At 56.9% G+C, this 57,671-nt stretch carries 47 protein-coding genes (1 of these 47 running past the window's edge); 35 read left to right on the plus strand and 12 right to left on the minus strand.

Features of this window, described 5'->3' with window-relative positions; genetic code table 11:
* Positions 1-101: 101 nt before the first annotated feature.
* Positions 102-620 carry a DUF2867 domain-containing protein gene (locus AB2L51_RS09285; RefSeq protein WP_395582267.1) on the minus strand — a complete coding sequence of 173 codons (519 nt, stop codon included), beginning with the start codon at positions 618-620 and terminating at the stop codon, positions 102-104.
* 405 nt (positions 621-1,025) lie between these two features.
* Between AB2L51_RS09285 and AB2L51_RS09290 the strand changes: the two genes are divergently transcribed.
* Together AB2L51_RS09290 and AB2L51_RS09295 are read left to right on the plus strand one after the other, a co-directional pair.
* A complete protein-coding gene (locus AB2L51_RS09290) occupies positions 1,026-1,838 on the plus strand; it encodes a cytochrome b (protein ID WP_395582268.1) in 813 nt (270 codons plus the stop codon).
* Entirely contained in the window at positions 1,835-2,401 is a 567-nt protein-coding gene (locus AB2L51_RS09295; RefSeq protein WP_395582269.1) for a YceI family protein, read from the plus strand. The genes AB2L51_RS09290 and AB2L51_RS09295 overlap by 4 nt, the downstream gene beginning before the upstream one ends.
* A 218-nt stretch (positions 2,402-2,619) precedes the next feature.
* On the opposite strand, the gene AB2L51_RS09300 is transcribed toward AB2L51_RS09295, so the two are convergent.
* Positions 2,620-3,552 carry a LysR family transcriptional regulator gene (locus tag AB2L51_RS09300; RefSeq protein WP_395582270.1) on the minus strand — a complete coding sequence of 311 codons (933 nt, stop codon included), beginning with the start codon at positions 3,550-3,552 and terminating at the stop codon, positions 2,620-2,622.
* Between the two features lie 600 nt (positions 3,553-4,152).
* Here AB2L51_RS09300 and AB2L51_RS09305 point away from each other — a divergent pair.
* Positions 4,153-8,181, plus strand: coding sequence for an EAL domain-containing protein (locus tag AB2L51_RS09305; RefSeq protein WP_395582271.1), 4,029 nt, complete (start codon positions 4,153-4,155; stop codon positions 8,179-8,181).
* Positions 8,182-8,398: 217 nt separating this feature from the next.
* On the opposite strand, the gene mdlD is transcribed toward AB2L51_RS09305, so the two are convergent.
* A complete protein-coding gene (gene mdlD, locus AB2L51_RS09310) occupies positions 8,399-9,727 on the minus strand; it encodes an NAD(P)-dependent benzaldehyde dehydrogenase MdlD (RefSeq protein ID WP_395582272.1) in 1,329 nt (442 codons plus the stop codon).
* Positions 9,728-10,439: 712 nt separating this feature from the next.
* On the opposite strand from mdlD, the gene AB2L51_RS09315 reads away from it, so the two are divergent.
* The gene (locus AB2L51_RS09315; protein ID WP_395582273.1) at positions 10,440-12,818 is read left to right on the plus strand and encodes a TonB-dependent siderophore receptor; all 2,379 of its coding nucleotides are present in this window, start codon (positions 10,440-10,442) and stop codon (positions 12,816-12,818) included.
* A gap of 615 nt (positions 12,819-13,433) precedes the next feature.
* Entirely contained in the window at positions 13,434-14,936 is a 1,503-nt protein-coding gene (locus tag AB2L51_RS09320) for an aldehyde dehydrogenase family protein (protein ID WP_395582274.1), read from the plus strand.
* 140 nt (positions 14,937-15,076) lie between these two features.
* On the opposite strand, the gene AB2L51_RS09325 is transcribed toward AB2L51_RS09320, so the two are convergent.
* Complete coding sequence (locus tag AB2L51_RS09325) at positions 15,077-15,850, minus strand: acid phosphatase (RefSeq protein WP_395582275.1); 774 nt, start codon at positions 15,848-15,850, stop codon at positions 15,077-15,079.
* Positions 15,851-16,069: 219 nt separating this feature from the next.
* On the opposite strand from AB2L51_RS09325, the gene AB2L51_RS09330 reads away from it, so the two are divergent.
* Complete coding sequence (locus AB2L51_RS09330) at positions 16,070-16,870, plus strand: deaminated glutathione amidase (RefSeq protein ID WP_395582276.1); 801 nt, start codon at positions 16,070-16,072, stop codon at positions 16,868-16,870.
* 9 nt (positions 16,871-16,879) lie between these two features.
* Positions 16,880-19,405, plus strand: coding sequence for an excinuclease ABC subunit UvrA (locus AB2L51_RS09335; protein WP_395582277.1), 2,526 nt, complete (start codon positions 16,880-16,882; stop codon positions 19,403-19,405).
* 188 nt (positions 19,406-19,593) lie between these two features.
* Here AB2L51_RS09335 and AB2L51_RS09340 read toward each other — a convergent pair whose 3' ends face one another.
* Together AB2L51_RS09340 and AB2L51_RS09345 are read right to left on the minus strand one after the other, a co-directional pair.
* Positions 19,594-20,550, minus strand: a complete 957-nt coding sequence (locus AB2L51_RS09340; protein ID WP_395582278.1) for a diguanylate cyclase domain-containing protein — start codon at positions 20,548-20,550, stop codon at positions 19,594-19,596.
* A gap of 533 nt (positions 20,551-21,083) precedes the next feature.
* Positions 21,084-21,701 (minus strand): YceI family protein, encoded by a 618-nt coding sequence (locus AB2L51_RS09345; protein WP_395582279.1) that lies wholly within the window; start codon positions 21,699-21,701, stop codon positions 21,084-21,086.
* Positions 21,702-21,897: 196 nt separating this feature from the next.
* Between AB2L51_RS09345 and AB2L51_RS09350 the strand changes: the two genes are divergently transcribed.
* The 22 genes from AB2L51_RS09350 (at position 21,898) to AB2L51_RS09455 (ending at position 45,025) form a co-directional block, all read left to right on the plus strand.
* Positions 21,898-23,259: a sensor histidine kinase gene (locus AB2L51_RS09350; protein WP_395582280.1), complete on the plus strand. Its 1,362-nt coding sequence runs from the start codon at positions 21,898-21,900 to the stop codon at positions 23,257-23,259.
* 14 nt (positions 23,260-23,273) lie between these two features.
* Positions 23,274-24,272 (plus strand): NADH-quinone oxidoreductase subunit B family protein, encoded by a 999-nt coding sequence (locus AB2L51_RS09355; RefSeq protein WP_395582281.1) that lies wholly within the window; start codon positions 23,274-23,276, stop codon positions 24,270-24,272.
* Between the two features lie 8 nt (positions 24,273-24,280).
* Positions 24,281-25,756 carry a nickel-dependent hydrogenase large subunit gene (locus tag AB2L51_RS09360; protein ID WP_395582282.1) on the plus strand — a complete coding sequence of 492 codons (1,476 nt, stop codon included), beginning with the start codon at positions 24,281-24,283 and terminating at the stop codon, positions 25,754-25,756.
* Positions 25,756-28,065, plus strand: a complete 2,310-nt coding sequence (hypF, locus tag AB2L51_RS09365) for a carbamoyltransferase HypF (protein ID WP_395582283.1) — start codon at positions 25,756-25,758, stop codon at positions 28,063-28,065. Before AB2L51_RS09360 ends, hypF begins: the two co-directional genes overlap by 1 nt.
* Before the next feature lie 185 nt (positions 28,066-28,250).
* Positions 28,251-29,330, plus strand: coding sequence for a hydrogenase small subunit (locus AB2L51_RS09370; protein ID WP_166116315.1), 1,080 nt, complete (start codon positions 28,251-28,253; stop codon positions 29,328-29,330).
* Positions 29,327-31,147, plus strand: coding sequence for a nickel-dependent hydrogenase large subunit (locus AB2L51_RS09375; RefSeq protein WP_395582284.1), 1,821 nt, complete (start codon positions 29,327-29,329; stop codon positions 31,145-31,147). The genes AB2L51_RS09370 and AB2L51_RS09375 overlap by 4 nt, the downstream gene beginning before the upstream one ends.
* Positions 31,148-31,160: 13 nt before the next feature.
* Positions 31,161-31,922 carry a Ni/Fe-hydrogenase, b-type cytochrome subunit gene (cybH, locus tag AB2L51_RS09380; RefSeq protein ID WP_395582285.1) on the plus strand — a complete coding sequence of 254 codons (762 nt, stop codon included), beginning with the start codon at positions 31,161-31,163 and terminating at the stop codon, positions 31,920-31,922.
* Between the two features lie 217 nt (positions 31,923-32,139).
* Entirely contained in the window at positions 32,140-32,790 is a 651-nt protein-coding gene (locus tag AB2L51_RS09385; RefSeq protein ID WP_395582286.1) for a HyaD/HybD family hydrogenase maturation endopeptidase, read from the plus strand.
* A gap of 3 nt (positions 32,791-32,793) precedes the next feature.
* Positions 32,794-33,162, plus strand: a complete 369-nt coding sequence (locus AB2L51_RS09390) for a HypC/HybG/HupF family hydrogenase formation chaperone (protein ID WP_395582287.1) — start codon at positions 32,794-32,796, stop codon at positions 33,160-33,162.
* A 6-nt stretch (positions 33,163-33,168) separates the two neighbouring features.
* Entirely contained in the window at positions 33,169-33,579 is a 411-nt protein-coding gene (locus tag AB2L51_RS09395; protein ID WP_395582288.1) for a thioredoxin domain-containing protein, read from the plus strand.
* Complete coding sequence (locus AB2L51_RS09400; protein ID WP_395582289.1) at positions 33,576-34,466, plus strand: hydrogenase expression/formation protein; 891 nt, start codon at positions 33,576-33,578, stop codon at positions 34,464-34,466. The genes AB2L51_RS09395 and AB2L51_RS09400 overlap by 4 nt, the downstream gene beginning before the upstream one ends.
* Positions 34,463-35,314 (plus strand): [NiFe]-hydrogenase assembly chaperone HybE, encoded by an 852-nt coding sequence (gene hybE, locus AB2L51_RS09405; protein WP_395582290.1) that lies wholly within the window; start codon positions 34,463-34,465, stop codon positions 35,312-35,314. Before AB2L51_RS09400 ends, hybE begins: the two co-directional genes overlap by 4 nt.
* Positions 35,311-36,315, plus strand: coding sequence for a nickel-dependent hydrogenase large subunit (locus tag AB2L51_RS09410; protein ID WP_395582291.1), 1,005 nt, complete (start codon positions 35,311-35,313; stop codon positions 36,313-36,315). The genes hybE and AB2L51_RS09410 overlap by 4 nt, the downstream gene beginning before the upstream one ends.
* Complete coding sequence (gene hypA, locus AB2L51_RS09415; RefSeq protein WP_395582292.1) at positions 36,308-36,649, plus strand: hydrogenase maturation nickel metallochaperone HypA; 342 nt, start codon at positions 36,308-36,310, stop codon at positions 36,647-36,649. Before AB2L51_RS09410 ends, hypA begins: the two co-directional genes overlap by 8 nt.
* A complete protein-coding gene (gene hypB / locus AB2L51_RS09420; RefSeq protein ID WP_395582293.1) occupies positions 36,649-37,587 on the plus strand; it encodes a hydrogenase nickel incorporation protein HypB in 939 nt (312 codons plus the stop codon). Before hypA ends, hypB begins: the two co-directional genes overlap by 1 nt.
* 7 nt (positions 37,588-37,594) lie before the next feature.
* Positions 37,595-39,082, plus strand: coding sequence for a sigma-54-dependent transcriptional regulator (locus AB2L51_RS09425; RefSeq protein WP_395582294.1), 1,488 nt, complete (start codon positions 37,595-37,597; stop codon positions 39,080-39,082).
* 1 nt (position 39,083) lies between these two features.
* The gene (locus AB2L51_RS09430; protein WP_395582295.1) at positions 39,084-39,365 is read left to right on the plus strand and encodes a HypC/HybG/HupF family hydrogenase formation chaperone; all 282 of its coding nucleotides are present in this window, start codon (positions 39,084-39,086) and stop codon (positions 39,363-39,365) included.
* Between the two features lie 3 nt (positions 39,366-39,368).
* Positions 39,369-40,490 (plus strand): hydrogenase formation protein HypD, encoded by a 1,122-nt coding sequence (hypD, locus tag AB2L51_RS09435; RefSeq protein ID WP_395582296.1) that lies wholly within the window; start codon positions 39,369-39,371, stop codon positions 40,488-40,490.
* On the plus strand, positions 40,490-41,545 hold the full coding sequence (gene hypE, locus AB2L51_RS09440; protein ID WP_395582297.1) for a hydrogenase expression/formation protein HypE: 1,056 nt from the start codon (positions 40,490-40,492) through the stop codon (positions 41,543-41,545). Before hypD ends, hypE begins: the two co-directional genes overlap by 1 nt.
* A 1-nt stretch (position 41,546) precedes the next feature.
* Positions 41,547-42,593: a HoxN/HupN/NixA family nickel/cobalt transporter gene (locus AB2L51_RS09445; RefSeq protein ID WP_395582298.1), complete on the plus strand. Its 1,047-nt coding sequence runs from the start codon at positions 41,547-41,549 to the stop codon at positions 42,591-42,593.
* A gap of 9 nt (positions 42,594-42,602) precedes the next feature.
* Positions 42,603-43,928 (plus strand): RNA polymerase factor sigma-54, encoded by a 1,326-nt coding sequence (gene rpoN, locus AB2L51_RS09450; RefSeq protein ID WP_395582299.1) that lies wholly within the window; start codon positions 42,603-42,605, stop codon positions 43,926-43,928.
* A 575-nt stretch (positions 43,929-44,503) separates the two neighbouring features.
* Positions 44,504-45,025, plus strand: coding sequence for a RidA family protein (locus AB2L51_RS09455; protein ID WP_395582300.1), 522 nt, complete (start codon positions 44,504-44,506; stop codon positions 45,023-45,025).
* 40 nt (positions 45,026-45,065) lie between these two features.
* Here the strand turns inward: AB2L51_RS09455 and AB2L51_RS09460 are convergent, their stop codons facing one another.
* The 6 genes from AB2L51_RS09460 to AB2L51_RS09485 form a co-directional block, all read right to left on the minus strand.
* Positions 45,066-46,088 (minus strand): ABC transporter ATP-binding protein, encoded by a 1,023-nt coding sequence (locus AB2L51_RS09460; protein ID WP_395582301.1) that lies wholly within the window; start codon positions 46,086-46,088, stop codon positions 45,066-45,068.
* A gap of 8 nt (positions 46,089-46,096) precedes the next feature.
* Positions 46,097-47,134 (minus strand): ABC transporter ATP-binding protein, encoded by a 1,038-nt coding sequence (locus tag AB2L51_RS09465; protein WP_395582302.1) that lies wholly within the window; start codon positions 47,132-47,134, stop codon positions 46,097-46,099.
* A complete protein-coding gene (locus AB2L51_RS09470; RefSeq protein ID WP_395582303.1) occupies positions 47,124-48,098 on the minus strand; it encodes an ABC transporter permease in 975 nt (324 codons plus the stop codon). The genes AB2L51_RS09465 and AB2L51_RS09470 overlap by 11 nt, the downstream gene beginning before the upstream one ends.
* Positions 48,099-48,113: 15 nt before the next feature.
* The gene (locus tag AB2L51_RS09475) at positions 48,114-49,121 is read right to left on the minus strand and encodes an ABC transporter permease (protein WP_395582304.1); all 1,008 of its coding nucleotides are present in this window, start codon (positions 49,119-49,121) and stop codon (positions 48,114-48,116) included.
* 69 nt (positions 49,122-49,190) lie between these two features.
* Positions 49,191-51,005 (minus strand): ABC-F family ATP-binding cassette domain-containing protein, encoded by a 1,815-nt coding sequence (locus AB2L51_RS09480; RefSeq protein WP_395582305.1) that lies wholly within the window; start codon positions 51,003-51,005, stop codon positions 49,191-49,193.
* Positions 51,006-51,070: 65 nt separating this feature from the next.
* Complete coding sequence (locus AB2L51_RS09485; RefSeq protein ID WP_395582306.1) at positions 51,071-51,820, minus strand: response regulator; 750 nt, start codon at positions 51,818-51,820, stop codon at positions 51,071-51,073.
* A gap of 166 nt (positions 51,821-51,986) precedes the next feature.
* Here AB2L51_RS09485 and AB2L51_RS09490 point away from each other — a divergent pair, with 166 nt between their 5' ends.
* The 6 genes from AB2L51_RS09490 to cydC all read left to right on the plus strand — a co-directional run.
* Positions 51,987-52,433 (plus strand): sigma-70 family RNA polymerase sigma factor, encoded by a 447-nt coding sequence (locus AB2L51_RS09490; protein WP_337250299.1) that lies wholly within the window; start codon positions 51,987-51,989, stop codon positions 52,431-52,433.
* Between the two features lie 126 nt (positions 52,434-52,559).
* Complete coding sequence (locus AB2L51_RS09495) at positions 52,560-53,156, plus strand: sigma-70 family RNA polymerase sigma factor (protein WP_395582307.1); 597 nt, start codon at positions 52,560-52,562, stop codon at positions 53,154-53,156.
* Positions 53,157-53,272: 116 nt separating this feature from the next.
* Positions 53,273-53,434, plus strand: a complete 162-nt coding sequence (locus AB2L51_RS09500; RefSeq protein WP_395582340.1) for a NepR family anti-sigma factor — start codon at positions 53,273-53,275, stop codon at positions 53,432-53,434.
* Between the two features lie 101 nt (positions 53,435-53,535).
* A complete protein-coding gene (locus AB2L51_RS09505) occupies positions 53,536-55,209 on the plus strand; it encodes a sensor histidine kinase (protein ID WP_395582341.1) in 1,674 nt (557 codons plus the stop codon).
* 100 nt (positions 55,210-55,309) lie between these two features.
* The gene (cydD, locus tag AB2L51_RS09510; protein WP_395582308.1) at positions 55,310-57,031 is read left to right on the plus strand and encodes a thiol reductant ABC exporter subunit CydD; all 1,722 of its coding nucleotides are present in this window, start codon (positions 55,310-55,312) and stop codon (positions 57,029-57,031) included.
* Positions 57,032-57,086: 55 nt separating this feature from the next.
* Positions 57,087-57,671: the 5' end (the start) of a thiol reductant ABC exporter subunit CydC gene (cydC, locus tag AB2L51_RS09515; RefSeq protein ID WP_395582342.1), read on the plus strand. It continues 1,095 nt past the right edge of the window; 585 of the gene's 1,680 nt are visible here — the first part of the coding sequence; the start codon lies at positions 57,087-57,089; its stop codon lies beyond the right edge, outside the window.

Raw genomic sequence — 57,671 nt, forward strand, 5'->3', positions numbered from 1 at the left:
GGGGAGTGTGAAGGCATGGGTCAAATCTCGATGAAAATTTCCGCCCTACCCGGGTCAGTTCTCAGTGAAAATCAACAGTCTAGCTTTTTGACGATGGCTACTCACTCATGCCCAAAGCCATTGGCGGTAGCCCGGCGAAGGTTCGAAATGACCACCATGCGGTGAAACGGTGCGATCACCATGATATAGATTTGGCCAAGTCGATTGTGACAGTGAACTACGGATGTTGCTGAGAGGCGGGAAGGACCATCGACGGCTCGTTGGACTAGCAGAGAAAGACGAAAGTCCAGATGCGTGTCATTCGCTCCCATGATAATTTCGTCGGAGTGAGACGCGAGAACTGAGAAAAAGTTGATCTTATCTTCGTTTCCGGATTGTCGTAAATCGGATGAGGTTTTGACGTTGAAACGGGCCATCACGATGTCGCGGATAAAGAGCAGCGCTCGAAACCAGAGAGTAGGCTTTCCAAAAACTGACTGCGCGATCACACGCATATCCACCGTATAGGCTGGGGGAAGTGCTACTTCATAGGAGTCAATGAGGTCCGCGCCTGTGTACCAATCGGCAAGGCTGCTTTCACGGGGAGGTGTACGTTTGGTAACTGTTGTCCTGAAAGCCATGACCTGAAGGTATTCCCAAGTAGTTTGATGTGGCAGCTAACGAGGGTTAGTATGTCAATTCATGTTTGAGACGTCAAAAACGCCAAAATCGACAGATGAAATCCTCACCGTTTCAGCTTGAGATCTTCCATATGCTTCATGGTCTCGTCGGTCTTATGATACGAGCTTAAAACACTCAGATGACCGGTACAAAACCGTTACAAGTCCAATCGTGGTACGGAGTCATCTCGAGCCTGCTTATGCGTTATAGATAAAATATAGAAACCATACATTTCCATCGTTTTTATTTCTTGCCTGTTCTCCCGGCGGTAATGAAGATCTTGGCGGAACAGAAACCGGCGCTCCTTTCGAACATCATGGTGCTGCTTTTCAGGATGCATTCATTACTGGCCGGAGAGCCAATTCATGAAAGACACTTTGTTTTCCTCTTCTGCGGAGGCTGTTGCAATCGGTCTGCTGGCAGATCGTCCGGCATCTGCTCAGGTCGTGACCAATGCCGCTCAGGCCCGGTCTGGAACCTATGATGTTGAGCTGGGTCACATACCGGTCGGTTTCTCTGTGCATCGCCAGTGCCTTCAAACGACAGGACTGAGGCTCATGTCTTTACCCACGCGCGCAGCGAGCGGGACCACGCGGTATTCCACGGTGGCGATCATCCTTCATTGGATGGTCGCCTTGGGGATACTGACCCTCATCGTGATGGGGCTGGTCATGGACCATCTCCACCTTGATACGATGCGGGTGTTCCAGCTCTACCAGTTGCACAAATCCATTGGAATCACCGTGATGTTTCTGATCGCGTTGCGTATTGGGTGGCGTCTTACACATCGTGCGCCCGCCCTGCCAACAGATATGCTCCCACTGGAGAAAAAGGGAGCGCATCTGGTGCATCTTGCTCTCTATGGGGTGCAGGTCCTGCTGCCCTTGAGTGGCTGGGCAATGGTTTCTGCCTCAGTGCTGGGTATTCCGACTGTGCTGTTCGGCACAGTACTATGGCCCGACCTTCCGGTGCTGTCGACCCTGTCTGACAAGGCTCCGGTCGAAGCTGTTCTGAAGGTGCTTCATCACTGGGCTGCGTGGGGACTTCTGGCTTTGATCACGCTGCATGTTGCTGCTGCTCTCAGGCATCAGTTCGTACTGCACGATCAAGTTCTTCGTCAGATGCTGCCGTCCTTTCGCGCATCCTCCACATCTCGCTACAAGGGAGAAAACCCATGAAAATCTTTCACAAGTTTCTGCCAGTCGCCATTGTGGCTGGTCTCCTGCTCTCAGCCCCGGCCTTTGCTGCCGACTGGGCGCTTGCTGCGGGCAACGGCACTCTGGGCTTCTCCGGTATCCAGACTGGCAGGGCGTTCGAAGGGCATTTCGGGAAGTATGATGGCACGATCGCGTTTGATCCAGCCTACCCGGAAGCAGGCCATGCAAAGATCAGCATCGACATGGCAAGTGCCACAACAGGTGACAGCCAGCGAGATGGAGCCCTACCCGGGCATGACTGGTTTGACAGCAAGGAGTTTCCGTCAGCACTTTTTGAAGTAAAAGACTTCAGGGCCAAAGGTGGCAATACTTATGATGCCGAAGGCACATTGACCATCAAAGGGGTGAGCAAACCTGTTATTCTTCCCCTCACCATCGACATTTCAGGCTCTGTCCTGCATGCCAAAGGCCATCTTCAGCTCGTTCGTTCCGCGTTCAACGTGGGTACTGGTCCATGGACCACGGGCCAGTGGGTTGCACTAGAGGTGGGCGTGGATGTCGATGTTACAGCGCATGGTGGTTGAAACACCAGATTTCCTTCGTACGCCCATCTGGCCTGACACCTAACGCCATTCCTCTTGCGCTCTACACGATCGTTATGGCGTTTATCTGTCACCATTACTGGATGTTTTCCGTTATGGAGCGGTACGAGATGTGGATTCATTTTTACAAAAACTTCAGTATCCTGCCTTTTCCGTCGTGTCGGCGTCATGCTGGCACGGGGAATGCCTTCTACAGATCATTATTTGTCTTTTTCTCGCGCATATCCCAGCCATCCTGATTGACCAAAACATTCCACCAGATAGTCAAGCAGAACAGTTACCCGCATCGGTCTGAAGGAACTGGACGGCGTGACAAGATACAGTGCAATAGACGGAGCTTCCCAATCTGGCAGGATCTGTTCAAACCGGCCAGAGGCCAGCGCTTCTCCCACCATGAATTCGGGAAACAGGCCATAACCCAACCCCGCAGCCAGGGCCGGTAAAAAAGCCTCAGCATTATCCGCCCGGAAACGGGACGTTCGTATCAGAACAAACTCATTCCCATTTTTAGTGTGTCGAAGCCGAACTTTCCCCGGTGTGGGCTTATTGGTATAGACAAAACTTTTTAGTGTCTCCAGATCACGCGGATGATCTGGACGCCCTACCCGATCCAGATACTCAGGGGTTGCCACCAGCAACAGCCGGACATCACACAGCTTGCGTGCCCGCAGGGATGAATCTGCAAGAGAGGCAATACGCAATGCGACATCATACCCTTCCGCTACAAGATCAACGAGCGCATCGCTGAAATCGACCGCAATATCAATGTCTGGATATTGCGCGAGAAAAGCGGGCAGAACAGGTGACAGATGACCGATGCCAAATGTCATGGGGGCAGCAATTCTGATAAGTCCCGATGGACGTTGTGTGCCGCCTCTGGCTTCTGTTTCCGCAGCGTCTGCTTCCGCCAGAATACGGTTCGCATGCCCCAGCAGCGTCCGTCCCATTTCTGTCAGGGAAAGATGGCGGGAATTGCGGTTGAAAAGTGCTACTCCAAGTGTCTGCTCCAGACGGCCGATCGCTTTGGAAACGGTAGGCTTTGAAAGCTGGATATCTTCTGCCGCTCTGGCGAACGAACCCAGTTCTGCCACTTTTGCAAAAATGGCCCATGCTTCAAAATCAGGAAGGCGCATGACAGTGTCTCTGGAAACAGTTGGTGGTTATAATTTCCATATACCTTATTCTGACCTGCGGATAATCTGCCCCCCCAAAGCAATCACACGACTACTCAGGAAAACAGATCATAAATGAAGGCCGTTCTTTCAATGAACTCGGCCACGTCAACCATGGCTATGAGCCCTGTGCCTGGACTGATGCGTCCGGGTAATCGCGCCATGGAGAGGGAGGGGGAGCGATGTCGTGTCGTTTTCCAAAACAGGCGATGATCCGTAGCCATTGCCATCAACATGACCATTGCGGTCAGACAGAAGCTCTTATGCTGATCGCATCTGGTAGGAATGCAATAAATAGATATCTTCCAAGCTTAATTTGATTGTTCAAGCTCATAAATATGGCAGAAAGCATTGAGCGCGACGTTGGTTTCAACATCTACGCGCGACTGCTCAGATTTGTTGTATAAAATATAAAATTGTGCAAGGAAGTGCCCGGCACTGTGAGTTCTGAGAGCTTATTGGGGCAGAGAGTATTACAAGGCATATCAGACTGGTATTAAGCGTAGTTTCCCGTCAGGCATGCAATAGCTATATTTTGTGTTTAAAGACTGGATTGAGCATATGCGTTTTCTGCGTGCCTTGCGACCTGATTCGCGCCGCCTGACTTCCTTGGCAGAAACGGCGTTAGATAGCGGGCAGCGTAAGACGTTGGAACGCCAGAACGGTTTTAATGCATTTCTGGCGCGCGTTGGCCTGATTTTTGATCCTGCGTTGGATGAAACTGTCTGGTTGCAGAATATTTGCGAGGCCGCAACCCGTACTGCGCGTCTTCGGGCTGCATTTGTTGCACAGCCGGATGATACGGGGGAGTTCCATCTGCTGGCCAGCAGTGGTCCTGTGGAACAGTTGCACCAACCCGCTTTTTCGGTTCGTCCCGATAACTCCGGGCATTATGGCTATCTTGGGCTGGTGTGGCATGGTGGGCAACCGGCTTTTTGCAGCGATGTCATGCAGGAAGCCTCATTGCAGCCCTGGTGGGCGCATCTGCAAAAGGAGGATGTGCGCTCGTGTGCGGTGCTGCCGATATGGCGGGCTGGCAAAGTCTGGGCTGTATTTGGCGTTTACGATGAGCAGGATGACGTCTTCGATCCCGCCATCAAGACCATCTTGAATGATACGGCTACTGTTCTGTCTCGCGGATTGAAAATCTACGATGAGCTGCGGTCGCGGGCCACTCAGCTTGACCATGCACAGGTTGGTATCCTGTTGCTGCGTGACGACCGGATCCAGCGTGCAAATGCCAGTGCCGCCGCACTTGTCGGGTGCTCGTCCAGTGATCTGCACAATGCTTCTGTATCATCCATTCTGGCTGGTAAAAGCCATGTCCAGCAACTGGAGCACGCTCAGGAGCAACTGCACAAAACCGGACAGGCCAAACTGTCTGGCGTACACCTGCCTGCGTCAGGTGGGCAGGATGTTGTTGTCGACCTGTCTGCTGTCATGCTGGAAGACCAGCCTGGTCTGGATTCTGTCTGGACCATGGAGAATGTAACGGAGCGCGATGAAGCGCAGCGCCTGTATCGTACGTTGATCAATGCTGTTTCCGCCATGCTGACGGCGGAAGATGAGGCTGAAAAATGCCATGCCGTTTGCAGCTCTCTGGTTGACAATACTTTGTTCAGCACGGTCTGGCTGGCGCAACCGGACTTGACTGGCCATATGCACTTGCGCGCCTATGCGGGGCTGGGTGGGAGTGCTATTGCCCGGTTGAAATGGTCAATCAATGTAGAGGGCGATACTCTCCCGATTACAGTACAGGCATGGCTGAAAAAAAGGCTTGTCTACACAAATGACCCTGAGAGCAGACTGTTCGGGATTAACGGCTACCAGAAAATCCTGGATTACAAGTGGAAGGGGATTTTGTCTCTTCCGGTGTTGCGGGGTGGGCAGGCCTGGTCGGTTCTGACTTTTACCACATCGCGCTCTGGTGGTTTTGATGAACAAAGCATCATCTTGTGCCGGCGTGTGGCCGAATTGCTGGGGCAAAGTCTGGATCGGCTGGATTCCGGACGGAATTTGCAAAAATTGCGGCATGAGGAAGAACTGCGGGCCCGCCGTGATCCGTTGACGGCTTTGCCCAATAGGCTGGCGCTGGAGGAATACCTGCCAAAGGCGCAGGAACGTGCGAGTGAGCGCGGCACATCCCTCGCAATCGGGTTGATGGATCTGGACGGGTTTAAAGCAGTTAATGATACGTATGGCTATGCCGCAGGAGATAAGGTTCTGGCCGAACTGAGCCAGCGGTTGTGGGAAAACCTGCGCGAGAGCGGTTATGTTGCCCGGCTGGGGGGGGATGAGTTTGTTGTTGTTTTCGAAAATCTGGATACGAAAATGGCAAACGAGCAGGTCGCCACGGCATTGGACAATCTGTCCTCGGTTGTGGCGGAACCGTTTGCCATAGCAGATGGTAAAACTGCCAAAGTCGGGCTGACCATGGGAGTGGTGCTTTGCCCGCAAGATGGTGATCAGCCGGATACCTTGTTGCGGCAGGCTGACCGCGCCATGTACAAAGCCAAGCAGAAGCCGGACAAAAATGATGCCAGCTGGCATTTTGCTTCCGCCCTTGAGGATGCTCTGGATCTGGAAGATGATGCCGCAACGGATATGTCTCCGATTGCTCCTTACGGAACAAAATCGGCGGAACTTCTGGGGCGGGCGCTCAAGGCTGTTACAAGAATCCGGGAGAGTGTCCGCAGCGCTGTCATCCCTGCCATCTGGAAGAAAAATGGTGGAACACCGTTTCTGGAGCATCTGACGCAGGATCAGCATGCCCGTCTGATCGAGCGGGAAGTCCAGCATCTGGAGTTTCTGGCTTCTGCCACGACGATCAGGAAAGACGTTCTGGGCGCAGCCCATACGCTGGGCACAATGTACACGCTGTTTGGTGTGGATCCGGTTGTGCTTGTTGCCGAACAGACCAGTTATCTGCGTCTGCTTCTGGCAGAGATGGAAAATGAAGGCATCAAGGGTGATGACCGTTACCTCGTGCAACAGATTGTGGAATCCCGCTACCGGGATGACCGCAGGATGCGGCGTCTGGTAAGGCTGGGGGTTCATAAAGCCTATGCGGCTTTTCTGTCCGCTCAGGTGGCTGAGGGAACGTGGGGGAAAGCCAGTGCTGAAGCGCTGCTGGCGTTGGCAAAACTGCCTGGTATTCAGGCGGCTTTTCTGTTTCGTTCCAATGCGGAGGGGGAGCTGGTTGCGCAAGCCATGGCTGGCCCGTGCGCCACAGTGCTGGATGAGGCTTTTCTGCGCGGTGATGCACGGCCTGTTATCACCAAATCGCAGTACGGCAACTTTATAGGGGCTCAGGCTTGGCGTACGGGCGCGTTGCAGACCTGTCCATCCATTGCTCTGGATGCCAATATGGCGCCATGGCACGCATTATTGACCGATCTGCGGATCTATTCGGCCATGAGTATTCCCATTCGGCGTCAGGATGGAACTACGGCGTTGGTCCTGACCGTGTTTGGCGCTTGCCCCAACCAGTTCGAAACAAGCAGGATGCAGCAATTTTCCAGCGGCCTGCAGGAAAAATGGGAAAAGCTATGGCGTGACAGACAGGGTATGTCCGATGAGCGCTCATCTCTTCTGCTTGAGCGCCTGTTTTCGGGGGGGCTGTGTATGTTCATGCAGCCTGTTGTGGACCTGCGTACCGGACGTTTGCGAAAAGTCGAAGCCCTTGCCCGTCTGAAGGATACTGACGGGACGATTGTTTCTCCCGCGATTTTCCTGCCATTACTGGGGCATGATGATCTGGACCGGCTGTTCGAAACCGGACTGGAGCAGGGGCTGGCATGGTTGAAGTCGTGGGATGAAAATGGTCTGACCACAGAACTTTCGCTCAATTTGCCGCCTTCTTCTTTATCCAATGCCAATATACTGAATATTGTTGGCAATATGCTGAAGCGTTACAATATTCCGCCCGCACGTCTGACCTTGGAAATGCTGGAAACACAGGATATTGACTCTGACAAGCAGGAAGCTGCTCTGCGGGATTTCCGCGCAATGGGTGTGCAGATGGCTATGGATGATCTGGGGGCGGGTCATAGCAATCTCATGCGGCTTTCCGCAATGGCCTTTGATAGCATTAAGGTAGATCGTGGTTTATTACACCATATTCGGGATGTGCCTTTGCAAATCTTTAGTGTCATCCGCTCATTGCGGGAGATGGGGCGTGATCTGAGTAGTCTGGTTGTGGTCGAAGGTCTGGAAAATGCGGAAGTCATTGAAGCCATGCGCCACCTGGGATGCCACTACGGGCAGGGGTTTGGCATTGCCCGCCCGATGCCGGCTGACGATTTTCTGGAATGGTATCGGGGTCACTCGGAACAGAGGCCGGAAGAAAAAGAGAACGAAATCTACAGTGATCTTGGTGCGCTGGCCTATATGTGGACTGCCACACGAGGCAAGTCGGCCACGGGGCAGTCCAATCTGGAAAACGGGCCGTTTATGCGCTGGCTGGAAAAACTGGGTCGGGATGATCATGATGCCGCCCGGTGGTATGGGCTCTTATCCACCGGACCTGTGACAGAAGAGATGATCCATACTTTGCGTGAGTGGCTGGTTGATCGGGTTGTAACCAGTTAGGATCAATCAACTACCCATCGCAGGCATGGTGGGTCTTTAACAAAGACATGTCTGTTTTAACAGCATACCAGATTGTTCCTTAAGGCTTTTTCTTACCTCATGGGTCGTTCTGTTTACGCGAAGTTCAGGGCAATTCAATCGTTTGTGCCGGTTTTCCAAAGTTATTTCATAACAGGGAGACAAGTTTTCTCCCTGTATTGTTCAGATTACGTCAATCCTATCCAGCAACAACAATAGATTTTTTATGTGTAAAGACTTCGTAGCCACTCCGGCCATGATATTCACCCATGCCGGATGCCCCGATGCCACCGAACGCAAGATACGGAGAGACCACCTGAAGCATCACTCCATTGATGACAGCATCACCTGATGAGATTAAATCTGCCATCCGCTTGCCGTTTTCAATATCATTGGTGAAGTAGTACGCCGCGAGCGGGTTGGGATGATGTGAATTCACCAGTGTTGGCACATCTTCCGAATTCTTGAACGTAAGGATGGGGAGCACGGGACCAAACAGTTCCTGCTCCATCAATGAGTCAGACCAGTCCACCCCATCGACGACGGTTGCCTGCAGGGTCCGTGCTTCTGGGTCGGCGCCACCACCATAAACGACAGTACCTTTTGTACGCTCAATCAGGGAAAGAAGACGTTTGACCTGAGTTGTCGTGACGACTTTTCCGGTCGATCCGATATCAGGATAGTCATGCTGGACCTTTTCGATGACTTTCTTGAGAAAAGAATCTTTCACACTTGAATCGACGAGCACATAATCCGGAGCGATACATGTCTGCCCGCTGTTGGTGAAGCGTCCCTGAACGACCTGATCTGCGGCCCGTTCCAGATCAGCATCGCTGAAAACGATAAAGGGTGATTTTCCGCCCAGTTCAAGCACTACGGGTGCCAAATGCTCTGAGGCTGCTTTCATGACGATCTTTCCGACCGCAGGGCTCCCGGTGAAGAAAATCATGTTGAAGGGGAGTTTCAGAAGTGCTTCGTTTTCTTCACGTCCCCCTTGAACGACCGCGACGTGTTGGGGGGCAAAAGCCTCACTGACAATTTTTTCAATGATTTTTGCCGTGTGGGGTACTGCTTCCGAAGGTTTGATGATAGCCCGATTACCGGCGGCGATTGCGCCGACCAATGGTGAGAGGACGAGATTAAACGGGTAGTTAAATGGGCCTATGATATAGACTATTCCAAAAGCTTCGTGCTGTATGAAGCTCTGTACAGGTGCGCGTCCTTTATAATCCAAAGGCGATGGAAAGTTAGGAACAACTTGTGGTTTTGCCCACTCGTCCATGTTTTTAATATAATGATTTATTTCTTCTAAAACGACGCCTATTTCCGTCATTTTGACCAGCAGTTCAGACTTCCCTAGATCTTCGCTGAGAGCTGAGCATATTTCGTTTGCATATTTTTCGATCGTTGCATGCAGGGCATTGAGTGCGCTTTTTCGTGTCTTGATATCAATGAGTTTTTGTTCTCGAAGAGCCTTGGTCTGAATGTCGAAGGCGTTCTGAATCTTATTAAGCGGTGTGTAGTCCATATTTGGATACCCCAGTGAAGCGTTGTCGGTGTGATAAGAGAACGGTAAAAAAACACCCTCCTGACTTGAAACAAACTTTTCATCGCCTCGACAGAGCCCGTATATCCAGGCTCACAATCACCCCGAGTGGTTGGATATATAAAAACGAATATGGACGGAACCAGAGGCAGGATTTCACAAACGCGTGTACGCGCTGTCAGCGCAATTTGTGGATCGGCGTGGAAAACTGCTCCTGTAGAACTGGACCTGTAACGGTTCTAGGCGGACTTGAGGCTTATTCCGTGCTCGAAAGATGAAAGGGTCGAAGAGCCCTTGATTGAAAGACTACTGCCCTGATTTCGGATTCAGCGATGGGGGAGCGGTTTATCGTTATGCTTTTGCTCTGTGTTGGGAACAGTTGTGTTCTGGATTTTCACGCGGTGTGCTGATCTGCTTCAGAAAGACGAGGCAGTACAGAGTATAGAACGATATCCTAAGCTTCTCATTGCAGAGATATTTGTCTTTCCTGCTCCGTGTAGAGAGATATTTCTGTCGAAGTAAAGAAATCTCATTCTTTGAGACGAGTATGAGCCTGGAATTATTTCAATTTTCCATCCGATATAAGGAAAATGAAAAAATTTTAATATTTTGATCCTTTGGGTGATGGTGCGCATCTGCTAGATGCGTTGCACATGATAATGATTCGCATTTCCCGCGCTGGTAGGATATTGATGTGACACGCCATCCCGTAACATCTTTTCGTGTGACTGGTCTTTTGGCCTCGACTGTCCTCTCTTTGGGGGGCGCGTTGTCGGCGCAGGCGGCTGACGCGGCATATAACAACAGTCCCCTTTCTGAAGAAGTGGTGGAAAAACGAGCGGATGATCGTAAAGCGCCAACGATAAAGGCAGAAAAAAATCAGAAGACCATCGTCAATGTCGTATCCAGAACAAACGAAAGCATTCTGGTTAAAGCCCGCAGGTGGGACCGTGGAAGTTATACGGCGCCGGAAACCAGTGCATCAACCGGTTTGCCGTTAAGCCTGAGAGAAACACCGCAGACTGTTACAGTCATGACCCGGCAGGTTATGGATGACCAGCAGATCAATACTCTTGACGATGTTCTGACCACCACGCCGGGCGTTACATCTTACGCGAATGACAATGCTGGGCGCACAACGTATCGTGCGCGTGGTTTTGATATTACCAATTACAAGATTGATGGCATGCAGATTGATGCCTCAACCAGTTTTGGTGGTGTTGGTTCATCCATGAACATGGATCTGTATGACAATGTGCAGATTGTCCGTGGCGCTAACGGTCTGCTGGGCGGGACGGGGGACCCGTCCGCAACAATTTATTTGCAGCGTAAGGCGCCGCAGCGCGAATTTTCAGCCAATGGCCTGTTGAGGCTGGGGAACTGGAACGAGCACCGTGTTATGGCGGACCTGAATGCGCCACTTAACCATGCGGGCACAATCCGTAGCCGGTACGTCTTTTCATGGGACGATACGGATACTTTTCGGGTACGTGAACACGTTAACCGTATTGGCGCGCTTGCAAACTTTACGGCTGACATATCCTCGCGTGATACCATCAATTTTGGCTTCCAGTATGAAAAAACCCGGAATGATGGTGCGTCCTGGGGGACGAACGTTCCAATCTGGTACGCAGATGGAACAAATACAAATCTCTCTCGCCGCACGAACCCGGCAGCTGACTGGAGTCAGGCTACCCGTGACCAGTATACCGCATTTATCAGCTATGATCACGATTTCTCAGCAGGCTGGCACCTGAAGGCTGGCTATATGCGCACTCAGGGCAGTTCCTATAACAATCTTGGTGTTGCAAAAATCAACAATGCAACCCGGAAAACCTATGGTGGTTTCTGGAACCAGGATGGCACAGGGGCTTATCTAAATGCCCTGCATGCCGAGTATGAAGATGCACGCGACAATGCCGATGTTCATGTGTCTGGCCCTGTGCATTTTCTCGGTCATGAGCATCAGCTTGTATTTGGCTTTAACGGCTATAATGATGAACTGACGCAATACACGTTCAGTCATGCCTTGGGGAACTGCTCCATCGCCGGGGTTACACCCTATTCCGGGTGCCAGTATCGTGCGACCGGGCTGCCTATTGCAAACTGGCAGACATGGGATGGGTCTTATCCCAATTTTGCAACGTATCGCACCCATGCGCGTGAAGTTGATGTGACGCGTAATTATGGTGCCTATACATCCGGTCGTTTTGTGTTGGCCAAAGGTCTGTCGCTCATTCTGGGTGGCCGTATGAGCAGTTATCAGGCTTATACGGGCACTTATGACAAGACAAACCAATATTCGGGCTCTTCCAGCACTGGTCAGCAGAACGCAGTGCTGACACCTTATGCCGGCATGGTCTATGACTTTACCAAAACCATGTCGATTTACGGAAGCTATACAAACGTCTTTACGCCTCAGTCTAACCTGAGAGATGCCAGTAACAAACCTCTTAACCCAGTGGTGGGCAAGAGTTATGAAACCGGTGTGAAAGGGGCATTCTTCAGACAGCGCCTGAATACATCATTGGCTTTTTACCTCAACCGTCAGAGCAACGTGGCTCAGGCAACTGGCGCTACAAACGTCAATACCGGTGAAGCTATTTACGAATCAGTCAATGGTGTAAAAACGGAAGGGATTGATCTGGATGCCTCGGGTGAATTATTGCCCGGCTGGAATGTCTTTTTTGGATACAGCTATCTTTACGAAAAAGGCTTGAGCTACCGTCAGGACCCACATCACCTTGTGCGTTTGACAACGAGCTACACGTTACCCGGCAAGCTGCATCACCTTACCGTTGGTGGGGGTGTATCCAGCCAGTCCAGTACGGAATGGTCCACCAATCCGGGCCGTCCTCTGGGGGGGGGCAAGTATGATGCCTCCAACCTTCGGGTCAAAGGGTATACGCTTATCAATATCATGGCGCGCTACAGGGTTACGAACTGGCTGGATATCGCGGGAAACATCACGAATCTTACCAACCGTACCTATGTCCGGCAGGCAGGGTTTTATGACGGCATGATTTACGGTGAACCCCGGACGTTCAACTTTACTTTGCGTGGTCATTATTGAATTTGCTGAGACAGGCTTAAACGCAGATTGGCGCTCAGTGACCCTGAGGGCCGATCCATGACCTGAAAAAGGGGGGGGAGGTGAACAGGTCTTTTCTTCTTTCCCGCCAGTCTTCAATGTCCGTGTCAGTAAAGCTGGTGCCTGCCGGGCGACCTGATCGTGTGCGCATTGTGTCTTTTGTGCTTACCCAGCCGTGAATTCCTTCGGGAATAAGCCCTCCGCCGTGGTGCAGACGAAAACGGGAGCAACTGACAGGCCGTCTGTCCTTGCAACAGTTTTCCTGTGGAAAATTTTCAATCCAGACTTTTCGGCATGCAATCCTGTTGCGCGCGATCATATCTAACGCTTGGAATTATATATTTGATTCTGAAAATAATCTGGTTTTTTTGGGTTTTTTATTTCTGTTGGATGTCTATCCAGATACGCGGAGCTACTTTTAAAATGAGTTGTTCATTTTTATTCAGTATGCTCCGGTAAGTCCATCTGAAATATGGACTGTGTTGGTCCGGTTTAGTGGCGCAAAACTTGCGTCTCTTCATGAAGGCCCTGTCTCGCGACTGTATTCTGGCTGGAGGCGGTTGGGAGCCGGGTATTTTTTATATGCTGGAGCATCGCATGAACGTTCATCAGGAACCGCCATTTAAACCGCGTTACGAAAACTACATTGGCGGCCAATGGAAAGCTCCCATCAAGGGAAGTTATATGCAGAATACGTCTCCAGTGGATGGGCGTGTTCTGTGTAATGTCCCGCAATCCAGCGCCGAAGATATTGATCTGGCACTGGACGCTGCACATGCTGCTTTTCCTGTCTGGTCGCATACCTCTCCAGCCGAGCGCGCTCTGGTGTTGCTCAGGGCGGCGGACAGGATGGAAGCCAATCTTGATCTGCTGGCCCGGGCCGAAACATGGGATAATGGCAAACCAATCCGCGAAACATTAACGGCGGATATTCCTCTGGCGATAGATCATTTCCGCTATTTTGCCGGATGCCTGCGTGCTCAGGAAGGAATGCTGAGCGAAATTACCGATACAACCATCGCCTATCATTTCCATGAGCCTTTAGGTGTTGTCGGGCAGATTATTCCATGGAACTTTCCCATTCTTATGGGGGCATGGAAGTTGGCCCCCGCTCTGGCGGCCGGAAACTGCGTGGTTATGAAGCCTGCGGAAACAACGCCTGCCAGCATGCTGCTGTTGATGGAACTGATTGGTGATCTCTTTCCCCCCGGCGCGCTGAATATTGTGAACGGCCTTGGGCGGGATGTGGGTGCGGCTTTGTCCAACAGCACACGGATTGCAAAAATTGCTTTTACCGGTTCCACGCCAACGGGAAAAATGATTGCCCACGCGGCAGCGGAAAACCTTATCCCGGCTACGCTGGAACTTGGGGGGAAGTCTCCGAACATCTTTTTTGCGGATGTGATGGAGCATGATGATGAGTATCTGGACAAAGCGGTGGAAGGCTTTGCCATGTTTGCTCTCAATCAGGGGCAGATCTGTTCGTGCCCAAGCCGTGCGTTGGTGCATGAATCCATTTACGACCGCTTTATCGCGCGGGCCTTGCCGCGTGTTCAGGCCATTTTACAGGGAAATCCGCTGGACCCACAAACCATGATGGGGGCGCAGAACTCGGTCATGCAGCAGCAGAAAATTCTGGACTATATCGCCATAGGTCTGGACGAAGGTGCGCAACTGCTGACCGGTGGTGGCAGACCAGATCTTGGCACGGATCTTAACAATGGGTGTTACGTGCAGCCCACCGTGTTCCGGGGGCATAACAGGATGCGTATTTTTCAGGAGGAAATTTTTGGTCCGGTGCTTGCGGTGACAACATTCACCACCGAGGAGGAAGCGCTTGCCATTGCCAATGACACGCCTTTTGGGCTTGGTTCTGGCATATGGTCACGCAATGCCAATAGGTGTTACCGCGTGGCGCGCGGCTTGCAGGCCGGGCGTGTGTGGGTAAACTGCTACCACGCTTATCCCGCACATGCGGCTTTTGGCGGATATAAAAAATCTGGCATTGGGCGCGAAACCCACAAAATGGTTCTGGAACATTACCAACAGACAAAAAACATGCTGGTCAGTTATAGCGAGAACAAACTCGGCCTGTTTTAAGCACGAGTGATGATCGCAGGTAAAACAGCACGAGGCAGCGCCTGACCCGGCTCAAATGGCACGGGTGGGCTGTTGGCGGCAAGGGGTAGCCAGTCTTGTGGCTACCTCTGTTCAGCCCTCTGCCAGAGTGTGCTGAGGGATTAGTATGTGTTTGTAGCGGCTTTATGCTCTATGGCGCATGTTGTTGCATCGGGGGCGCTGGGATGGGCTTGCAGGTTTTCCAGTTCGTGACGTACCGCTGCCATCTGTTCTGTAAACCAGGGTTGCGCCTGTAAGGCAGCAAACATGGTGCTGCCGTTCATGTAACCTGCCTGCACATCGCTTTTCCAGTGTACGCCGCAAACAATGCGACTTTCCCCGAAAACCCGCCCACGCTGCATGATCTGGCTGGCTCGGTCGGGCAGGGCGCTGGCCAGAATGGAGGCAGTCATCCATCCCCATGTTGTATGGCCGGAGGGATAGGCAAAGCTGTTTGTCAGTTTTGCGCGTGCGTCTGGGGTGCAGATATCCTGAGTAGTGCCAACAAAAGGCCGGGCCCTGTGCCAGAAGTTCTTTTCTTCCGTTACGCGCTGTTCCAGCGGTTCGGCCAGTGAGTTCAGCAGGCGGAGCAGGGCTGGCAGCCTGTTGGGGATAAGTGCAAAGCCTGCGGCGCAGGAAAAATCGCGTATGATGTGTTGTGGGGTCAGGTCCGCATCATCGTGGGCCAGTTGCCAGCGCGGGCTGCCACTGAGTGCGCGTGTGTTTTCAAACGCCTGCCTGTCGGCTTCCTGCGCGAGCGAACCAGCAGCGGGTGGCGGAGGGAGCACGGTCCGCCCATCCGGGAGCAGGGCAGGTTGTGCCCATGCTGTTTGTGGCAATCCGTGCATGACCGTGCAGACTGTTATGGCGTAAAGAGTAAGAACACGCAGACGCATGGAAGACCTTATGGTTGGCATAGACAGAGGTGCCCTCAATACACCAGCCTTGTGTGATAATGTGTGATAATTTAATGATAAACAATGGATCGGGATGATCAGGGCAGCGGGCGCAGGGGCTTTGATTTTACGCCTGATCGGTTATGCTTTCGCTCAATCTGATGTGTTGGTGTGCCTGCCAGCGTCAGCCCGCTGGTTTGGCTTGTAAGGATTCCTTGGATGAAAATCGCTCTGGGACAGTTTGCCGTTGCACCGGAATGGCGTGTCAATCTTGACCAGTGCGTATCCCTGATCGAGCGGGCCGCCGCGGAAGGGGCGGGGCTGCTTATTCTGCCGGAGAGCATTATCGCGGCAGATATGCACGACCCCGGCATTACCGTACGCACTGCGCAAATGCTGGATGGGCCATTTGTCAGCGGTCTGGTTAACGTGCTGGCAGGCAAGGCGTTGAGTGTCATCTGCTGCATTGCCACCCCCGCCACCCCTGCGCTGACCCATAACTGTCAGATCGTGCTCAATGCGACCGGACTGGTAGCCTGTTATCGCAAGCTGCATTTGTACGATGCCTTTAACATGAAGGAATCAAACGATTATGTGCCCGGCACGGAACTCCCCCCCATTGTGCAGGTGGGGGATATACGTGTGGGGTTGATGACCTGTTATGATGTGCGCTTCCCTGAAGTCGCGCGCTCCCTTGTGGTGCGTGGCGCGGACTTGCTGAGTGTACCAGCCGCTTGGGTGCGTGGTCCCGGCAAGGAATGGCACTGGGAGGTTATGGTAACGGCCCGTGCGCTGGAGAACACCTGCTACGTGGCCGCAGTGGGCGAGTGCGGTCCTCGCAACATAGGGTGCAGTATGCTGGTGGACCCCATGGGGGTTGCCGTGGTCCGCGCGGGGAGTGGCCCGGACCTGCTTTTTGCCGATGTGGATAAGGAGCGTATTCGCGCAACCCGAGAGGTTCTGCCAGTGCTGGCCAACCGCCGGTTCAAGGACCCGGAGATCAGGGTGTCACAGGAGTAAGGCCCCCCGATGCATAACCGGTGCCCAGTGGAAGAGACAGGCCGGGAGGCAGATGACGGTTTTGTGCATGTGCGGGGTGCGCGTGAACATAACCTGAAAAATGTTAGCCTGAGCATTCCGCGTGACAGTCTGGTGGTGTTTACGGGGCTTTCGGGTTCGGGCAAGTCCTCGCTGGCATTTGGCACGTTGTATGCCGAGGCCCAGCGCCGTTATCTGGAATCCGTCTCGCCCTATGCCCGGCGACTGTTCCAGCAGATGCCTGTTCCCGATGTGGATGGGGTGGACGGGCTTCCCCCAGCCATAGCACTCCAGCAACAGCGGGGAGGGAGTTCTGGCCGTTCGTCCGTGGGCAGTATTACAACACTCTCCAACCTGTTGCGCATGCTGTACTCGCGTGCGGGGGATTACCCTCCGGGGTTGGCTCGGCTGGAGGCGGAATCCTTTTCCCCCAATACGCCCATGGGTGCCTGCAAACGCTGTCACGGGCTGGGCCGTATTCATGATGTTACGGAGGAGAGCATGGTGCCAGACCCATCACGCACACTCCGTGAGCGGGCCGTGGCATCGTGGCCGACTGCATGGCAGGGGCAGAACCTGCGGGATATTCTGATCACCAGAGGCGTTGATGTTGATATTCCCTGGCGCGACCTGCCCAAAAAAACGCGTGAGTGGATACTTTTTACCGATGAGACCCCAACACACCCGGTCTACCCCGGCCTGACCCACGCGCAGGTGGTGCAGGCCATGGCGCAGGGTGTGGAGCCAGCGTACCAAGGCACATTTACGGGTGCGCGGCGTTATGTTCTGCAAACATTTGCCAGGTCGCAAAGTGCCATGATGCGCCGCCGGGTTGAGGCGTTCATGACCACCACGCTTTGCCCAGCCTGCCACGGTCAGCGGCTTAATGCCGATGCCCTGCGTGTCACATTTGGCGGGCGCACCATAGCTGGCATGACCGCCTTGCCGCTGGAAACAATAGCCGCAACGCTCCGTGCGACTATTGGCGCAAAGCCCGCAGCAGACGCAACGGCCATTGCCGCGGAGCGGATTGTGGAGGATATGGCCACCCGGATTGGTGTGCTCGAAGAACTGGGACTTGGCTACCTGCAGATGGATCGGGGCGTACAGACCCTCTCACCCGGTGAATACCAGCGCCTGAGGCTTGGCACGCAGATTCATTCCAACCTGTTTGGCGTGGTCTATGTGCTGGATGAGCCTTCAGCCGGGTTACATCCGGCGGACACACAGGCCCTGCTTGCCGCGCTGGAGCGCTTGCGCCGCGCGGGGAACTCGCTTTTTCTGGTCGAGCATAATCTGGATATTATCCGCCATGCGCAATGGGTGGTGGATGTGGGGCCGCAGGCGGGCACACGGGGCGGGGAGATACTGTATTCCGGCCCCCTTGCCGGGCTGGAAGATAGTGCTGCGTCCCACACCCGGCATTATGTGTTTGCTCCCCCAGCCAGCGCAGCCCACACGCCCGGAACGCCACAGGTATGGTTACGGCTGGACGGGATAACATGGAACAATCTGGACAACCTTTCGGCGTCTTTTCCTCTTGGCATGCTGGTTGCGGTTACGGGGGTATCGGGTTCGGGTAAATCCTCTCTGCTCAGTCAGGTGCTGACCAGCATTGTCGCCCGTGCGCTGGGGCAAACTCCGGTGGCTGTAGAGGAGGAAGATGAAGACCCCATTGTGGCTTCTAATCTCATGGGGGAACCTCAGGGCCGGATTGTGGAGGGACTGGAGCATATCAAGCGTCTGGTGGTCATTGACCAGAAACCCATAGGGCGCACGCCTCGTTCCAACCTTGCGACCTATACGGGTCTGTTTGACATGATCCGTAAACTCTATGCCAGAACAGAGCTGGCGCAAAAGCGGGGGTACGATGCAGGGTACTTCTCGTTCAACCTGCCTAAGGGTCGCTGCCCGACCTGTGAAGGGGCTGGCGCGACCATGGTGGAACTTCTGTTTCTGCCCAGTGTGTACGCGCCATGCCCCACATGCCATGGAGCGCGTTACAAACCGCAGGTGCTTGAGGTCACTTACCGTGGCCGTTCCATTGCGGACCTCCTGACTATGACGGTTGATGAAGCCTGCCAGTTTTTGGCCGCAGATTCTGGCCCGGCACAGATTCTGGCCACATTGCAACGCGGTGGTCTGGGGCACCTCACTCTGGGGCAGCCCGCAACCGAACTTTCCGGTGGGGAGGCGCAGCGGATCAAGCTGGCGACGGAGTTGCAGAAACAGCGGCGCGGCCACACGCTTTATGTGCTGGACGAACCAACAACGGGCCTGCACCCGTTTGATGCAGACAGGTTGATGGAGCATCTGCGTGATCTGGTGGATGGCAACAATACCGTTCTGGTTGCCGAGCACGATATGCGGCTTGTCGCCCGGAGCGACTGGGTCATTGATCTGGGGCCGGGGGCTGGCGGCAGGGGAGGGCGTATTGTGGCGCAGGGTATGCCGTATGATGTCGCACACACGCCAGATAGCGTGACTGCGCCGTTTTTGGCGCGGTATACCGGGTAGCTTTCTGTTGTGCCGGTATTCTGGTCGCGTTTTCCAGCATTTCAGTGTTCCCGCGCGGGCCGCACCCCGCAGGCCATACAAAATAAACAATCGGGCACAGATTGCTTTACCAACCTAACAGGGCGCCAGGGTGGGTTAAGCGTACAGGTGTTCGGTCTGAGCGGTGACAGGCAGGAGCCGGGATACCCTTACGAGGGGGTTATCTTGACGGCTGCAGATTCGTTCAGGAAGCGTTTTTTGGCAGGAAAGTTCTTTTTGGTGCTGTACATGGAGTGGTCGGCATGGACCATAATGGCTGCCAGATCCTTGCCATCTTCTGGGTAAAGCCCCCCGCCAATGCTACCCGAGAGGGAAAGCTTGAGAGTGTCGACCACCACGGGGCGGCGCAAAACAGCCAGCAGTTTGTTACTGACTGTGTCCAGCATGATTCTACTCTCAATATCAGGGAGCAGAATGCCAAACTCATCTCCTCCCAGACGGACCACATAGTCACTTTTGCGCACACTTTTGCGGAGCCTGCGGGCCAGACTCCGCAATACGTTATCCCCGGTGGCATGCCCGTATGTGTCATTGATCGGTTTGAACTGGTCCAGATCAATCATGAGGAAGCCTATGGTCTGGGCAGGGTCGTCCTCTATTTCCTCATTCCAGCGTTCCATCAGGCCGCGCCTGTTGCCAACGCCGGTCAGTTCATCAGTGAAGGCATCTCTCTGGAGTGCGCGATATTTACGCTTGATGTCCGAAATATCACGAAAAATGCCAATAGCGATGTCCTGTTTATGGAAGAAGAGCGCATAGTGCTGCACAATGCGTATTCTGCCATCCGCTCCTTTCAGGTCCAGCACCAGTTCTGGCAGTTCGCTGGTTTCTTCACCGTTGGCCCGACTTTTGGCCTGCCGGATCTGGGTACGGAGTTGCTCCTGTTGTTTGGGGTCAACGCAACAGGTGTCGATCAGCGCGGACATGGAGGTAATTCTGTCGTCCGCGATATGGCGAAAAGCTGGATTACGCAGAATAATCTGGCTGTCGGACAAACGCACAACAACCGTCCCGATCGGAGCTTTCTCGAAAAGTGTTTGCCCCAGAGTCGTCAGGTCAGGAAGGGTGGAAAAATCAATCTGACCAGGCAGGGAGGCGGTGTTCATAGACGAGAATTATCCTGTGCAGCAGTGCCGGGCTGATCTGATGCCTCAATAAACAGGGCGTTCAGGTGAAAATTCAGCCAAAGCGGGCGTATGGGGTTAAAAAGCCTGTTCAGGCTGTGACCATAATGCCCTAGCGTTACCTGGCCATGATTCGATCCTCAATACAGCACAGGTAATGACATATATCAATCACTCGGTATGATCCACGCTTGGCGTGTCGCTGATATACCGGACTTATGCCAGATTCCAGAGCAGAATGAAAGGCAATATGACAGTCAGAATATGCTATAAAAGAAATAATAAATATTCGTATTTTTCCGTATTTTAAATGAATTATCTTTTAATGTTATTGAACTATAAATTAATTTGTTTGTAGTGTATGCACTTATTTATTTTATGGATCGGAATTATTTAGCGGTTTGGGGTTCGGAGTACTGTGCCCTGCCGTTGGGTCGTGGCAGTCATGCGGCCTGTAGAACCGCCACGATGTTCCAAAAAAGCAGGGCATCCATGTGCTGCGTTGAGGGGAGCAGTTAATTCTGCTTTTCAAATGCGCCGGAAATGCGCAGGGTTACTGCATCACTCACGTAAGGGACGTAGGTTTTTATACCAAAGTCGCTACGGTTGAAGGTGCCTGTGGCGTCAAACCCGGTCGTATATTTTTTGTCTATCGGGTTAACGCCAGCTCCCACAAAATGCGCATGCAGGGTAATTGGCTTTGTAACGCCGTGCAGGCTCAGCTTGCCGTGGATTGTTGCATTGTTCTGATCGACCATTTGAACACTGGTCGAAACGAAGGTCGCATCCGGGAACTTTGCGGCATCGAACCACTGTGGGCTTTTGAGTTCATCGGTCAACTGGGTGCTGGTTGTCTGCACGGACGCAACCGGAATGGTCACGGATAACCTTGAAGATGCCGGGGATAGCGCGTTCAGTTCCAGTGTGCCCGATGCGTTGGAGAAGACACCAAAGTAATTGGTGAATCCAAAATGCAGGACTGAAAATCCGATCTGGGTATGACCAGCTTCCACCGCATAGGTGCCAGACTGGATATGGGATGCCTGCGTAATGGTCTGGTCTGATGCGACGGCGTGTGTGCTGCATGTGATGACGGCAAAAGCCGCTGAAAATAAAAGAGAAGCGCGGTTCATGCTGGGGAGTGCTCCAAAGCGTAAGGTTGGCAAGATGTGTTCTGATGTGGATAACAGGACGCGGATACGCGCATAAATAACAATCCTATAAATGCTTTGTTTCCGTTTTTTGATTCGTTTTCCGTGGGTAGGCGGAGCTTGGGCCTGTGTTATAATCCCCGCCACGTCTGTGTATGCGTTAAGGGGAGGGCCTTGGATGTTGACCGGAAAGGCCCCACAGCCCACGCCTGTCAATGCCTCTGCGGAGGGTGAGCAGATCTGGCTGAATGTCATAGGCAAAATGGAAGAAACCTGGGCCCAGCTTATTGGGCAGCAGGTGGAACTGGAGCGCAAAAATGCAGCGCTGGAAGAAACACACGCCTTTATGGCCAGCGTGTTTGACTCCATGTCCGATGTGCTGGTCGCGTGCGATACGGCGCTGCGTATCGTGCGCACGAATGCAGCCGCGGAAAAACTTTTTGCGCCAGAAGGGCAAAGCATTGTCGGTGCGCGGCTGGAGGACCTGATCGCTCCTTCGTCCGGTCTGAAAGTCGCGGATGTTGCGGGTTGCATGACCCGGCGGCAGGGGCTGGAGGACAGGGAGTTCCAGTTTTCCACCACATCGGGCGCGCTGCCTTTTGCCGTCAATGGCACGCTGTTATATGACCGGCGGCAACGCCTTTCGGGGATTGTGCTGCTTGGCCGTCCGCTGGGCGAGGTCAGGCGGGCCTATTCCGAGCTGGATCAGGCGCACCGTAACCTCAAGGCTGCCCATGTGCAGTTGGTGCAGGCCGAAAAAATGGCGTCCCTTGGGCGGCTGGTCGCAGGGGTGGCGCATGAGCTGAATAATCCGATCTCGTTTGTATATGGCAATGCCTACACGCTCCAACGCTTCATTCCCCGGCTGGTCGCGTATCTGGAGCATATCCATGCCCAGCCCGGCGCATCCCTGTTCGCGCGTGAGCGGCAGGCATTGCGGGTGGATATGGTTGTCTCAGAACTGGGGGGGACGCTGGACGGCATTGTGGAAGGTGCCGAGCGTGTGCGCGATATTGTGGCAGACCTGCGCCGTTTTTCATCAGACCGGCGGAGTGCTGGCGCGGTGTTTGACATGGCCGCCGTTGTGCGCACGGGGCTGGAATGGGTGCTGGCCAGCGCGGACCGTATTGTGGAAACCCGTATGGATGTGGAAGAACCGCTGGAGGTTGAAGGCCACGCGGGGCGCATGCAGCAGGTTGTAATGAATCTGGTGCAGAATGCGCTGGATGCCATGGAAAATGTTCAGCATCCTGTTCTGTGCGTTACGGCAAAGCGGGATGGCGTGCGTGTGCATGTTCAGATTGCCGATAACGGGAGTGGCATCTCCCCTAATGTGGCGGACCATATTTTTGATCCGTTTTTTACGACCAAGCCTGTTGGCAAGGGAACGGGGCTGGGGCTTGCCATCTGCTATGGCACCGTGTCCGAGCATGGTGGGCAGTTTACTGTGCGCAACGGAGCACGCGGTGGTGCGGTGGTGGCGTTTGACCTGCCAGCCTTTGACCCGGATGGTGAATGTGCCGTGTCGCCGGAAAAATAAAGGGTAAGGAGACTATGGCTTTTACTGTTCTGTGGCTTCAGTCCGGGGGATGCGGTGGGTGCAGCATGTCGCTCCTGTGTGCTGAAACCCCGGACCTTGTGGCCCAGTTGCGCGGCGCGGGTGTGGAGTTTCTGTGGCATCCCAGCCTGTCTGAGCAAAGCGGTACGGAGGTCAAGGCACTGCTGGCAGACATTCTGGCAGGTCGTGTGCGTATGGATGCCTTGTGTCTGGAAGGGGCCGTGCTGCGCGGGCCGGAAGGCACAGGACGTTACCACGTTATGGGGGGCACGGACCTGCCCATGATGGCATGGGTCAGCCAGCTGGCCGCAGTCGCGCGTTATGTTGTGGCTGTAGGCAGTTGCTCGGCTTATGGCGGTATGGCTGCGGCAGCCCCCAATATTCTGGATGCCTGCGGGTTACAGTATGAAGGGGTTCATCCCGGCGGGGCGCTCGGGGCCGATTTTCGGGCTCAATCCGGTTTGCCGGTTGTGAATATCGCAGGCTGCCCGACGCATCCGGGCTGGGTGATTGAAACACTGGCCCTGCTGGCGCAGGAAAACCTGCACGCGGAGGATATGGACGCAGTCGGTCGCCCCCGCCTGTATGCAGACCAGCTAGTGCATCAGGGCTGCACGCGGAATGAGTATTACGAATACAAGGCCAGTGCGCGCCAGCCTGCCCAGTTGGGCTGCATGATGGAATATATGGGGTGTGTTGGCACACAGGCCCATGCGGACTGTAATAACCGCCTATGGAACGGGGAAGGCTCCTGTACACGAGGCGGCTATGCCTGCATTAACTGCACAGCCCCCGAGTTTGAGGAGCCGGGTCATCCCTTTGCTCAAACCCCGCGCATTGCCGGTATTCCTGTCGGCTTGCCAACCGATATGCCAAAAGCATGGTTTGTTGCCTTGTCCACGCTGGCAAAGGCGGCAACGCCGGACCGTGTGGCCCGCAATGCGGTGAGTGAGCATCTGCTTGTGCCGCCAAGCAGCACGGGGGCGAAGGGGTAGGCGCAAGCATGGTGGAGCAGACAAAAACCCGGCTGGTGGCAGGTCCTTTTAACCGCGTGGAAGGGGATCTGGAAGTGCGGCTGGATGTGGTGGGGCATCAGGTGGAGCGGGCTTGGGTGAATGCACCGCTCTTCCGGGGTATAGAGCGGGTGCTGGAAGGCCGCACCCCCATGGATGCACTGGTCATTGCGCCGCGCATCTGTGGCATATGTTCTGTCTCCCAGTCCCATGCGGCGGCGCTGGCATTGGGGGGTGTGATGGGCATGGTGCCAACCCATAACGGCCAGCTTGCGACCAATCTGATTTTGGCGACTGAAAATCTGGCAGATCATCTCACGCATTTTCATCTGTTCTTCATGCCCGATTTTGCCCGTCCGGATTATGAGGGACGGCGCTGGTACGCTCGGGCGTATGAGCGTTTTGCCGCATTACGCGGGAGTGCCGTGCGTGGTATTTTGCAAACGCGGGCTCTGGCACTGCATGTCATGGGTATTCTGGCGGGGCACTGGCCGCACACGCTGGCCATACAGCCCGGTGGTTTGTCCCGCGGGGTGGAAAAGCAGGAATGCACGCGCCTGCTGGGTATTCTGGGGGGTGTACGCGCCGCGCTGGAAGAAAGTCTGTTTGGCACAAGGCTGGAGGATGTTGCCGCCCTGTCCGCTCCGCAGGACCTCCGCCACTGGAGGGATAAACGGAATGGATCGGATTTTGGGCTGTTTTTGCAAATTGCCCAGGACCTTGCCTTACAGCACAGTGGGCGCAGCTACGATCGGTTTTTAAGTTTTGGGGCGTATCCGGGTTTTGAATCTGATCCTCGGCAACGCCACTGGCGCTCAGGTGTTTTTGAATCCGGGGCCGTGCGGGCATTGACTATTCAAGAGGTGCGGGAAGACCACACCTTCAGCCATATGGCGCAGGCCACGCAGCCTTTGCCTCCGTTTGAAGGCACAACCGAACCCCATATGCGCGAGGACGTATCCTATACATGGTGCAAGGCCCCCCGCATGGCGGGGCTGCCGTGTGAGACAGGCGCTCTGGCCCGCCAGCTTATGGCAGGCCAGCCACTGGTTCGTGCACTTGTGGCCGATCATGGCGGGAATGTCCTGTCCCGCGTGGTGGCGCGGCTTGTGGAAGTTGCACGGCTTGTGCCGCTTATGGAGCAGTGGGTCCGCGCCCTGCGTCCGGGTGCGCCATGGTGCCACGCCCAGCCCGGCGCCGTGCCTGATGGGCGCGCCATAGGCATGACAGAGGCCGCGCGTGGCGCCCTTGGTCACTGGCTCTGCGTGGAAAAAGGGCTGATCTCGCGCTATCAGATTATAGCCCCGACAACATGGAACTTTTCACCACGAGACGGGGCCGGGGTGGAAGGCCCGCTTGAATACGCGCTAAGGGGGGCTCCCGTAAAAGAAGGGGAGCAGACCCCGCTTTCCGTGCAGCATATTGTGCGTTCGTTTGACCCGTGCATGGCATGCACCGTGCACTAATGCCCGGGTGCGCAGAGGAAATTTTTGTAACTGGCTTGGTGCAGGGGGTTGGTTTTCGGCCTTTTGTATGGCGTCTTGCGCAAAAGCTGGGGCTGCGGGGGTATGTGAGCAACCGGGGTGATGGCGTGCGTATTGTCGTAGCCGGGCCATCAGAGCGGGTGGAGGCACTGGTGGAAGCGCTCGCAAGTCCACCTCCTCGTGCCCGCATTGCAGCGATCAGCCGCGGCATGGCGCAGGATGAAGGCTGGCAGGATTTTACCATACAGGCCAGCCAGCCCGGTACGGTGCAGGCTGGTATTGTGGCGGATCTGGCAGTGTGCCCCGCCTGCATTGCGGAAATTGCGGATAAAAAAGACCGCCGCTACCAGTACGCTTTTACAAACTGCACAGATTGCGGACCACGTTTTTCCATTGTAACCGGCATTCCGTATGACCGTGCCCGCACGACCATGGCGGCCTTTGCCATGTGCTCCGCCTGTGGGGCCGAATATGCCAACCCGCAGGACAGGCGCTTCCATGCCCAGCCCGTTGCCTGCCCAGTGTGTGGCCCCCGGTTGATGTTTGTCTCCGGGCCAGAGGGGGGCTGCCCGGTTGTGGGGGATGTGGCGCTTGATCAGGCCGTGAGCCGCCTGCTGGCGGGGCAGGTGGTGGCCATAAAGGGGATCGGGGGTTTTCATCTGGCCTGCCTTGCCGGTTCGGAAAGTGCTATTGCGGCACTGCGGGAGCGCAAGAACCGGCCTACCCGTCCGCTTGCAGTCATGGTGCGGGATATGGCTATGGCGGAGGCTTATGCCCATTTCTGTGCTGCGGAGCGTCAGGCGCTGGAGGATGTCTCGGCTCCCGTCGTGCTGGTCCGCCAGCGCAGGGAGCAGGTTTTTGCGCCCAACGTGGCCCCGGGTATGGAGCGGGTCGGGCTGCTTCTGCCCTATACACCGCTGCATGTTGTGCTCATGCAAAAAATTGGCCAGCCGCTGGTCATGAGCAGTGCCAACCGTTCGGGGCAACCGCAGGTTGTGCATAATGCCGAAGCGCTGGAGAACTTACAGGGCATCGCGGATGCATGGCTCATGCACGACCGGCCTATTGCCAGACGGCTGGACGACAGTGTGGTGCGCGTACTGGCCGGGCAGGCACGGGTTTTGCGCCGGGGGCGGGGGCTGGCACCAGAGCCACTGCCACTACCAGCTCTTATGGCAAAATCTCCCCCCGTTCTGGCTATGGGGGGAGATTTGAAAGCCGCGTTCTGTCTGACGCAGGGCGGGCGGGCTCTGCTGTCCCACCATCTGGGGGACATGGCGCAACTGGCTACGGAGCAGGCCATGCTGGCAGCTCTGGCGGATTACAGAGCATTGTTCGGGCAAACGCCCGCCATTGTGGCAGTGGATGCCCACCCCGGTTACCGCAGCCGTGCTGTAGGGCAAAAACTGGCGGAAGATCACGGCTGGCTGCTTGAAACAGTCTGGCACCACCATGCCCATATCGCCGCTACCATGGCCGAGAATGGGTGGGAGCAGGGGCCTGTTCTGGGGTTGGCGCTTGATGGCACAGGCTATGGGCCGGATGGCACCCTATGGGGGTGCGAAATGCTGGTGTGTGATTATGCCCATATGACGCGTCTGGGCCGTTTGGCCACGGTGCCCATGCCGGGAGGAGAAAAAGCCGCGCGCGAACCCTGGCGCATGCTTCTGGCACATCTGGATAACGCTTTGGGGGCGGAGGGGGGCAGCAAAGTGCAGGCACAACTCTGCGCGTTCAGGGACAAGCCGGTGGATGCCCTGCGCTCCATGGTGCGCGCGGGGGTCAATGCTCCCCTGACCAGCTCCGCCGGACGCCTGTTTGATGCCATGGCAGCCTTTGTGGATAGCGCGCCACCCCGTCTGAGTTACGAGGGAGAGGCCGCCATGCAACTGGAGGCTCTGGCCGAAAGGGCGGAAGGGGCCTGTGCGCCTCTGGAATTTGGTTTGCGCCTGTGTGGAGACCTGCTGGAAATAGACCCCGCTCCCATGTGGCGCGCTGCCCTGCACAGGCTGGCGGAAGGGGTTTCTGGTCCTGAACTGGCTTGGGCGTTCCATGCCGGGCTGGCCCATGTTCTGGCCGAAGCCACAGGCCGGCTTGCCCGGCGTACGGGGCTGGGCACGGTGGCGCTGGCGGGCGGGGTTATGCATAACGGCGTGCTTGTGGACCTGCTGGTGCCGCTTTTGCACGCGGCCGGGTTGCGCGTGCTCCTGCCTGCGCATGTGCCCGCGGGGGATGGGGGGCTGGCTGTAGGGCAGGCTGCGGTGGTGGCGTATCGGCGCAGGCAGGCCTGAAATTTTTTAACACACTGGATAAAAGTGGAAAGCTGGCTGCCAATTCTGTCGGCAGGGCTGTGTCCATTGGCGTGTCTGGCCCGGAGCCACCGGCCTTTTTTTGGATGTGGTACACTTCTTGCTTCCTTCCCGTAGGTAATCGCGGACCTGTTCTGGTTCGCCGCCTGAGGAGGACGTCTTCATTGATGGCTGGTCTTGAAACGTTTTATGACGTGATGCGACGGCAGGGCATTACCCGTCGATCGTTTATCAAATACTGCTCGCTAACTGCTGCGGCCCTTGGTCTGGGACCAGAGTTTGTGCCCCAGATTGCCAGTGCGATGGAAACCAAGCCCCGCCTGCCCGTATTGTGGCTGCATGGGCTGGAATGCACCTGCTGCTCGGAAAGTTTTATTCGTTCGGCACATCCGCTGGTCAAGGATGTGGTCCTGTCCATGATCTCGCTGGATTATGATGATACCCTCATGGCTTCCGCCGGGCATCAGGCCGAAGCCATTCTGGACGAGGTCATGGAGAAATACCATGGCAACTACATTCTGGCCGTGGAAGGGAACCCGCCCCTTAACGAAGATGGCATGTACTGCATTATTGGCGGCAAGCCATTTGTGGAACAGCTTAAAAAAGTGGCCAGCGGGGCCAAGGCCATTATCTCGTGGGGGTCATGCGCCTCGTATGGCTGCGTGCAGGCGGCCCGGCCCAACCCCACACAGGCAACCCCCGTCCATAAGGTCATTCTGGACAAGCCCATTATCAAGGTGCCCGGTTGCCCGCCCATTGCCGAGGTCATGACCGGCGTTATTACCTACATGCTCACATTTGACCGCCTGCCCGAACTTGACCGGCAGGGGCGGCCCAAAATGTTCTACTCCCAGCGCATCCACGACAAATGCTACCGCCGCCCTCATTTCGATGCAGGCCAGTATGTGGAAAGCTTTGATGATGAAGGGGCCCGTAAGGGGTACTGCCTGTACAAGGTCGGCTGCAAAGGCCCAACCACCTATAACGCCTGTTCTACCGTGCGGTGGAATGATGGCGTGTCCTTTCCCATCCAGTCCGGTCATGGCTGCATTGGCTGTTCCGAAGATGGGTTCTGGGACAAGGGGTCATGGTACGCAAGGCTTCAGAATGTCGGGGGCTTTGGCATAGAAGCCAGCGCGGACAAGGTGGGCATGGTTGCCGCCGGAGCCGTAGGTGCGGGCCTTGCCGCCCATGCCGCCATAACCGCGCTCAGCCGCGCACGTTACAAAGGGGATGACGCCCAATGACCACGCTTCAGACACCAAACGGTTTTGCGCTTGATAACGGTGGCAAGCGTATTGTGGTGGACCCGCTGACCCGCATCGAAGGGCATATGCGCGTTGAGGTTAATGTGGATGAGCAGAATATCATCCGCAATGCGGTTTCCACCGGCACAATGTGGCGCGGGCTGGAGGTTATTCTGCGTGGGCGCGACCCGCGTGACGCATGGGCTTTTGTGGAGCGGATCTGCGGCGTGTGCACCGGCTGCCATGCTCTGGCCTCCGTGCGGGCGGTCGAAGATGCGCTGGATATTAGCATTCCCACCAACGCCTTCCTTATCCGCCAGATCATGGCCAAGGTTCTGGCATGGCATGACCATGTGGTGCATTTTTACCACCTGCATGCGTTGGACTGGATTAACCCGGTCAATGCTCTGCGCGCGGACCCGCGTGCAACATCCATGCTGCAGCAATCGGTTTCTCCCAACCATGCCAAATCTTCTCCCGGTTATTTCCGCGATGTGCAGAACAGGCTGAAAAAGTTTGTGGAGAGCGGGCAACTCGGCATTTTCAAAAACGGGTACTGGGACAGCAAAGCCTATCTGCTCCCGCCCGAAGCCGACCTTATGGCCGTAACGCACTACCTTGAAGCACTCGATTTTCAAAAAGAAATCGTAAAAATCCATACCATTCTGGGGGGTAAGAACCCGCACCCCAATTACATGGTTGGCGGCGTTCCCTGCGCGATCAATATTGACGGGGATATGGCGGCGGGGGCTCCGCTCAACATGGAGCGCCTGAACTTCATCAAGCAAAAGCTGGATGAGGCTTACGAGTTTTCGCAGAATGTTTATGTGCCGGATGTTATCGCGATTGCCAGCTATTACAAGAACTGGCTCTACGGTGGTGGTCTGGCAAACCATAACCTCATGGATTACGGCGATTACCCAACCGTGCAGGGGGATAAATCCACTGACCGTCTGCCCGGTGGTGTGATCCTGAACGGTAACTGGAACGAAATCCACCCGATTGATGCCCGTGACCCGCAGCAGGTGCAGGAATTTGTAACCCATAGCTGGTACAGCTACGGGCAGGGCCGCGAAGATATTGGTCTGCACCCGTGGGATGGGGTAACCGACCCCCACTACGTTTTGGGGAGCGGCGCCAAAGGGACGCGCACCAATATTGAGGCCGTGGATGAAAACGCCAAATATTCGTGGGTCAAGGCCCCGCGCTGGCGTGGCAATGCGTGCGAGGTCGGGCCTCTGGCGCGCTATATTCTGGCGTATGCAAAAGGCGTGCCTTACGTCAAGGCGCAGGTTGATGATGCTTTGGGGCGCTTCAACGCCATGGCGGGCACCAGCTTTACACCGCAGCAGGCTCTGCCAACCACGATCGGGCGTACGTTAACCCGCGCGCTGGAAGGGCATTACTGTGCCCAGCAGTTGCTGGATGATTACGATGCCCTGATCACGAACATCCGCAATGGTGATCTGGCAACGGCCAACATGTCGCGCTGGGACCCTGCCACATGGCCCAAGGAAGCAAAGGGCGTTGGCCTTGTGGCTGCTCCGCGCGGAGGTCTTGGCCACTGGATCAAAATCAAGGATGGCCGCATCGAAAACTACCAGTGCGTGGTGCCCAGCACATGGAACGCAGGCCCGCGTGATGCCAAGGGCAATATTGGTGCCTTTGAAGCCTCGCTTCTGGGCACGCCCATGGCCAACCCCGAACAGCCGGTGGAAATCCTGCGTACCCTCCACTCGTTTGACCCCTGCATGGCCTGCGCCACGCATGTCATGGCGCCTGATGGGGATGAACTTGCCCGCGTAACCGTGCGCTAAGGGGGATAGCCCGATGGTTCCATCCAAATCAAACATCCTGACCGACGAGGATTTGCAGGGCACAAACCTGCAAGGGCAAAACGCGCGCGCATTGCGTGCGCGCAAGCTCACCACGATTTATGTGTATGAAGCCCCTGTACGGCTCTGGCACTGGGTGACTGTGGCGTCCATCGTTGTGCTGGTTATTACCGGGTATTTTATTGGCTCACCCCCTCCCTCGCTGTCGGGGGAGGCCAGTAACCACTTTCTTATGGGCTGGATCCGTTACCTGCATTTTTCTGCGGCATGGATTTTTGCCGTAGGATTTGCCGGGCGTATCGTATGGACCTTTATGGGTAATATTTACACGCGGGAGCTTTTTTATCTCCCCGTCTGGCGCAGGGATTACTGGAAAGGCCTGCTGGACGAACTACTGGTCTATGCCTTTATTAAAAAACAGGGTGAAAAAACAATCGGGCATAATCCACTTGCCCGCACGGCCCTGTTTTTCTGCTTTACCCTGACCGGCCTGTTCATGATCGTCAGCGGGTTTGCGCTGTATTCTGATGGAACCGGCATTGATAGCTGGGAAGGGAAGGTTTTTGGCTGGGTCATGCCCTGGCTAGGAGGGAGCCTTGGCACGCATTTCCTGCATCACTGGGGCATGTGGATTATTATTCTGTTCGTCATGATCCATGTCTACACCGTCACGCGGGAGGATATTACGTCCCGTCAGACGCTGCTCTCCGCCATGACCAATGGCTACCGTTCTTACAAGGATGACCGCCCTGAATGAGAGGGCCCTGACCACACAATCAGTCATTCTGGAAAGTTAGAGTCCACAAAATCCCACCATCACATTCGCGTGTTGGTGGGATTCTTGTATCCGCCCGGTCGCGTATCTGCCATTCTGGAAGTTGGCATGTTTCTTGCTTTTTCTGGAAAGTGGGAGGAAAGCGAGCTTTTCAGGCTGGTTCGCTGTTTTTCATGCAGGGTAGCAGGAGGCGGTAGACGTGGCGGCAGACGCGGTTCTATATGGCGATGAGCGGAAAATTCTGGTGCTGGGCATCGGGAATATCCTGTGGGCAGATGAGGGGTTTGGTGTTCGGGCTGTCGAGCATCTTGCCGCGCATTACAGTTTTGGCCCGGAAGTACAGATCATGGATGGCGGTACGCAGGGGCTATACCTGCTGCCCGTGCTGGAAGACCTGGAAACCCTGATTATAGTGGACGCCATAGATTTTGGCCTCCCCCCGGCCACCTTGCACCATGTGGAAGGCTCTGCCGTGCCCGCCACAATTGGCGCGCGGAAGATGAGCCTCCACCAGACCGGTTTTCAGGAAGTGCTGGCCTTGCTGGACCTGCGTGGTCATGCGCCACGCGCTATTCATCTGGTAGGCGTACAGCCCGTGACCATGCAGGATTATGGCGGCGGGTTGACCGAGGCAGTCGCCCGGCAGGTGCCCCCCGCAGTGCAGATGGTGCTGGACCTTCTGACGCAGCGTTACGGTGTCAGTCCCATTCCCTTGCAACAGGCACCAGAACCGGGGGCCGGGGTGATGACACAGGCCGTAGCCCGCACGGCTTATGAGCAGGGTCGCCCGTCTGAGGAACTGGCCTGCCGTTATGGTGATGAGCGCGTGCTTGCGCGGAGCGGGGTATAAATCATGTGCCTTGGCATACCCATGAAAGTGCTGCGTTGCGAAGGGAGCATGGCGCTCTGCATGGTGGAACCGCCACCTGGCCAGCAGCACTCCACCCGGCAGGAGCAGGTCGATACCATGCTGGTGCCCGATGTGCAGGAAGGAGATTACCTGCTGGTTTTTATGGGCATGGCGCGTGCGCGTATGGAACCGGAGGAAGCCCGTAAACTGCAGGAAGCCCTTCAGGCCCTTGCCACACTGGCCGCAACGCCAGTGGATGCAGGTGCCGCCCAGCAAATTGTAACCCACGGGTTTGCAGACCTGTGTGACGCGCCACCGCGTCTTCCCCCCCACCTTCAGGCTGCATTCGATGCAGGGCTTACGGAGGCCTGAGTAAAGATGTCCGTTCTAGAACTTCCACTGGTGCAGGGGCTGACAACCCGGCACGGTATGCCTGTCCTGCATACGCTGGAGCAGGCGCAGGCAGGGTATGTGCTGCTGCTGCTGCCCAGCCACGCCAGAATACATCTGGAAACGCCAGATCTTGCGGCCATTCTGCCGGACCTGTTGCAGTTGGGGGTAGCCCATTTGCGGGGCGCGCAACCGCTCGGTGGCGCTGTGGCCGATGCCGCGCTGGAGGCCGAACTGGTGCGGAGTGAGAGCGATCTTTCCCTCCCCGCACTGGTGGTGCTTGAGAACAGGCAGGTCAAGGCCAGTATTGCGCGCATGCGCGACTGGGAGACCTATGTCAGCAGGTTTGGGGCACTTTTTGCACCCTCCACAACAGCAGGCGGGGAGCCGGTGGCATGAGCGCATCTTTTATGTTTCCACCCGCCGGGTTTGGTCCGGGCTCGCAGATCGGGCAGGAGGATGAGGAACTGAACTATCTGGCCATGCCATCGGGCGTTCATGTGTACGAACCCCATGTGCCAGAGATTGATGACCCGGCTACCATGGCGGCAACGCTTGCGTTTCTGGACGACCTGCAAAAACAGGCACAGGCATGGCGGGCGGGAGATGCCCGCATGCTGCCCCGGCACAACCTGAGCCCGGCAGCTGGTGCAGCGGTGCATGATGCTCTGGGGGAGGGGGAAGTCTCCGCCAGACTGGAAGATGCCGCAGGGCTTGTAGAGGTGCAGGAAACGGTTTTTGCGGGCATTTGGGCCCTGCGCGCCTATGGCGGCCCGCAAGGGCAGGATGTGCGTGAACAGGTGGAGGTCTCGGCTTTTCCCAAAGTGCTTCTGGCCCGTGCGTTTCCGCCCAGACGGGCCCGCCCCGATATGACGGCGGGTGTGGCGGACGGGGTTGTGAATGCTCCCGCCATCCTGACCGAACTGTTTGACCGGAGCGAAAACTGGAAGCCCCAGAACAGCCCCCATGTTGTCAACCTGAGCCTGCTGCCTCACACACCGGAGGATATGGCTCTGCTGGAAACCAGTCTGGGTCAGGGGCGGCTGACCATTCTCTCGCGCGGGTATGGTAATTGCCGGATAGAGGCAACAGCAACGCCACATGTCTGGCGGGTGCGCTATTTCAACTCCATGGATACGCTTATTCTGGACACGATAGAGGTTTCCGCCGTACCCGAAGTGGCCTGTGCTGCGGTGGAAGATATCGCGGATTCCGCCACCCGCCTGCGTGAAATATGTGTCGTGCTGCGTGAAGAAGGCGCAAGCCCGCAGGGGGGGCAGGCATGAGCGGCCCCACCCCGCGGTTTGAGGGGTCCTATCTGGGGGACGCTACACGTCTGGCGGATGATGCGGTTATGGAATGCAAGATCTGCTGGAGTGTGTATGATCCCGCAGAAGGGTGCGAGGTATGGCAGGTGCCCCCGCATACACCCTTTTCCAGCCTGCCGGATTACTGGCGCTGCCCTACATGCGATGGCGCAAAAGAGCAGTTTATGGTGGTGTCGGCCTCCCCCGTGTCGTCCATGCCCGCGAGTGGAGCGCCAGTCAGCACCACTGCTCTTACGCAGGAGCCGCCCAGACACACGCCAGACCCCGCCAGCGGCTTTGCCCGTGCGCTGGAAGATGTATTTGCGGATATTTATGCCAGCAAGATGCGTGGCCTGCCGTTTGTAAACGAAGCGCTGAACGTTAAGGCCGTAGGGTTCTGTTCGTTTGAGGGGCAGGTGGTCGGGGTGCTGGTGACGCCGTGGTTCATGAACCTGATTGTGCTCCCCGCTGCGGGTGCAGACTGGTCGGGTGTGGTATCGGGTAGCAAAAAACTGCTGGATTTCCCCTCCGGGTCTTACGAATTTACTGCGGCCCTGCGTGATGGAGGAGTAGAAGCGCTGCCGGGTTACTGGGCCTGCTCGCTGTTTTCGCCCATGTTTAACTTTACCACCATGTTGCAAGCGGTTGATACGGCGCAGGCTGCCGTGCGCGGCTTGCTGGACCCTGCACTCAACCCGCAGGCCAGTGTGGCGCATGCCAGCGCGCCCACCCCGCAGGCCGGGCAACCACCGGCAGAAAAACCGGATATGGGGCGCAGGAACCTTCTGGTCGGCCAGTCAGCCAGAAAGACAGCGGCGCAGGCATGATTGGCACACTTCTCCTGCGTGAGGGGCAGGCCGGGCAGCCCTGGCAGGTGCAGACACATAATGTGGTCGATGCCGGGCTCTTATGTGCTGGTTTGCAGCCGGAACAGGCTCTGGCGTTAGTCGGGCGGGTTTTTGGTCTGTGCCGGGTGGCTCATATGGCGGCCAGTATACGGGCCATGGGTCTGGCCGGAGACGCGGGCCCTGACCCTGTCCGCATGCAGGATGAAATTTTGCAGGATCACGCACTGGCGCTGCTGGTAACGCTTCCCGCGCACCTGAATCTGCCCCCGCAGCGCGGGAGCCTGTGCAGGGTCCTGCAGGACAGGTCGGCAGGGCCCGCTATGGCAAGGGAACTGATCGGTACAAACGCAAGTCTGGCACAAATGAACGCTCAGGCGTTTGAAGCATGGCTTGCAACCGGGCAGACGGAAACAGGCGCGTTTCTGCCAAGGCTGTTCAGGCGCTGCCAAAGCGCGCTGGACGGTGTGGGGGCTGCGGTGGACATGGCGGGGCTAACCCCGCAGGCCGTACAGGCACGGCTTGCGCATGAGGGCGTGCAACCTGTTCCCACCATGGCGTATGATGCCAGTATCTGGCCGGATTATGCGCATTACCCCGTTATGCAGGCTCTGGTTGGAGCGGGAGGGGTAACGCCCTTTGCGCGGCTGGTTGCGCGGTTGCTGGAGTTTCTGGCCTGTCTGGAAGGCCGGGTGGATACCATGTTCGCCCGTGTTGCCCCTTTTATGGCTGGTATGGGGGCTGGGGTCGGGGTGGCGCGGGCCGCGCGTGGCATGCTGGTCCATGCTGTGCAGGTGCGTAACGGGTTGGTGGCAGAGTATCAGATCCTTTCGCCCACGTTCTGGCATATGGCGGAAGGCGGGCTTTTCCGGCAAGCTATCTCCGGGCTGAATCCGGTCTGCACCAAGGTGTCGGTCGAATGTGTTCTGGCCGCACTTAACCCTTGTGTGCCTGTTACGCTGGAGGCAGCGCAACATGCATGAAATGTCCTTATGCGAAAGCCTGCTGGGCGTAATCGAAGAGAGCGCTCGGCAGGAGGGCTTTACAAGGGTCACGTGCGTCAGGGTGGAAGTGGGGCGTTTTGCGGGGGTGGAACTGCCCGCCATGCGCTTTGGCTTTGAGGTTGTGGCGCGCGGCACAGTGGCCGAAGGCGCAAGGCTGGACTTTGTTGATGTGCCCGGTAGCGCATGGTGCTTTGACTGCGGACAGACCGTGGTGCTCGAAAACCGTCTGGACCCATGCCCCCTATGTGGGGGAGTACGTCTGCAACCTTCGGGCGGGACGGAAATAAGGCTGAAAGACATGGAGGTAATCTGATGTGTACAACATGTGGCTGTAGCGGCGATGGCGCAACGTTTGAAGGGGAGAACCACGCTCACCCCCATGGTGCGCACTCCCACCATGACCATGCCCACCCGCATGAACATGAGCATGAACACGCTCACGATCACCCGCACCCGCATGACGGCGCACATGACCATGACAAGGGCAGTCTGGACTATGGCAGCGGTCCCGCCCGCTCGCATGCGCCGGGGCTGTCTCAGGCACGGATGGTGGAAATCGAGCGGAATATCCTTTCCAAAAACGATACCTATGCCGCCGCCAACCGTGCCCGTTTTGCACAGAACGGTAATCTCGCGCTCAACCTGCTGGCAGGTCCGGGGGCTGGCAAAACCACGTTGCTGGTTGAAACGCTTAAAACACTTGCAGGCACCATTGCGTGCTCCGTGATCGAAGGCGACCAGCAGACCAGCAATGATGCAGAGCGTATCCGGGCGACCGGCACACCAGCCATTCAGGTCAATACCGGCAAGGGCTGCCATCTGGATGCCCATATGGTTGGCCATGCCGCCGAACACCTTGGGGTGAGCATGGGCGGTATACTGTTTATCGAAAATGTTGGCAATCTGGTCTGCCCGGCGGCGTTTGACCTTGGGGAAAAACGGCGGATCACGCTGCTGTCCGTAACGGAGGGGGAGGACAAACCCCTTAAATACCCGGATATTTTTGAAAAAGCAGATATAGTCCTGCTGACCAAGATCGACCTTCTGCCTTATCTGGATGTGGATGTTGCAGCGCTGGAAAATAACGTAAAGCGCGTAGCGCCTGCTGCGCGTATCCTGCATGTTTCCACCCGCAACGGGCAGGGCATGCCCCAATGGCTGGACTGGCTGAAAGACGAGCGTCGCGCTTTGCTGGACGCTCTGGCGGCGCAGGCGCAGGCCCGTGCGGACATGCTGCGCGCAGCGGAGTAAGCAAAAAGTGGTAGCACCTGCCTGCATTCTGGTTGTTGATGATGAACCGCGCTCCGTGGAGGTTATTGCCCGTATTCTGCGTGAGGAATTTGAGGTTCTGAGCGCAACCAGTGTGGAGCAGGCCCGCGCATTGCTGGAGAACAACTGGGTTCACGCCATTTTTTGCGACCAGCGTATGCCGGGCATGAGTGGTGTGGAGTTTCTGGCAGAAGTGCGTGCCCGCTGGCCCGATATCGTGCGGATGATCGTAACCGGTTATACCGAACCGGATGATATGATAGACGCCATTAATCAGGCCGGTATCTACCAGTATATCACCAAGCCGTGGCACCCGGACCAGCTTTTGCTGGCAGCACGGAATGCTACGCAGCTTTTTGCCATGCAGCGGGATTACGAGCGTCTTTCGCTCGAACTCAGGCTGGCTCCTCCCGTGGTGGAGGGGCGTTTGCGCCAGCAGCGGGAGCGTGTGGCGGGCAGCTACCATTTTGACTCTATTATCCGCGCCCCTGCGAGCCCGATGGGTGATGTCTGCCGACAGGCCGCCAAAACAGCGGTATTTGACATTCCGGTGCTGATTGAAGGCGAGACCGGAACAGGCAAGGAACTGCTCGCCCGTGCGGTGCATTACGCCAGCCAGCGTGGTGCCGGAGCGTTTGTTGCCGTCAATTGTGGCGCCATACCGGATGACCTGCTGGAATCAGAATTGTTTGGTCATCGTAAAGGCGCTTTTACCGGCGCGCATGCGAACCGTCGTGGCCTTGTGGAAGAGGCTGATGGGGGCACACTTTTTCTGGATGAGATCGGCGATATTTCCCCCGCTTTTCAGGTCAAGATCCTTCGCTTTCTGCAAGAAGGCGAGTTTCGTCCCCTCGGTACTAACGAGACCACGCGCGTGGATGTGCGTGTACTGGCCGCAACGCACAGGGACCTGCGGGCGGAGGTCCGTGCAGGACGGTTCCGGGAAGATCTGTATTTCCGCCTCACGGGCATGGTGCTGAGCATCCCCCCGTTGCGGAGCAGACCTGCGGATATTCATGTTCTGGCACAACATCTGCTGGATGCCGCCTGCGCCCGGCATGGACGGCATGTGCGCGGTTTTGCGCCCGGCGTTATGGACGTGCTGGTGCGCTACGCATGGCCCGGCAACGTGCGTGAATTGCAGAATGAAATTTTGCGCATGCTGGTGCTGGCGGAAAGTGATAGTCTGGGGTTGGACCTCCTGTCTCCCATGCTCATGGGAGTGGAGCCTGCTTCTGCAACACCGCAGATACTGTCTGGGGTCGAACCTGCCGCGCATGAGAGTGGCACCCTGCAGGAGCGCATGGACGCGCTGGAAGCCGATGTGCTGATGGAAACCATCGCCCGGTGCGGGTGGAACAAAAGCCTCACCGCGCGGGAGCTTGGTCTCTCCCGCGTAGGGCTGCGGGCCAAGCTTGAGCGTTACGGCATTGTTCCCGATGCGGGGAAACAGAGTTTACAGAAGGGAAATTCCTGAAATGTGTCTTGGTATTCCCGGCCGGATAACGGCAATTGTGGATGAGCAGGCCATGCTGGCCGAGGTGGATGTATCTGGCGTACGCAGGCAGGTGGATGTGCTGTGTGTTGCGGAGCCGGGCAAACCGCTGGCAGAACTTGTGGGGGCATGGGTGCTTGTGCATGTGGGTTTTGCCATGAGCCGGATAGATGAGGCGGAAGCGCGGGAAACTCTGAGGCTGCTTGCCAGCATGGACGAACTGGCAGGGGAACTGGACGCCATGCGTAACAGTGCGCGAGCCTGAGCCATGCAGTTTGTAAAGGAGTTCCGCAACCCGCATCTGGCAGAAGCACTTCTGGCGCAGATCAGTCTTGTGGCCGAGCGTATTGGTCGTACCCGCAAGAACCCTGTTACGGTTATGGAGGTGTGCGGCGGACACACGCATACGATTTTCCGGTACGGGCTGGACCGGCGGCTGCCCGCCAATATCGAGTTTGCCCATGGTCCGGGCTGCCCGGTCTGTGTTCTGCCCAAAGGGCGCATTGAAGATGCCATAGCCATAGCACACAGGCCCGGCGTGATCCTGACCACATTTGGCGATGCCATGCGTGTGCCCGGCGGCAGTGGCAGCCTTTTACAGGCCCGCGCTGCGGGGGCCGATGTGCGTATGGTGTATTCCCCGCTGGATGCGTTGGCCCTCGCACGGGCCAACCCGGAGCGGCAGATTGTGTTTTTTGCTTTGGGGTTTGAAACAACGGCGCCTTCCACCGCCCTGACCGTTTTGCGCGCCAATGCCGAAAATATCAGCAATTTTTCCATTCTGTGCCAGCATATCACCATTATTCCCACCCTGCGCGCGCTGCTGGAACAACCCGACTTTACTGTGGATGGGTTTATTGGGCCGGGTCATGTTTCCATGGTGATCGGCACAGAGCCTTATGCTTTTATTGCTCAGGACTTCAAACGCCCGCTGGTTGTGGCAGGTTTTGAGCCGCTGGATATCCTGCAATCCCTCCTGATGGTGCTGCTCCAGATCGAAGCAGGGGACGCAAGGGTGGAAAACCAGTACGCGCGCGTGGTGGCACCACAGGGCAACCCGGCTGCCATGGCCGCCATCGCGCGGGTTTATGAAGTCCGGGAAGCATGCGAATGGCGCGGCCTTGGCCAGATTGCTGGGTCCGGTCTGCAATTGCGGGCTGAGTGGAGCCGCTTTGATGCGGAGAAACGCTTTGCCGTGCTTCCCCACCATCTGGCGGATCAGGAACAGTGCCGTTGCGGGGATGTGCTGACAGGGCGGATCAAACCCCCGCAATGTCAGGCATTCGGGCGGACCTGTTCACCCGATCATCCATCCGGCGCACTGATGGTTTCCTCCGAAGGGGCTTGCGCGGCGTATTACGAATATCATGGCGTAGGGGAGGCCGCATAATGCCCGGCACTTTAACTGGGGTTGGTGCAGAGGGTCGTATTACGCTTGCACATGGTGGTGGCGGCAGCGCCATGCGCTCCCTGATTGATGAGGTCTTTCTGTCCGCCTTCACATCAGGTCCGCTCACCGTGCAGGAAGATCAGGCCCGGCTGGACCTGACCACACTGGCGCAGGCGGGGGACAGGCTGGCATTTACAACAGATGCGTTTGTGGTGGAACCACTGGAATTTCCCGGCGGGAATATTGGAACACTGGCCGTGTGTGGCACGGTTAATGATCTGGCGGTGGGTGGTGCTACCCCTGTAGCCCTGTCGGCTGCATTCGTACTGGCAGAGGGGCTGGAGCTTGCCGTGCTCCGCAGGGTGGTGGAGGCCATGGCCCGGAGTGCGGCTCTGGCTGGTGTGCGTATTGTTACAGGGGATACCAAGGTTGTGCCCCGCCATGCCTGTGACGGACTGTTTGTAACCACAAGCGGGGTCGGGGTTATTCGGCCCGAACACACCATAAGCATAGCCGCCGGGCAACCTGGGGATGTGGTGCTGGTCAATGGCACATTGGGGGACCATGGGGCCGCCATATTGTGCGCACGTGGTGATCTGGCCCTTCAGACGCACCTGCAAAGTGATTGCGCTCCCCTGAACACTCTGGTGGATACGCTTTTGCGCGCTGTTCCCGATGTGCATTGCATGCGCGATGCCACGCGCGGTGGCGTTGCAGGGGTGCTGAGCGAACTGGCAGAGGCGAGTAACGTGCTGGTTACGGTTAACGAGGCCGCCTTGCCAGTGCACCCCGAGGTGGAAGGTGTGTGTGAAATTCTGGGGCTGGACCCGCTGTTTCTGGCCAACGAAGGCAAGCTGGTGGCGGTTGTTCCCGCATGCCGTGCAGAGCACGCACTGGCCACCATGCAAAGCCACCCGCTAGGGCGCAATGCTGCCATTATAGGCACGTTACAGGCCAGTCCCAGCGGGCAGGGAGCTGTTCATATTGTTAATGAGTTTGGTGGCGCGCGGGTTTTGACCATGCCATCAGGCGAACAACTGCCAAGGATTTGCTAACATGCGGCAAAACCCATCTGCTTCAGTTTTAAGCTCCTTTGGTATGGCGGCCCGCTCCATGCAGGGCTACAGGCTGCTGGTGGCTTTGCTGTTCTTTAATGGGCTTGCCTGGGTGGCGGCATGGTTCTGTTTTGGGGGGAACGCCACGCTCTTGGCATCTGCTTTGCTGGCATGGGTGTTTGGCCTGCGGCATGCCATGGATGCGGACCATATTGTGGCCATCGATCTGGTTACCCGCAAGCTCATGGTTGCCGGGCGCTCCCCTCTGGGGGTGGGGCTGTTCTTTTCTCTGGGGCATTCCTCGGTCGTGTGTCTTGCCGTACTCTTTCTGGCTGTTTTGCCAACGCATGACTGGCTGGAGCGCTGGCATCTTGTAGGGGGCAGTATTGGCTCGGCGGTCTCCATTGTCTTTCTGTTCCTTATGGCAGCGTACAATGTGTATGCGGCCTGGCGGCAATGGCATGCGTTGAGGCATAAAGCCGATATGCCCGATATGCCGCCTGGCGGAGTTATGGCCCACCTGTTTGGTCCGGTTTTTCGGCTTATCAGGCAGTCGTGGCAGATGTATCCGCTGGGTTTTCTGTTCGGTCTGGGGTTTGATACGGCAACCGAGATCGGCTTGCTGGGTTTGGCTGCGGCCCAGAGTGCACAGGGGCTGGGGTTTGTGGGTATTCTTATGTTCCCGTTGCTGTTTACCGCAGGCATGTCTGCCATAGACACGCTTGATGCGGTGTTGATGATGCGCGCCTATGGATGGAGCGCACAGACGCGAACCCGACGTCAGGTTTATAATCTGGCTATTACCAGTATCTCCGCTCTGGCTGCCCTTGGGGTTGGGGCTACCGAATATGTGGCCGGGCTGGGGGAAGATGGCGTAGCAGGTTCCGTTCTTGTGCAGATGGCCTCTGGCCTTGCGGAGCATTTTCCACTTCTGGGGAGTGTGATTCTGGGGGTATTTCTGGCGCTGTGGGCTGGTGCTTTTATGTGGGATAAAGTGGCTGCCCGGCGGGCGGAGAGTATGGCCTCCGTGCCACATACCCGAGGCTGAACCTGCGCCATGCGCACGGTTCTGGAACACAAGGTCCGTCATAGGCAGGGTGTTGCCGTAACGCCCAGAATGCGTGAGGCGCTCCGGCTGTTGCGCCTGCCACAAGCGGATATGGATGCTTATATAGCCCAGCAGGTGGAGCAGAACCCTTTTCTGGAACTGCCGGACTGGGAGTTTGATTGGGGCTCGGGCCGTCCGGACCCGTCTGCTGTGAACTCCACCCATGATATGATCGAACGGCTGGCCTCGACCGAGGTCTCGGTCGAGGAGCAGATGCTTCGTCAGATTGCACTGTCCTCCAGACCTGCATGGCTTTGCCGTCTGGCTGCCCTGCTGCTGGAGGAAGTAGATGAATACGGCCGATTATCCTCCGCCGCACTGGAGACATTCTGCCAGAGCAGGGGGATTGAGCGCGCCTGTGCGGAGGAAGCGCGACAATATCTGCTCAGGCTGGACCCTGTGGGGGTGGGGGCTTTTTCTGTTGCCGAGTGTTTTGCCGTGCAGCTTGATGATGAAGGGCTGTTAAGCAAGGCATTTACCAGATTGCTGGCAAATCTTGGCCGTCTGGTCAAAGGGGACCGGGCTGGTTTAGCAACGCTCTGTGGCGTGAGTGCGCAGGAACTGGAACAGATGCTCCTGACCCTGCAACGGCTCGAACCGTATCCTTATTGCAGGCCTGTTGTGGAACCGGCCTTGCTGCGCCGTGCTGAACTGCGCGTTGAACAGGACGAAGAGGGCGCATGGCATGTGTTTGCTTATGCAGACCCGGCACAGGGCCTGAAGCTGAACACGGAACTGCGGAGCCAGCTTTCCCCGCGCATGAGTGTGCGTGAACGGGGGCAGGTCAAGGACTGGATGACCGATGCACGCTGGCTTTTGAATGTTGTTGCCAGAAGGCGCAAAAGCCTTGTGTTGCTGGGGCAGAAAATTCTAGCCCGCCAGCCCGATTTTTTACATCGGGGTGTTGAAGCTCTGCATCCGCTGACTATGCTCCAGATCGCACAGGATATGCAGGTGCATGAAAGTACGGTCAGTCGGCTTGTGGCGGACAAATATATCTCCACACCAGATGGGGTCCTGCCGCTACGTTTCTTTTTTACTGCCGGGGTGGGTCGCCACGGGCAGGCCCCCCCACGCGCGGCCGCTGCGGCCAGAGCCTGCCTGCGCAGGGTTGTGCGGGAAGAAAAACCGGATAACCCCCTTTCCGATAGCGCCTTGGTCGAGGTTCTGGAACAGCAGGGGTTTAGTGTATCACGACGTACTGTTGTCAAATATCGCCAGCTTATGGGAATACGTTCATCCTTTGCCCGTAAAGGGCATACAATTACAGTATAGATCAAAGTTTTTTGGGGAATTACTATAATTAATTTATCTTTAATGTCTGTTGAGGCATGAATTATTGTTTATCGTGGGTAGACAGCACACTTGTGCCAAACACGTGGATATACTCTGTTTAATATTTGTAATTAGACCAGAATGGTTTACGGAAGAAAGTGCTACAGTCTTATTGGTAGAAGGGAATGCATGACCACGGCTGATTACCTGATTACAGCACGGATATGGCCGGCTCAGCCCCGAATATGCCCGTGCAAACGGCATGCTGGCTCTATCGCGTATAAGGTCATGAGTGGCGAATAAAACAGGACTACGCAATAGCCGGTCTATTATCTCCTCTTTTACAAAGAGTGCGCCAGCTTTCTGGTCTTGTCGCCATGCTGGCAGGGTGTGTGGCTCTGTCTCAACTCATGAGCCGCATGGGGCAAGTCATGCAGGTATGCTCAGCGCAAAAACTGCGTAAAGCCGGAAATGAGGTTATGCGCATGGTTTTTGGCAATGATGACAAAAAAATACTTAACCCCACAGATGTGGCGTTCGTGCGCAGGCATCTGACACCAAAACGGAGGAACCCCATGCCTATGTTCAAAGTTCTTTTATTTTCCATCTTGTTTGCAATAATGCCTCTTGTCGCCACGGGCGGTATAGCCCCGGCACAGGCCCAGAGCGGCATTGTCCGGCATAATGAGGCCGCATATCCCATTGCCTCCGCCATTGAGGTGCCCGCAGGATATTCCACCGTTTACGTAAGCGGCATTGGTGCTCCGATAACCAACCCCGCAGCCCCGGCCAAAAGTGTGGAGGCATATGGCTCCATGGCAACACAGACGGAGGAAAGTCTGAAGCGGATTAAGGATATTCTCAAGGATATGGGGCTAGGCATGGGAGATGTGGTGCAGATGCATGTTTATATGGTCGCGGATGCACAGACCAAAAAGATGGACTTTGAGGGCATGATGCAAGGTTACGCAAAATTTTTTGGCACAGGGGATCAGCCTAACCTGCCGGTCAGGTCAGCTTTTGAGGTGGCGCAATTGTCCAGACCCGGTTGGCTGGTGGAAATTGAGGTTGTGGCAGTCAAGCCGCCGCATCACTAATCCAGCCTGTGCAGAAGCAGGGGCCGTGCATGCCTTTGCACTATTTTAATACCGGGTAATGGCAGGCTACCTCGTGGTTGGGCGCAATCTGCGTTAAGGTCGGGGCTTCGTTCTGGCAGCGGGTTTGCGCAGCCGGGCAACGGGTATGAAAACGGCAGCCTGATGGCTTGTTAACAGGGCTTGGAATGTCTCCACGCAAAGGCGCATGCCTTGCTGCCCCCACAACCGGGCGGGGTACGGCTTGCGTCAGGGCTATGGTGTAGGGGTGGGCAGGGCTGTGCAGAACGGTATCTGTCTCCCCGAGTTCCACAATCACGCCAAGATACATGACCGCCACACGGGTGGATATCTGGCGGACCACGGCAAGGTCATGGGCAATAAAAACATAGGTCAGGCCGAGGCTTTTTTGTAAATCGGCAAACAGGTTGACAATCTGGGCCTGAACCGAAACATCCAGAGCCGAAACAGGTTCGTCCGCCACCACAAGGCGGGGGGAGAGCACCAGAGCACGGGCAATGTTAATGCGCTGGCGCTGCCCACCCGAAAATTCGTGCGGGTAGCGCTCCAGCGCCGCACGGGGCAGGCCGACCAGTTCCATCAGTTCGTCCAGCCTGTGTGCCATGGCCACGGACGTATGTTTGCGCCCGTCCGGTGTGCGGTGGACCCGCAGGGGTTCTGCCAGCAGGTCCCCGATCCGCCTGCGGGGATTAAGGGATGCGTAGGAGTCCTGAAACACCATCTGCATCTGCTGGCGCAGGGGGCGCAAAATACGTTCGGGCAGGCGTGTTATATCCTGACCATCAAAAACAATCTGACCGGCAGACACATCATCAAGCCGCAGCAGGCAGCGCCCCAGTGTGGACTTGCCGCAACCGGATTCCCCCACAAGACCCAGCACCTCGCCGGGCATAACGGTAAAGGAGACGCCATCCACCGCCCGGAGTATTTGCCCGTGTCTGAGACTGTAGGTCTTGTAAACATCCCTTACCGCCAGCAAAGGCTGCGTTGCATCCGGAGATGGGAGAGGGGGAGCGGCCTGCACGGTGGAAGAAGTGGACTGCATGGACCTTCTCACAGAACAGGTGTTGCGCTGGCGCAAAAGCGCTTGGGGAGGGGGCTCCCTTCCTTGGGCAGCACACAGGCAACCTTATGCGCCGGGCCAACCGTGCAAAACGCGGGGGGTGGCGCAGGCAGGCAGGTAGCATGGGTGTAGGTGCAGCGTGGTGCAAAGGCGCAGCCCGCCGGGCGCTCCAGAGGCTGGGGAGGAGTGCCGGGTATGGCTGGCAGCCTGTCCGGGCGTGGGCCGTTCATGGGCGGGATGGACGCCAGAAGTGCTGCGGTATAGGGGTGCTGAGGGTGAGCAAACAGGTCTTGCGTGGCACCTGTTTCCGCTGCCCGGCCGGAATACAGGACTAATGTGCTATCGCATGTTTCGGCCACCACACCCATATCGTGCGTGATCAGCAGGACAGAGGAACCATAGGTTGTACGCAGCCTGCGCATGAGGTCCAGAATCTGGGCCTGTACGGTTACGTCCAGTGCTGTGGTGGGTTCATCCGCGATCAGCAGGGATGGGTTGCAGGAGAGCGCCATGGCGATCATGGCGCGCTGGCGCAGCCCACCAGAGAGCTGATGCGGGTATCTGTTGGCGGTATTGGCGGGGTCTGGTACCCCCATTTCCCCCAGTAGTTCTACCGTGCGGGTGCGGGCCTGCCTGCGGGAGAGGTTCTGGTGAGCACGTAACTGCTCATCAATCTGCCAGCCAATGGTGTAAACGGGGGTAAAGGCGGTCATCGGGTCCTGGAAAATCATGGCGATTTCCCGGCCACGCAGAGCACGCATCTGCCTGCCCGACAGGCCGAGCAGGTCCTGCCCCTTAAAGCGGGCGGAGCCGCTCACATGCACGCCGGGTGCATCAATCAGCCCCATAAGGGCCATGGCTGTAACGGATTTGCCTGACCCGGATTCCCCCACCAGCCCCAGTATTTCCTGCTCACCAATGCTGAAGGACAGGTTTTCCACAATAGGGATGACCTGCCCGCGTGAGGTAAAGCTCACGCACAGATTATGCACATCCAGCAACGGGGGGGAGGGCGTGTTAGTGGGCATCGCGCACCCTTGGGTCAAGGAAAAGATAGGCTGCATCCACCAGAGCATTGGCCAGCACCACAAATACGGCCGAATACATGACCGTGGCCATGATCAGTGGCAGGTCAAGGCTGTTGAGCGCCTGATAGGTCAGGCGGCCCACACCCGGCAGGCCAAAAACAACCTCTGTCAGCAATGCGCCCCCACCTACAAGCTGTGCGAAGTCCATGCCAAAGAGCGAAACAAAGGTTATAAGCGCTGTGCGCAGGCCATGGCGGAGCAGGATACGGGCGGGGGACAAGCCTTTGGCGCGGGCGGTGCGTATGAAGTCCTCTCCCATAATCGCTACCAGATCAGACCGTAAAATGCGGCTGTAAATGCCAACAAACATGACTGCCAGCACGCACCACGGAATAACCAGCGCCAAAAACCAGCCACATGGGTCTTGGGTAAAAGGCACATACCCCAATCCCGGTACCCAGGAAAACAGCCATGTATCATGGTAACGGTTCTGGGTGATCAGGTTAACAACCTGCCCAAGCCAGAAAACGGGAATGGAAATACCAACCAGCCCCGCCATCATGAGTGTGCGGTCAATCCATGACCCTTTGCACGCAGCGGCAACAACCCCCATGCCAATGGACAGCACTACCCAAATAACAGCCGCTCCACTTACCAGTGAGAGGGTTACGGGGGCCGCCCGCATGATTTCGGGTACAACCAGTTCACCACGGTTGGCGTAGCTGGCCAGATCACGGGTGATGAACAGTTTTTTCATCATAATGGCGTATTGCACAGGTAAGGGGCGGTCAAAACCGTATTCCTTACGGACTTTTTCCATGGTCTGGGGGGCGGCATTGCGCCCCGCAATACGGGCCGTGGGGTCTGCTCCGGGTGTTGCAAAAAAAACGGCAAACACCAGTGCGGAAATACCGAACAGAACAAAAACTGTCTGGCCCAGACGGCGCAGGAGGGGCATGATCATGGTCTGTCCTTCCTCTTATTCCCGCCGGGAGGCATCGCGCACATCCAGTGCATCACGCAGGCCATCGCCCAGAATGTTCAGGGCAAGCACTACGGCCACAATGGCCAGACCCGGAGCAATGGCCACCATGGGGCGGGTGTAAATCAACCCCTCACCATCCAAAATGATGGTCCCCCATGAAGCAGCAGGGGCCTGCACACCAATGGAGAGGAAAGATAGGGCACTTTCCGCCAGCAGCGCCATGGCCATAAGCAGTGGTCCCATAACCACAAGCGTTGTGCTGACATTGGGTAGAATGTCGCGCAGTACAATACGCCAGCGGGGTACGCCAAGGCATTTGGCCGCAGTCACAAATTCGGCCTGCCGTAGCGCAATAACACGCCCGCGCACCGGGCGTGCGGCATAGGGTACATACACCAGTGCAATAATCACAATGGGAATAAGCAGGTTGTCGGCCTCTATAACAAAAGGTCCGATCCGCAGGCCCGAGGTAATTGTGACAATGGAGAGCGATATGGCGAACAGGTAAACAGGAACGGCCCACATAATATCCATCAACCGGGACAGGACCATATCTGTCACCCCGCCAAAAAACCCGGCGGTAATACCAATGGCTCCGGCCATAACAAGGCAGAGTACCGCAGCACTGAAGGAAATAAGCAGGGAGTTCCGTCCCCCATAGAGCAGCCGGGCCATAATATCACGCCCCTGACTGTCTGCCCCCAGCAGGTAAGCCGTGTGCCCCGTGGGGCCAATGGGGCTAAGGCCCAGATGCAGCGGGTTGTCGTTGGGCTGCATGATGTCCGTTTCCTGTCCGTTGAGCGTAATGGTGCCTGCAACGTTGGATACAAACGGGTCAGTATGGGCAATGTGACGGGCATAAAACGGCGCGCACAGGCTTGCCACCACAATAAAGGCAAGAACCGCAACCGAGGCAAGCGCTGCGCGGTTGCGCAGCAATGACCGCAGCGCGCTGGCCCACGGGCCGGCAGAAGGTCTGTGCGTGTCGGATGGCTTTGTCATCGTGCCTGCATTTGTCAGGTCCTCAAGGGGTAAAGTCACCTTGCGGCGTTAGGCGGGGAGTGGGCAGGGTCAGCCCTGCTCCGTCAGGAATGCTTCACGCTTCATTTCCAGTTCAAGCCACTGTTCTTCACATTCAGCCAGTCTGGCTTCAATTTTCTGGAGCTCGGTGGAGTGTCGGTCAAACGCTTTGGGGTCTTTGCCATACAGGTCGGGGTCTGCCATGCTGGCGCGGTGTGTCTGGGCCTTGGCTTCCAGTTTTTCCATTTCCAGCGGCAGGTTGTCCAGCGCATACTGGTCTTTGTAGCTGAGTTTACGGGTGGCTTGCCGGGTGGCCTGCTCGCGTGGTTTGGCCGGTTCGGAAGTGGGGACAACGGGGGCTGTTTCCAGCGGTTGCAGGTTCCGCTGTACCAGCATGTCGCTGTAGCCACCGGCATATTCCACCCATGCGCCCCCGCCTTCGGCCGCCAGCACGGATGTTGCAATACGGTCGAGAAAATCACGGTCATGGCTGACCAGCAGAACCGTACCGGGATAGGTGCTCAGCATATCTTGCAGGATATCCAGCGTTTCCAGGTCCAGGTCGTTGGTTGGTTCGTCCAGAACCAGCAGGTTGGATGGCTTGGCTAGCGCACAGGCCAGCATCAGGCGGCCCCGCTCCCCGCCAGACAGGGCGCTAACAGGGGTGCGGGCCTGCTCGGGGCGGAACAGGAAGTCCTTCATGTAGCCAATAACATGGCGCTTTTCGTCCCCGATCTGCACCATGTCTCCCCCGCCATCGGTCAGGGTTTCGGCCAGAGTGCGTTCGGGGTTAAGGGAACGGCGCTGCTGGTCCAGTGTGACCATGCTCAGGGATGGACCAAGGTTAATGGTGCCGCTATCTGGCTGGTCACCCCCGGTCAGCAGGCGCAGCAGGGTGGTTTTGCCCGCGCCGTTGGCCCCCACAACGCCCAACCTGTCCCCGCGCAGGATACGCAGGTTCAGGTTCTGGATCACGCATTTGTCTCCCCACGCCTTGTTCACATCCTCCGCCACCGCCACAAGGCGGCTGGAGGTAGAGGCGGACTGGGCATTGAGAGTAACCGTGCCCGGAGCGCGCACCGCGTCGCGCCGGGCCGTACGCAGGGCAGCCAGTTCGCGCACTCGGCGCACGTTGCGTTTGCGGCGGGCTGTTACGCCGTAGCGCATCCAGTCTTCTTCCCGCGCTATCTGGCGGTCCAGCTTGTGGGCGTCGCGCTCTTCCTGTTCCAGCACGTCTTCGCGCCAGGATTCAAATCGGTCAAACCCTTCATCCAGCCTGCGGGTTATGCCCCGGTCGAGCCAGACCACGGAGCGCGAAAGGGTAGAGAGTAACCGCCGGTCATGGCTGATCATGATCATGGCCGAGCCAAGGCTGAGCAGTTCGCGCTCCAGCCATTCAATGGTTGGCATATCCAGATGGTTGGTTGGCTCATCAAGCAGTAACACATCAGGAGCTGCGGCCAGCACGCCCGCAATGGCGCAGCGGCGGACCTCCCCACCTGAAAGATGAGCTGTGTTTTCCGTCCCTGTCAGGCCAAGGGCATCCAGCATGGGGCCGGTACGCCATTCCATGTTGGGGTCTGCAATCTGGGCGGCAACATAGTCGGCTGTTGTTGCATATGCGCTCAGGTCAGGTTCTTGGGGGAGGTAGCGTAATGAGGCACCGGGCTGAAGAAAGACGCTACCGCCATCTGGCTGAATAAGACCCGCCGCGATTTTGAGCAAAGTGGATTTGCCCGACCCGTTCCGCCCGACCAGACAGACGCGCTCGCCCTTGCCAACAGCAAACCCCGCGCCATCAAGGAGCGGTTTGCCACCAAGGGTTAAGGTAATATCCTGCAAATGAAGTAGGGGGGGTAGCGCCATAACAGATTGCCAGCCGTTCCAGAATAAGGTCGATCAAGGTTTCTGGCAGCTTTTTACCCAACAAATCAGGTCTGAGCTACACCCATACTGCTTACGGCCTGATAGGTGGCAACGGCAAGGGTTAAGGGGTCAAACGGCTTGGTAATGACAAAACTGGGTTCCAGCTTTTCGCCCGTCAGCAGGCGTTCGGGGTAGGCCGTTACGTAAATGACGGGTACCTTAAAGCTTGCCGTAATTTCGGCCACCGCCGCCATGCCATCCCCTCCCGGACCAAGGTTGATGTCCGCCAGAATAAGGCCCGGCCGGGTTTGCGCGGCAAGCTGCACGGCATCGACCTGCGTGTGGGCAATGCCAGCAACCTTGTGGCCACATTGCATGACCAGCAGTTCAATATCCATGGCAATAATGGGTTCGTCCTCAATAATCAGAACGGAGGTCTGCACCCCTTTGTGGAGCTGCTTTTGTGCGCTTTCCAGCTCTTGTGCGGCCTGATCGTGGGGCAGGCCGATAATTCTGGCTGCTGTTTCCACACTGATTTCTTCCAGCGTAGTCAGCAGCAGCAACTGCCGCTGTGTGGAGGAAAGCCCCGGCCCCTGGGTGCTTCTGTGTGTTTCGTCCGTAGCATAAAGGCGCGAGATGGCCTGATAAAGCTGGAGCAGGGGGGTAAACCCCTCCGCCGGGGGTTGGGAGGTCAGGCCCCTCAGGCTTTGTGCTACCAGCAGATCGCCCTCGGGCTGGTTGCCTGTCAGGGCGCGTGCATAACGTCTGCCATAAGGGAGAGCCCGGATCAGCCCGTCACGCAGTGACTCTGACATGACAAATCTCCTTATGATTAGGTCATGATAAAAACATACGATAAAGCAATGATGCCACGGAGCGGCGTTTGCCGAAAGGGGATGAATCCTGATTAACACACCAAATCCCGATCAGGGCGAGGCGCGTTCACCTTTTAGGGTAGAATTGCTGGCGCTTTTGCCATCCCTGCGCGGCTTTGCGCGCTTTTTGGCGCGCGACCCCGCGCTGGCGGATGATCTGGTGCAGGAAACCGTTTTGCGCGCGCTGGACCGTATGGCGCAGTATGAGGCTGGTACCAGCCTGAAGGCATGGTGTTTTACCATTTTGCGCAACCTTTTTCTGGAGCAGCGGCGGCGCGGCAAAAAAGAGCGTGAGGTGCTGGCCAATTACGGGCAGCATCCACAGCAACGGGCCGTGCCCTCAGCAGATGGGCGGCAGGAAGTGCACGAGCTTGAAGCCCTGCTCTGGCAGCTTACGCCGCTTTTGCGTGAGGCACTGGTGCTTATTGGTGCGCAGGGCATGACCTATGCCGAGGCGGCAGAGATTTGCGCGGTGGATGTCGGGACCATCAAGGCCCGTGTGTCCCGCGCTAGAACCATGCTGCACAAACTTGCGCAGCCGCAGGCGGAATAGGGCCGCCGGGGCCTGCGAGGGTTACGCGTTCTCGTTTTCGTGATTACAAAAAATGCATCCGGATGTAACCTTGGCGGGGTTTTGTTCATTGCTCCCATAAAACGGAAGAAGAGCGGAGTAAAAACAATGACAGCCTCGTTATTCCACGATCAGGTGATTGGCATCCTGCCCAAGCTGCGTGTGCAGGCACTGGCGCTGACCCGTAACCGCAGCGCCGCAGAAGATCTGGTGCAGGACACTGTCTGCAACGCACTGGCCGCTCAGCAGAGTTTTATCCCCGGAACCAATTTTGCGGCATGGATGCACCGCATCCTGCGCAACCGCTTCATTTCTGACCTGCGCAAAAAGCGCGAAACCACGGATATTGATGATGCTCCCCAGTCCGTGCTGGCCGTAGCCGCCCGGCATGATGACCGGCTGAGCCTGATGGAGTTGGATGCAGCGCTTGCACGGCTGCCAGATGACCAGCGGGAAGCTTTGGTGCTGGGGGTTCTCGAAGGAATGAGCTATCAGGAACTGGCGGAAGTATCCGGCTGCGCTGTTGGTACTGCCAAAAGCAGGGTTTTTCGTGCCCGGCGTCAGCTTGAAGTCTGGTTAACTGGAGAAGAATCCGTGTCTGATTCAGGTGACCGCAAAAAAGGCGAGCGTGTTCAGCTTGGGGCGGAAAAAAAGAATGGCGGCGCGCAGCGGGTTTCCTCTCGTATGAGCGCAGCAGTGGTCTGAAGATGGCGCATGCTGGGCTTATAGGTTGCAGGTCTGTCGGGGATGAGTTGCCTGCTCCGCACACAGTGGCGTCAGGCAAACAACGGCAGGATCCAGAGTTCGGAATGGGAAAGAGTATGGACGGCGCTCCCCCCCGCAAAGGCAGGCAGTCTCGGGATCAGGCTTTTGATGTCTGGCTGAAGCGTGGCCTGCACCAGCTTTTTGATGATGTTGTGAATGAACCTGTGCCCGAAGAGCTGCTGAAGCTGACTGAGGAAGACCGGAGCAGGCAGGACTGAGCCTTTTGTCTGCCTTCTCCCTGCTTGGGCAGGCTGCCCGCCGTGTTGGCGCCCTGTTCATGTCCGGGTTGGGGCGGGTGTTTATTACCACCAGCGCGCGCATGCGTGTGCTTATCTGCCTGTCGGGCATTCCCGTCCTGAGTATTGGCGCTGTTCTGGCCCTGCGGAACTATCAGGAAGTTCGGGTGGGGAGCGCTCAGCGTGCTGTTGCCGCCATTATGCGGCTGGACCAGCAGTTCCGGCACGATACGGACCGTCTGCGCAGCGCGCTGGAAACAATCGGCAACATGGATCTTACGCATGACCAGCTCGTGCATGCGCTCAGGCTGGCCGAAACCATTAGTGGCCAGCGATACTGCTTTTTGGCCGTTCTGGATGAACGGGGCAGAAAGCTCGAATCCGTTTCGCCCTCGGGTCGCTCCTGTGCGGAGGTCGGAACCTTAACCCCACCCGCACGGATGAACGCCACGGTTATGGAAGCCGTGCAAAAAAGTGGCGGTGGGGAGGATAACGGGGCATTCCTGCGGATTACCGTGCCTGCCGTTTTTCTGGCGGAGCCGGAGGCGCGTGGCTATCTGGTTGGTATCCTGCAAATTTCGCGCACACAGGCCTATCTGGGCGGTGCTTCGGGGTGGGAAGCTTTTTCGGATGATACCAATCCCGTTCAGGCGTGGCTGCTCATGCATGACGGGGAGCTTTTTCCCGTTTGCACCAACTGTAACTGGGAGCAGCCCCCCGCAGAGCTTGTGTTTTCCCTCAAGGAAAAGCTGGAAAAAAGTGACCGTTCGGTGGTGTCGCTTCCTTCCATGCAGGGAGGATATGCTCTTGGTGGCATTGCTGGTGGTGCGGATATTTTTGTCTCGACCCAGCGCACGTCCATAGAGGCGGACGCCCTTCGGGCTATGGTTTTCCAGATTGCGGCCCTGCTGTTCCTGCTGGCCGCAGGGCTGGTGGGGGTCACGCTGGCAGCCAATATCGTGCTGGTCTGGCCATTACGGAGGCTCACATATTCCGTTCGTAAATGGCAGATGGAAGGGGTGTTTGACGGGCGCGTCACACGCACCATGCCGCTGGAGCTGCAAAGGCTGGGGCAGGCTTTTACACGGGCAACACAGCGCCTCTCCCGGCATGAGGCACGGCTGAAGAAGGCCATGGCGCATCAGGAACTCCTGATGAAGGAGATTCACCACCGGGTTAAAAACAACCTCCAGATCGTGGCATCCCTGCTCAATCTTCAGGCTAACCAGATTGCCCACCCCGAGGTCAGGGCCGAGTTTGCGCTGGCGCGGGACCGAATCCGGGCACTGGCAACGCTGCATCGCACCCTTTATGCCGAGGATTCACTGACCAGCCTGAACATGGCCGTTTTTTTGAAAGACCTGTGCGAGCAGACCTTCCATATTGCGGGGGAGGCGGATGCGGGGCGTATTCGCCTGCAGGTGGATTCAGACAGTTTCTGGATGGACCCGGATCAGGCCGTGCCTCTGGCGCTGATCGTGACCGAAGTTGTGACAAATTCGATCAAATACGCATTCCCCGATGGCCGGATGGGTGTCATTCATGTGCGGCTGACAAAAAATGGCAATCTGGTCACGCTGAATGTTGGTGATAACGGAATTGGCTGTTCGTTCGACCCCGCATCCGGCACGCAGGGGATCGGGCTCAAGCTCATTCATGGTTTTGCCAGACAGCTCAAGGCATCTTTGAGCTATAGCGGCAAGGATGGCGTGCAGTTCACATTGCTCCTGCATCTGGAAAAAGCGGAAAACCCGTAAAACGGGGCAGCCCGCAGAGTGCTGGCATGCCTTATGCGCAGCAGGGAGCGGCGATCTAAACTGTTGCGTCCTTGGCAGAGCAGTATAAACGCTGTCTGTCATGAGGAACGAGAAAGCAGCAATACGTAACTGGACGCGCCTCCAGTCGCGTCTTGGTCGTCAGGCAGCGCGATCAGTGGTTGGGTCCGGGCTGCTCTCCAGTCTTGCCGGTATAGGGCAGGCATGGTGTGCGGCTGTTGTTCTTGGGCATGCCCTTGCGGCGTGGCAGGTGGGCGGGCAGGGGGCTGCTTTTCCAGCATGGCCCTTTATGCTGTTCCCGGCTCTGGCCATGTTGCGTGCCCTGTGCATGATCCAGGCGGATGTTGCGGCTGCGCAAGCTGGTATTGTAGCGCGCAGGCGTTTGCGGGGGGAGGTCATGGCCTCCATTCTTGCCGGTGGCCCTGCGTTGCTGCGCCGCACGCATAGTGGCGTGCTGGCCTCTCTTGTCGTGGACCGGATAGAAGCGCTGGACGGCTTTTTTGGCCGTTGGGTGCCTGCCTCCGTGCTGTGGATGGCCGCCCCCGTGCTCATTCTGTTGCCCGTGGGCATCATGCAGCCGCGTGCGGCTGTGATTCTGGGCCTGTGCGGTATGGCGGTCCCTGTCGGGCAGGCCGTGTTTGGCATTGGTGCGGCTGTGGCGTCACGTAACCAGTTTTTGGCCATGACCCGCCTTCAGGCGCGTTTTCTGGACCGTATCAAAGGTATCGCAACCATTGTTCTGGCTGGCCGGACGGAGGATGAAACCCGCCGTTTGGGGGATGCCGCCGAGGAACTGCGCGTGCGTACCATGAAGGTGCTGCGGGTGGCGTTCCTTTCCTCCGCATCCATTGACTGCGCCATGGTTGTTGCATTCATCCTGCTGGCTGTGCTCGACGGGCGGCAGGCATTGGCCATGCAGGCCAGTGGCTCATCCGCCGCATTGCAGCAGACAGTGGTTGCCAGCCTGTTTGCCCTGCTGGCAGTGCCGGAGTTTTTTGCCCCCCTGCGCAGCTTTGCGCTGGCGTATCAGGACCGTGCACATGCCCAAGGGGCGGCTACCGCCATACTGGACCTGCCCGAAGTGACGGAGCGCCCGGCGCCGGACGGGGCCAGAACCGTTAACGCAAATGGCGTGATGGTGGCGTTTGATGATGTCGGCTTTACGTGGGACCCCGCGCGCGGGCCTGCGCTGGAGCATGTCAGCTTTACCGTGCCAGCGGGGGAAACGCTGGTACTGGCTGGGCCATCTGGTGCTGGCAAGTCCACGATCATGGAACTGCTGCTGGGGTTTATTGCCCCCCAGAACGGGCGGGTTCTGTTTAATGGGGCTCCTTTGCAGAGCATAGTCCCCGATGCGCTGTCCCGCGTGGTGTCATGGATCGGGCAGAAACCTGTGCTGTTTGCGGGTTCCCTGCGTGATAACATTCTGTTCGCTAAACCCGATGCAGATGAGCAGGAACTGGCAAATGCGCTGCGTTCCGCTGCGGTGGATGAGTTCCTGCCAACATTGCCCAACGGGCTGGATACACAGATCGGCGAAGGTGGGTTTGGTCTGTCTGGCGGGCAGGCGCAGCGTATTGCCATTGCGCGGGCTTACCTCAAAAACGCCCCGGTCCTGCTGCTGGACGAACCCACAGCCCATCTGGACCCTGCTACCGAAAAAAGTGTTTTTGAAAGTCTGCAACGGCTGGCTGTTGGCCGCACGGTTATTCTGGCCACGCACTCGGCCGCGGCTCATATGTTCAAGGGGCGGCGGATAGACATGCAAAACGGACGTGTCATCAATCGGCAGGGGGCTGCATAACATGGCAGTGCAAGACCAGACATCAGCCGTGCAGCCCCCCGCACGGCTGCAGACTATGCCTGTGCGGCCCACGGCCAGATTTACGGACTGGCAGGCCGTGTGCGTTATATTCGGCCTGTGGCGCAGGCAGGGAGTGCGGCTGGTTGCGGGTGTGCTGCTGGCTCTGGCAGCGCTGGCCTGCGGTCTTGCGCTTATGCAGGTGTCAGGCTTGCGGCTTGCGGGCTGTGTGCTGGGCGAAGTGGTGGTGACAACCGCATTGCTACGCTGGGTTGGTGTGGGGCGTGTGACACTGCGCTATGCGGAGCGCCTGTTTGCTCATGATGCCATGTTCCGTGCGCTGGCGGACCTGCGGGTCTGGTTTTTTCAGTCGCTTGCCCATGGCGCGGCGGCAGGGCTGGGGTTCCGCCGGGCGGGGGATATGCTGTCCCGTCTGGTATCCGATATTGGTGCACTGGATGGGCTTTACCTGCGGATTGTTGTGCCGCTGGTCTGTGCGGGGCTGACCTTTCCGGCCTTGCTGGTGATTGTGGGGCGGCAGAGCCTTGTGCTGGGGGTGGCAGTTGGTGTGCTGTTTGCCTGTTCGTCTTTTCTTGTGCCGTGGCTGATCGCACGGTCGGGGCGGAAGGCGGCTGATCAGGCG

The organism is Acetobacter fabarum (genome assembly GCF_040702925.2).
Lineage (GTDB): Bacteria > Pseudomonadota > Alphaproteobacteria > Acetobacterales > Acetobacteraceae > Acetobacter > Acetobacter fabarum_B.

What these genes read in the sequence shown, in the direction of transcription:
- AB2L51_RS09285 (WP_395582267.1), bottom strand. Translation starts at nt 620, where the DNA reads ATGGCTTTCAGGACAACAGTTACCAAACGTACACCTCCCCGTGAAAGC.
- AB2L51_RS09290 (WP_395582268.1), top strand. Translation starts at nt 1,026, where the DNA reads ATGAAAGACACTTTGTTTTCCTCTTCTGCGGAGGCTGTTGCAATCGGT.
- AB2L51_RS09295 (WP_395582269.1), top strand. Translation starts at nt 1,835, where the DNA reads ATGAAAATCTTTCACAAGTTTCTGCCAGTCGCCATTGTGGCTGGTCTC.
- AB2L51_RS09300 (WP_395582270.1), bottom strand. Translation starts at nt 3,552, where the DNA reads ATGCGCCTTCCTGATTTTGAAGCATGGGCCATTTTTGCAAAAGTGGCA.
- AB2L51_RS09305 (WP_395582271.1), top strand. Translation starts at nt 4,153, where the DNA reads ATGCGTTTTCTGCGTGCCTTGCGACCTGATTCGCGCCGCCTGACTTCC.
- mdlD (WP_395582272.1), bottom strand. Translation starts at nt 9,727, where the DNA reads ATGGACTACACACCGCTTAATAAGATTCAGAACGCCTTCGACATTCAG.
- AB2L51_RS09320 (WP_395582274.1), top strand. Translation starts at nt 13,434, where the DNA reads ATGAACGTTCATCAGGAACCGCCATTTAAACCGCGTTACGAAAACTAC.
- AB2L51_RS09325 (WP_395582275.1), bottom strand. Translation starts at nt 15,850, where the DNA reads ATGCGTCTGCGTGTTCTTACTCTTTACGCCATAACAGTCTGCACGGTC.
- AB2L51_RS09330 (WP_395582276.1), top strand. Translation starts at nt 16,070, where the DNA reads ATGAAAATCGCTCTGGGACAGTTTGCCGTTGCACCGGAATGGCGTGTC.
- AB2L51_RS09335 (WP_395582277.1), top strand. Translation starts at nt 16,880, where the DNA reads ATGCATAACCGGTGCCCAGTGGAAGAGACAGGCCGGGAGGCAGATGAC.
- AB2L51_RS09340 (WP_395582278.1), bottom strand. Translation starts at nt 20,550, where the DNA reads ATGAACACCGCCTCCCTGCCTGGTCAGATTGATTTTTCCACCCTTCCT.
- AB2L51_RS09345 (WP_395582279.1), bottom strand. Translation starts at nt 21,701, where the DNA reads ATGAACCGCGCTTCTCTTTTATTTTCAGCGGCTTTTGCCGTCATCACA.
- AB2L51_RS09350 (WP_395582280.1), top strand. Translation starts at nt 21,898, where the DNA reads ATGTTGACCGGAAAGGCCCCACAGCCCACGCCTGTCAATGCCTCTGCG.
- AB2L51_RS09355 (WP_395582281.1), top strand. Translation starts at nt 23,274, where the DNA reads ATGGCTTTTACTGTTCTGTGGCTTCAGTCCGGGGGATGCGGTGGGTGC.
- AB2L51_RS09360 (WP_395582282.1), top strand. Translation starts at nt 24,281, where the DNA reads ATGGTGGAGCAGACAAAAACCCGGCTGGTGGCAGGTCCTTTTAACCGC.
- hypF (WP_395582283.1), top strand. Translation starts at nt 25,756, where the DNA reads ATGCCCGGGTGCGCAGAGGAAATTTTTGTAACTGGCTTGGTGCAGGGG.
- AB2L51_RS09370 (WP_166116315.1), top strand. Translation starts at nt 28,251, where the DNA reads ATGGCTGGTCTTGAAACGTTTTATGACGTGATGCGACGGCAGGGCATT.
- AB2L51_RS09375 (WP_395582284.1), top strand. Translation starts at nt 29,327, where the DNA reads ATGACCACGCTTCAGACACCAAACGGTTTTGCGCTTGATAACGGTGGC.
- cybH (WP_395582285.1), top strand. Translation starts at nt 31,161, where the DNA reads ATGGTTCCATCCAAATCAAACATCCTGACCGACGAGGATTTGCAGGGC.
- AB2L51_RS09390 (WP_395582287.1), top strand. Translation starts at nt 32,794, where the DNA reads ATGTGCCTTGGCATACCCATGAAAGTGCTGCGTTGCGAAGGGAGCATG.
- AB2L51_RS09395 (WP_395582288.1), top strand. Translation starts at nt 33,169, where the DNA reads ATGTCCGTTCTAGAACTTCCACTGGTGCAGGGGCTGACAACCCGGCAC.
- AB2L51_RS09400 (WP_395582289.1), top strand. Translation starts at nt 33,576, where the DNA reads ATGAGCGCATCTTTTATGTTTCCACCCGCCGGGTTTGGTCCGGGCTCG.
- hybE (WP_395582290.1), top strand. Translation starts at nt 34,463, where the DNA reads ATGAGCGGCCCCACCCCGCGGTTTGAGGGGTCCTATCTGGGGGACGCT.
- AB2L51_RS09410 (WP_395582291.1), top strand. Translation starts at nt 35,311, where the DNA reads ATGATTGGCACACTTCTCCTGCGTGAGGGGCAGGCCGGGCAGCCCTGG.
- hypA (WP_395582292.1), top strand. Translation starts at nt 36,308, where the DNA reads ATGCATGAAATGTCCTTATGCGAAAGCCTGCTGGGCGTAATCGAAGAG.
- hypB (WP_395582293.1), top strand. Translation starts at nt 36,649, where the DNA reads ATGTGTACAACATGTGGCTGTAGCGGCGATGGCGCAACGTTTGAAGGG.
- AB2L51_RS09430 (WP_395582295.1), top strand. Translation starts at nt 39,084, where the DNA reads ATGTGTCTTGGTATTCCCGGCCGGATAACGGCAATTGTGGATGAGCAG.
- hypD (WP_395582296.1), top strand. Translation starts at nt 39,369, where the DNA reads ATGCAGTTTGTAAAGGAGTTCCGCAACCCGCATCTGGCAGAAGCACTT.
- hypE (WP_395582297.1), top strand. Translation starts at nt 40,490, where the DNA reads ATGCCCGGCACTTTAACTGGGGTTGGTGCAGAGGGTCGTATTACGCTT.
- AB2L51_RS09445 (WP_395582298.1), top strand. Translation starts at nt 41,547, where the DNA reads ATGCGGCAAAACCCATCTGCTTCAGTTTTAAGCTCCTTTGGTATGGCG.
- rpoN (WP_395582299.1), top strand. Translation starts at nt 42,603, where the DNA reads ATGCGCACGGTTCTGGAACACAAGGTCCGTCATAGGCAGGGTGTTGCC.
- AB2L51_RS09455 (WP_395582300.1), top strand. Translation starts at nt 44,504, where the DNA reads ATGCCTATGTTCAAAGTTCTTTTATTTTCCATCTTGTTTGCAATAATG.
- AB2L51_RS09460 (WP_395582301.1), bottom strand. Translation starts at nt 46,088, where the DNA reads ATGCAGTCCACTTCTTCCACCGTGCAGGCCGCTCCCCCTCTCCCATCT.
- AB2L51_RS09465 (WP_395582302.1), bottom strand. Translation starts at nt 47,134, where the DNA reads ATGCCCACTAACACGCCCTCCCCCCCGTTGCTGGATGTGCATAATCTG.
- AB2L51_RS09470 (WP_395582303.1), bottom strand. Translation starts at nt 48,098, where the DNA reads ATGATCATGCCCCTCCTGCGCCGTCTGGGCCAGACAGTTTTTGTTCTG.
- AB2L51_RS09475 (WP_395582304.1), bottom strand. Translation starts at nt 49,121, where the DNA reads ATGACAAAGCCATCCGACACGCACAGACCTTCTGCCGGCCCGTGGGCC.
- AB2L51_RS09480 (WP_395582305.1), bottom strand. Translation starts at nt 51,005, where the DNA reads ATGGCGCTACCCCCCCTACTTCATTTGCAGGATATTACCTTAACCCTT.
- AB2L51_RS09485 (WP_395582306.1), bottom strand. Translation starts at nt 51,820, where the DNA reads ATGTCAGAGTCACTGCGTGACGGGCTGATCCGGGCTCTCCCTTATGGC.
- AB2L51_RS09495 (WP_395582307.1), top strand. Translation starts at nt 52,560, where the DNA reads ATGACAGCCTCGTTATTCCACGATCAGGTGATTGGCATCCTGCCCAAG.
- AB2L51_RS09500 (WP_395582340.1), top strand. Translation starts at nt 53,273, where the DNA reads ATGGACGGCGCTCCCCCCCGCAAAGGCAGGCAGTCTCGGGATCAGGCT.
- AB2L51_RS09505 (WP_395582341.1), top strand. Translation starts at nt 53,536, where the DNA reads ATGCGTGTGCTTATCTGCCTGTCGGGCATTCCCGTCCTGAGTATTGGC.
- cydD (WP_395582308.1), top strand. Translation starts at nt 55,310, where the DNA reads ATGAGGAACGAGAAAGCAGCAATACGTAACTGGACGCGCCTCCAGTCG.